The organism is Streptomyces sp. NPDC001617, assembly GCF_053596855.1.
In genome coordinates this window covers 1-56,372 of record NZ_JBSFHA010000027.1, presented here as the reverse complement: position 1 = coordinate 56,372, position 56,372 = coordinate 1, and the positions used below count along the sequence as shown (strand labels likewise).

The following is a 56,372-nucleotide window of genomic DNA, read 5'->3' as shown; positions in this document are numbered from 1 at the left end:
GACCGGCTGTCGGACGACACCACGGAGACCATCCACCTGGCGCGCCTGGACGGCACGAACGTCGTCTACCTGGCCACCCGCCAGTCGCAGCACTACCTGCGCCCCTTCACCCGCGTCGGCCGACGCCTCCCGGCCCACTCGACCTCCCTCGGCAAGGCGCTGCTCAGCACGTACACGGACGAGCAGGTCCGCAAGATGCTGCCCGAGACGCTGCCCGCCCTGACCGAGAACACGATCACCGACCGGGAGAAGCTGATCGAGGAGCTGCACCAGGTGCGGGATCAGGGCTTCGCGGTCGACCGCGAGGAGAACACACTGGGCCTGCGCTGCTTCGGTGTGGCGATCCCGTACCGCACTCCGGCGCGCGACGCGATCAGCTGCTCGGTGCCGGTGGCGCGGCTGACCCCCGCTCACGAACAGATGGTGAAGGACGCCCTGTTCGACGCGCGGGACCGCCTGACCCTGGCGACCAGAAGGCTCTGACTCCTAGGCTCTGGCTCCATGGATGTCGTACTCCGCGAAGTGCATGACAGCGATCTGCCGGTCTTCTTCCGCCAGATGAACGACCCCGAGGCCCTGCACATGGCCGCGTTCACGGCGAAGGACCCGGCGGACCGGGACGCCTTCGAAGCCCACTGGAAACGGATCCGGGCCTCCCAGGACGTGATCCGCACGGTCCTGGCGGAAGGGGACGTGGTGGGCAGCGCCGCGGTCTACGGCGAACCGGGCGAGCGCGAGGTGACGTACTGGATCGACCGCGCGTACTGGGGTCGGGGTGTCGCCACGGCGGCCCTGCGGGTGCTGCTGGCCGAGGTCCCGGAACGCCCGCTGTACGCCCGCGCGGCCGCGGACAACGCGGCGTCACAGCGGGTCCTGGAGAAGTGCGGCTTTAGGCTGACGGCCCGGGCGACGGGGTTCGCGAACGCGCGGGGCGAGGAGATCGACGAGGTCGTGATGACGCTGGAGGAACCGCCGGGTTCCTGAACGCCCGATGAGAAAACCGGGCGTACGGGAACGACTGCACCCACCTGATCGTCTTCCTGTTCGGGATGAACAAGACGATCAGGCGGACCTCCGTCTTCGTGCTGCTGCTCGTGTTCGCTCTGCTGATCAGGGCGACCTGGGTGCAGTTCTACGACGGCAAGGCCCTAGCGGACGACAAGGACAACCGGCGCAACGCGATCCAGACGTACGCGGAGCCGCTCGGGAACATCATCGTGGCCGGCGAGTCGATCACCGGTTCGGCGCGCACGACCGGTGGTGACCTCAAGTACAAGCGCACGTACAAGGACGGCAAGCTGTACGCGGCGGTGACGGGCTACGCCTCGCAGGCCTACGCGCCCACCCAGCTGGAGGGCATCTACCAGGACCTGCTCAACGGCACGGACAGCAAGCTGAAGACCGTGATGGACACGGTCACCGACCAGCGTGCCGACCCGGGCAACGTGGTCACCACGATCGACCCGGCCGTGCAGAAGGCCGCGTACGACGCGCTCGGCGACAAGAAGGGCGCGGCGGTCGCGATCGACCCGGCGACCGGCAGGATCCTCGCGGTCGTGTCGACACCGTCGTACGACCCGACGTCGCTGACGGACGCCAACACCGCGGCGACGGCCTGGAAGAAGCTCAACGCCGACTCGGACAAGCCGCTCACCAACCGCGCGCTGCGCCAGCCGCTGCCGCCGGGGTCGACGTTCAAGCTGGTCGTGGCGGCGGCCGCGCTGGAGGACGGCCTGTACTCGTCGGTGGACGAGAAGACGAAGAGCCCGGACCCGTACACCCTGCCGGGCACCACCCGTGACCTCTCCAACGAGAACCCGAACGCCCCGTGCGAGAACGCCACGATCCGCACGGCGCTCGAGTACTCCTGCAACAACGTCTTCGCGAAGATGGCCGTCGACCTGGGCCAGGACAAGGTGAAGGCGATGGCCGAGAAGTTCGGCTTCAACGACACCCGGCAGGACGTGCCGGTCCGGGCCTTCACCAGCGTCTACCCGTCCGACATGGACAGGTCGTCCACGGCCCTGACGGGCATCGGCCAGTACGACGTCACGGCGACCCCGCTCCAGATGGCCATGGTCTCCGCCGCCCTGGCCAACGGCGGCAAGCTGGTCTCCCCGCATATGGTCTCGCAGATCACCGACAGCGGCGGCGACGTCCTGAAGAACTACGACGACAGCACGAGCACGCGGCAGATCGTCGGCTCCGCCACGGCGGAGCAACTCCAGTCGGCCATGCAGACGGTGGTCGAGAAGGGCACCGGCACGAACGCCAGGATCAGCGGGGTGACGGTGGGCGGCAAGACCGGCACCGCCCAGCACGGCGAGAACAACAGCCAGACGCCGTACGCCTGGTTCACGTCCTACGGGAAGGCGGGCGGCAAGGAGGTCGCCGTGGCGGTGGTGGTGGAGCAGTCGGACGCGGCACGCTCGGAGGTCAGTGGAAACGGGCTGGCCGCCCCCGTGGCCAAGGCCGTGATGGAGGCGGCTCTCAAGAACTGAGTCCCGTCGTCTACTTCACGCCGAGGATCTGCTCCACGGGATCGATCGCGAAGTACACCAGGAACAGCGCCGAAACCCCCCACAGCAGCCAGTGCACCTCCTTGGCCTTGCCGAGAACCGTCTTGATCACCACGTAGGCCACGAACCCCGCCCCGATACCGTCGGTGATCGAGTACGTGAACGGCATCGCGGCGATGGTCAGGAACGCCGGGATCGCGATCTCGTACTTGTCCCAGTCGATGTGCTTGACATGGGTCATCATCAGGAAGCCCACGGCGATCAACGCAGGCGCCGCAGCCTGCAGCGGCACGATGGTCAGCAGCGGGGTCAGGAAGAGCGCGAGCCCGAACAGCCCACCGGTGATCAGGTTGGCGAAGCCGGTGCGCGCGCCCTCCCCCACGCCCGCCGCCGACTCGATGTACGCGGTGTTGGAGGAGGCGGACCCGAGGCCGCCGGCCACCGCCGCCGCGCCGTCGATGAACAGCACGCGTCCGATCCCGGGCACCTGCCCCTGCTCGTCCAGCAGCCCGGCCTCCGCGCTGATGCCCACGATCGTGCCCATGGCGTCGAAGAAGTCCGACAGGATCAGGGTGAACACCAGCAGGACGGCGGTGAGGATGCCGGCCTTCGCGAAGCCGCCGAACAGGCTGAAGTGACCGACGAGTCCGAAGTCGGGGGTGGCGACGATCTTGTCCGGCACCTTCGGGGTCGTCAGGCCCCAGCTCTTGATGTCGGCGACGGCGTCGATGATGATCGCGACGATCGTCATGGTCACGATGCTGATCAGGATCGCGCCCTTCACCTTGCGCGCGAGCAGCGCGATGGTGAGCAGCACGCCGAGACAGAACACCAGCACCGGCCACCCGGTCAGATGCCCGACCGCACCCAGCTGCACCGGCACGGTGGTCTCCGCGGCGTCCGGTATACGGCTGACGAACCCGGCGTCCACGAACCCGATGAACGCGATGAACAGACCGATGCCGACGCCGATCGCCTGCTTGAGCTGATGCGGAATCGCGTCCATGATCGCTTTCCGCAGCCCGGTGACGACCAGGACGCAGATCAACAGGCCTTCCAGGACGACCAGTCCCATCGCGTCGTCCCAGCTCATCAGCGGCGCGAGCTGGAAGGCGACGACGGCGTTGAGACCGAGGCCGGCGGCGATGGCGAGCGGGAGGTTGCCGCCGACGCCCATGATGATCGTCATCACACAGGCCACCAGGGCGGTGGCGGTGACGAGTTGACCCGTGTCGAGCGAATGCCCGAACTTGTCCTTGGCGCTTCCGAGAATGATGGGATTCAGGACAAGGATGTAGGCCATCGTGAAGAACGTGGCGAAGCCGCCGCGTATCTCCCGGCCGAAGCTGGATCCCCGCTCGGAGATCCTGAAGAACCGGTCGACGCTGTTGGCCGCCGGTGGCGCGGCACTTGGCCGGTCGGTGGCCTTCTTGGTGTCGGACATGGCGGGTGCTCCTAGGTGCCTGATCGATCGTGTGCGGATGCTGGCTGGATTGTCCCCGCGTTGAACGCGTTTCAGGTTTTCTCCGTGTTACGGAAACAGTCGACCGTCACACCATGTTCGAAGGCCCGTACGAGGGCAAGACGTTGATCACTGCTACGCTTCCGGATCTCGTCCGGGCCACCTCCGGATGATCACATGTCATCTACATGACACTCACAGAGAGGTCGCCCGTGGGCACAGTCGTCGACGACGCAGCCTCCGTGGAGTTCCATGCCTTCTTCGAACGGCACTACACCGAACTGTCCCGTCTCGCCCACCTGTTGACCGGCGAGGCCGACGCCGCCGACGACCTGGCGGCGGACGCGCTGCTCGCCCTGTGGCACCGCTGGGACCGGGTGCGCGCCGCCGACCACCCGGTCGCCTACGCCCGTGGCGTCGTCGCCAACCTCGCCCGCACCCGCATCCGCAGCGCCGTGCGTGAGCGCCGGCGGATCTCGCTGTTCTGGTCGCAGCGCGAGGAGAAGGCGGAGAACCCCGACATAGCGGGCGTCGTGGATGTCCAGGAGGCGCTGCGCAGGCTACCGTTCCGGAAACGGGCGTGCGTCGTGCTGCGGCATGCCTTCGATCTCTCCGAGAAGGACACGGCTCTCGCCCTGGGTGTCTCCGTGGGTACGGTTAAGTCCCAGACGTCCAAGGGTATGGCCGAGTTGCAGAAGATCCTCGGCTCCCAGGGTGTCCCACACAGGGTGCACGCGGTGATGGCGCGTGGCGGCGAGACCGGAGGAACGGCGCGATGAGGCAGCAGGAGGTGCACGACGAGCTGCGCGCCCGGCTGCACGAGGCGGCCGAGGCGCACGAGCCGGACCGGGCCCGCATCCTGGCGCGGATCGAGCGGGGCATGAACCCCGAGTCGGACCGCCCCGGTCACCGGTCGACGCGGCCTCCGGTGTGGGGCTGGGCGCGGGTGGTGGGTGCCACGGCCGCGGTCGCGGGCATGCTCGCGGTCGGCGGCTACGCGGTGGCGTCCGCGGTGAAGAAGGACGACACACCGCAGCAGCAGACCGTCGCGGTCTCGCCGACGCCCACGCCGTCGCCGGACGCGACGAGCCGGGCACCGAAACCGCCGGTGAACACGGCCCCGAACCGGGCGCCGGAGACCCACGGACCGAGCAGCACCCCGTCCGCGGCGCAGCCCTCCGCCTCCGTACTGCCGTCCGCGGACGCCGAGACGGACGGCCCGCTGTGGTCGGACGGCTCGGTCGACCCGCACAGCAACGACTTCTGGGCGCAGAGCAACCTCACCGTCAAGACCAGTGCCCAACTCACCGCCCTCACCGTGCAGTTGAAGATCGCCCAGACCGGCGGCGTCAGCAACGCGGGCGCCTGGCGGTCGTTGCCGGAGCAGGACTTCGACCTCACCGTCGGCGAGCAGGACGGCTTCCTGGTCTACACATGGACGCTCAAGGCGGGCCGTACGGTCGCCAAGGGCCAGTGGGTGTTCGCCGGGCAGTACAACCACCAGCGCGGCGGCCGCGACGCCAAGGACGACAGCTACACGATCAAGGCCACGGCGGACGGCAGGCAGCGCACGGTGGGCGGCGACTTCGCGGCCCATGCGGACGACGAGGGCGACTCGTAGGAAATTTCCGCCGAGGGGCGGCAACTCTTTCGCTCGGCTGCGGCAACCAGGAAGTGCAGGACCCCCTCTTCCCCAGCAGCTGAGTGAACAATCAAGTACGACAGGATCCCGCCCCTTGAGCACGCACAAGAGACACCTCACGCGCCGACGGGTGCTCGGGGCCTCCGCGATCGGAGTCGCCGCCACCGGCGCCGCCGTCGCGGGTGGCACCGGCCTCCTCGCCTCCGCGTCCGCCGCGGCCTTCGGCTACAAGGACGACGGCAAGAACTATGTCGTCGACACCGGCTCCTCCCTCGTCTTCAAGGTCTCGAAGACGAACGGCGACCTCACGTCCCTGGCCTACAAGGGCAAGGAGTACGAGGGCTACGGCGGCAAGCACTCACACGTCGAGTCGGGCCTCGGCGCCTCCACGGTCACCGTCAAGCAGTCCGGCTCGACGATCCTGATCAAGGTGGTCCACGGCCCGATCACCCAGTGGTACGCGGCCCGCAGCGGCCAGAACAACGTCTACCTGTGGACGAACAAGGCGGACGCGTCCTTCACGGCCACCCGCTACATCGTCCGCCTCAAGCCCGGCATGTTCCCCAACACCGGCTCGGACGCCTGGGACTCGACGCGGGACAAGATCATCGAGGCGGGGGACGTCTGGCAGAGCCCGGACGGCACGACCCACTCCAAGCACTACTCGGGCAAGCGGACCATCGACTACGACTACGTCGGCTTCACCACGGGCTCGGTCGGCCTGTGGCTGGTCCGCTCCAACCACGAGAAGGCGTCCGGCGGCCCCTTCTACCGCTCCCTCCTCCGGCACTCCAACGAGGGCGGCGCGGGCCTCTACGAGATCCTGCACTACAACGAGGCCCAGACCGAGGCGGAACGTTTCGGCCTGCAGGGCCCGTACGTCATCGCCTTCACCGACGGCGGTACGCCCTCCCGTTCGCTCTTCCAGGCCAACCTCGACACCTCCTGGGCCGACGGCCTCGGCATCACCGGCCGGGTCGGCACGGCGGGCCGCGGCAAGGTCGCCGGCGTCGGACTGAAGGGCATGGACGCCAAGTACGCCTACACGGTGGGCTTCGCCAACGCGGACGCGCAGTACTGGGCGAAGGCGGCGGCCGGCACCGGTGCGTTCTCCTGCAAGGGGATGCTCCCGGGGACGTACACCCTCACCGTCCACAAGAACGAACTGGCCGTCCACACCGAGTCGGTGAAGGTCACGGCGGGCGCTACCACGACCCTGCACACCCTCGCCCTCACCGGCGACCCCTCCGCCGCGGCCACCGTCTGGCGGCTCGGCGACTGGGACGGCACTCCGGGTGAGTTCAAGAACGCCAAGCTGATGACGTACGCGCATCCGTCCGACGGCCGTGCGGCCAAGTGGAGCGGCAACGTCACGATCGGCAGCGGCAGCGAGGCGGCGTCCTTCCCGGCGTACATCTGGAAGGACGTCAACAACGGCATCCTGGTCTACTTCAAGCTGACCAAGGCGCAGGCGGCGGCAGCGCACACACTGCGGGTCGGGGTGACCGACGCGTTCGCGAGCGGGCGGCCCCGGGTGACGGTGAACGACTGGGTATCGACAATCCCCACCGCACCCACACAGCCCTCAACACGTTCCCTCACCACAGGGTCGTATCGTGGAAACAACCACACCTTCACTTTCAGCGTCCCTAGTAGTGCGTGGAAGACCGACACCTCGCAGTACAACGTCCTGAAGATCGACATCGTGAGCGGTTCGGGCGGCAGTGCCTTCCTCAGCGCGGGCACGTCGTTCGACTGCATGGACCTGCTGACCTGAGCCCCCCTCGGTCAGCAGCAGCCGGTCAGAGCCCCCCTCGGCCGGCACCAACGCCCCCGCCGGTGACGACCGGCGGGGGCGTTTCATGTCCTTCGTCAGTTCATGGTGGAGCCGATGGCGGTGGACCCCGTGGTGAGGAAGGTGGTGGCCGGGAGCGAGCCGTCCGACGTCCGGGCGCCGTAAGCGGTCGTCGCGTCCGTCGACTTGAAGCCCGGTGTGCTCACCCCGCTGTCCCAGTTGTTCGCGGCGGAGACGACCTTCGAACTCACCTTGTCCAGGCCGCCCTTGTTGCTCACCGCCAGGTTCCGCGCCAACCGGGCCTTGCCGGTGGCGAAGTAGAACCCCGTCTGGGCGTTGGAGTACGCGGTGTTGCGGTTCAGGACGATGGCGCCCGTGTTGGAGTTCTCGGTGAACCCGTTCAGCGTGTTGTCCCAGGCCGCGTTGTTGTTGACGACATGCGCGACGGCGACACCCCCGCCGCCCAGCTTGAAGCCGTTGCCGTTCCCCTCGAACGCCGAGTCGCCCCAGCGGTTCTTGCCGTTGCCGAACGCCCAGCTGTGCTCGATGGTGACCGGCGAGGAGAACTGCCAGAGGTCGAGGCCGTCGTCGGAGTTGTTGTAGAGGCGGGCGCCGGTGACCTTGTTGCCCGTTCCCGAGCCGAACTTGATGGCGATGCCGTCGGCGTTCTGGCCGTGCCCGGCGGGGTCGTAGTTGCCGTAACTGTCCAGGTTCTGGACGAGGTTGTTCACCGTGTTGTCCCCGCGCAGCGTGAACCCGGAGTCGCCGTTGTTCGCGGTGACGAGGTTCTTGAAGACCCCGCCGGTCGACGACGTGACCACGAATCCCTGGGCCGGCGAGTTCTGGAACGTGAGGTTCTGGACGGTCCAGTAGCTGCCGTAGATGCCGGTGAGCCAGGAGCCGGCGGGCAGCTTGGAGCCGTCGATCCGCACCTTCTCGCTGCCGTAGGCCTGGAGCGTGATGCGGTTCGAACTGGTGCCGCCGGCCGTGGACTTGAGGGTGGCCGTCGGATAGTACGTGCCGCCGCGGACCTGGATGACGCTGCCGGCGGCGGCGCTCTTGACGGCCGACTCCAGCTGGGCCGTGGTGGACACGGTGACCGTCGTCGTCGCGGCCTGCGCACCGCCGTTGGAGAGGCCGAGGTAGACGCCGCCGGCCCCGGCGGAGACGGCCACCGCTGCGGCGATCGAGAGCGTGCGCGTCCGGCGGTGGCGTCCGGTGCTGAGTGGCACTGGGCGTTCCTTTCTGTGTCAATTGGATCACCTCCGGGGCACGCCCCTTCGGTGGGGTGAAGCTACGCAGTCCAGTTGCCACCGTGGCCGGAAGAGGTTGCCGGTGCGGGCGAAAATCTCGCAACTTTCGCCCCTCGCGCCTTCCAACAGAATCCCCCACACTTCTACAGGACTGCCCAGGACCGCCCCGTCAGGAGCCTCGCCCGTGAACCACCCCCAGTACACCGGCTATCTCTTCGCCTACTTCACGGGCGAGGCCACCGCCGACGGCGAACAGATCCGCTACGCCCTCAGCCGCGGCGACGACCCGCTGCACTGGCGCGAGCTGAACCAGGGCAGGCCCGTCCTGACGTCGACGATCGGCGAGCAGGGCCTGCGGGACCCGTTCCTGATCCGCTCCCCCGAGGGCGACAGGTTCTTCCTGATCGCCACCGATCTGCGCATGTACGAGAACAGCAGCGGCAGTTGGGACGAAGTCCAGCGGCACGGCAGCAGGTCGATCATGATCTGGGAGTCGGCCGACCTGGTCCACTGGAGCGACCAGCGGCTGGTCGAGGTCGCACCGGCCGACGCGGGCAACGCCTGGGCACCGGAGGCCTGTTACGACCCCGACCTCGGGGCGTACGTCGTCTTCTGGGCGTCGAAGCTGCACGGATCGACGTACAACACGATGCTGTACGCCACCACGGAGGACTTCCGCACCTTCAGCGAGCCGCAGCTGTGGAACGACCCCGGCCACTCGGTCATCGACTCGACGGTCGTGCGGCACGAAGGCACCTACTACCGCTTCACCAAGGACGAGCGGGACCCGGACTCCGGCTCCCCGTACGCCAAGTTCATCACCGTGGAGAAGTCGACGCGCCTGACCTCGACCACGTACGCATTCCTCGCGGAGGGCATCGGCAGCGGCACGACGGAGCACGGCGAGGGACCGGTGGTGTTCAAGTCCAACACCGGTGACAAGTGGTACCTGTTCATCGACGAGTACGGCGGCCGCGGCTACGTCCCCTTCGAGACCACCGACCTCGAATCGGGCCGGTGGACCGCGTGCACCGCCCATCAGCTCCCGGCAAGTCCCCGGCACGGCACGGTACTTCCGGTGACGCGGGAGGAGTACGACCGCCTGCTGGCCGCGTATCCGGCGACACCCGCCTCGGTCATCGACGTGACGGCGGCGGACCAGAGGGGATACGCGATCGTCACGGAGGCCTCGTCGAAGGTCGTCCTGCCGATGGAGCCGGACGCCGACCTCTCGCGGCTCGCGCCGGAGATCCGGGCGGGCGAAGGTGCCACGCTCAGCCCCGCGTCCGGCACGCCCCGCGACTTCCGGGAGCCGCGGACGTACACGGTGACGGCCGCCGACGGCACGAGCCGCATCTGGACCGTCGAGGCGGTGCGCACCGGCAGTCCCACTCTCCCCGGGTTGCACGCCGACCCGGACGTGCGCTTCCTCGACGGCGAGTTCTGGATCTACCCGACGTCGGACGGCTTCCCGGGCTGGGGCGGGACGCACTTCAAGGCGTACTCCTCGAAGGATCTGGTCCACTGGACGGACCACGGGGTCGTCCTCGACCTCCCCACCGAGGTGAGCTGGGCCGACCGGTACGCGTGGGCTCCGGCGATCGCCGAGCGGGACGGCAGGTACTACCTCTACTTCTGCGCCGAGCAGCAGATCGGCGTGGCGGTGGCGGACTCCCCGGCCGGGCCCTTCAAGGACGCGCTGGGCCGGCCGCTGGTCGCGAAGGACGCCTACAGCGGCCAGATGATCGACCCCGCCGTCTTCACGGACGACGACGGGACGTCGTATCTCTACTGGGGCAACATGCGCGGATATGTGGTGCCGTTGGGCGAGGACATGGTGTCGTTCGACGCAGGCGCGGTGCGGGACATCACCCCGGAGAACTTCCGCGAGGCGTTCTTCGTGGTGAAGCGGCACGGCACGTACTACCTGATGTGGTCCGAGGACGACACCCGCAGCGAGGACTACCACGTCGCCCACGCGACGGGACCGTCCCCGCTCGGTCCGTGGACCGAGCGGGGAACGATCCTGTCGAAGCGTCCCGAGTACGGCGTCCTCGGCACCGGCCACCACGCCGTGGTGAACGTGCCCGGCACCGACGACTGGTACGTCGTCTACCATCGCTTCGCCCTGAACGGGCCCGGAAGGCCCGGCGGCGACGGCATGCACCGGGAGACCACCGTCGACCGGCTGTGGTTCGCCGCGGACGGTACCCTTCAGCCGGTCGTACCGACCCTGGAGTCGATCAGGCCGGTCAAAGCGGTCGAGGACTGATCAGCTGACGAAGTACGTCGGGTTCGGGAGCTTGAACGTCTTGTCGGCGTAGCCGCCGTCCAGGTCCGAGTACTGGTCGCCGAAGTTGGCGACGATCTCGTACCCGAGGTCGTCCTCGATGTGCTTGCGCGTGCCGGACTTGTACTGCACGGTCGTGCAGGTCCAGGTGCCCGGGGTGGCGCAGGCGCTCAGGTAGGCCGGGGGGTTGGCCTTGTCCTTGAGGAACATGTGGTCGGCGTCGAGGTTCACATCGGCGCCGATCTTCTTCAGGTTCTCGACCGCGGCGGTGCGCTGTGCCTCGCTCAGACCGGAGTTGTAGAAGACCTCGACGCCCTTGGACTCGGCGTACTGGACCAGCTCGGCGGTGCCGAAGACGCCGGGGCGTTCGGCCTTGTTCACGTAGTCGGCCCAAGTGGTCGGGTTGTACGTGTAGTTGTAGCGCTTCTCGTAGTCGAGGCTGAGCAGCAGCGTGTCGTCGATGTCGAAGACGACCGCGGGCTTCTCGCCCCGGTGGTGGGCCTTGCGGGCCGCCTGGTCGATCTGCTTTCTGGCGACGGCGTCGATACGCGCCAGGTCCTGGGCGTACGGGCTGTCCGGAGACGCCTGGTACACGCCGTTGGCGTCCGCCGTGGTGCCGTAGTAGGTGTCGATGTCCTTCACCAGGAGCCCGATGTTGTACGGCTCATGAGTGGAGTTGGCCGTGGACTGGCCGGCCGTGGCCGCACCGGCGCCGTAGAGAGCGGCACCGGTGACGGCACACGCTGCGGCGATCGCCGCGATACGCAGTGGCTTATGCATGACAGGTTTCTACGCGCGTCACACCCTCGGGCGCGAGACCCGTTGCCCGATCGATATCTCTTCGGCGGGCAAAAAACGGGTCAAGCGCCTTGGATGGAGTGATTCCGCTTCCTGGCGGGGTCAGTTCATGGTCGCCCCGATGGTCGTGCTGCCGGTGGTGAGGAAGGTCGTCGCGGGCAGGGAGCCGTCGGACTGACGGGCGTTGTACGTCGTCGTCGCGTCCGTCGACTTGAAGGCGGGTGTGCTGATGCCGCTGTCCCAGTTGTTGCCGGCCGAGGTGACCGAGGAGCCCTTGATCACCGAGCCGCTGCCGTTGCTGACGGCGAGGTTCTTGCCGAGCTTGGCGGAGCTGGTGGCGAAGTAGTAGCCCCACTTGGAGTTGGCGTAGGCGGTGGTGCGGTTGATGACGATCGAGCCGGTGTTGGAGTTCTCGGTGAAGCCGTTGCCGGCGTTGCCCCACGCGGCGGAGTTGTTGACGACGTGAGCGACCGTCACCCCGTTGCCGCCCAGCTTGAAGCCGTTGCCGTTGCCCTCGAAGGCGGAGTCGCCCCACCGGTTGACGCCGTTGCCGAAGGACCAGGTGTGCTCGATGGTGACCGGGGAGGAGAACGACCAGAGGTCGATGCCGTCGTCCGAGTTGTTGTACAGGCGGGCGCCGGTGACCAGGTTGCCGGTGCCCGAGCCGAACTTGATGGCGACCCCGTCGGCGTTCTGGCCGTGCTCGGCGGCGTCGTAGTTGCCGTACGAGTCCAGGTTCTTGACCGTGTTGTTCACGGTCCCGTCGCCGGTGAGCGTGAAGCCGGAGTCGCCGCCGTTGATGGTCTTGATGTTGTTCCAGTTCGTCCCGGTGCAGGACTGGCAGACGACCGCGCTGTCCGGGGAGTTCTGGAAGGTGATGTTGGAGACGTTCCAGTAGTCGGCCGTGAGCTTGAAGATCCAGGAGCCGGAGGGCAGCGAGGACCCGTCGATCTTCACGGTCTCCGAGCCGTACGCGGTGAGCGTGATCGGCGAGGACGAGGTGCCGTTGGCCGTCGACTGCAGGGTGGCCGTCGGGTAGTAGGTGCCGCCGCGGACCTGGATGACCGTGCCGGCGGTGGCGTTCTTGATGGCGTTGGACAGGTCGGTCGAGTTGCTGACGACCACGGTCGCGGCCTGCGCCTGGGTGGGGAGGACAGCGAGGCCGGCGCCCATCAGGACGGCCGACAGGGCGGTGAGAGCGGTACGACGAGACATAGGAGTGCGGTCCTTTCGTCGTTCTGTGGTGGGGATGGAGAGGGGGATGGGGACTGTTCAGGGACGCCAGTCGCCGAGGTAGGCCGCGGGGGTGTGCGACCGGGCCTCGGTGTCGGTGAGTTGGGGCCGGTTGTCAGGGACGGTGATCTCCGCTCCCGGCCCGGTGTTGCGGTACTCGCCGAAGCGCATGGACTGCCAGGGGTAGGCGTCGCGCATGTTGGTGTAGGGGGCGACCGGGTCGATGCCGGGCCCGATCCAGGAGTTCCGCACGACCAGGGACGGCCAGGCGGTCGTCTCGTACGACGGCACCCAGGGCCGTGCCAGCTTGTACGCCCCGTCCTGGGCGCCGGAGGTGATCCGGCAGCGGACGGCGAGGATGCCGTGCGGGTTGGCGCGGGCGGTGGAGGGGGCGAAGACCATGCCCTTGGGGGTGAAGGTGACGTCCCGCTGGAGGGTGTGGAGGTGACAGCCCTCGAAGACCGCCGTCGCCCGCCCGAAGACGAAGTCGACGTCGCCCTCGATGTAGCAGCGGCGGAAGTACTGCCGGTCGAAGGTGTCGAGCGCGGTCGTGTCGACGAAGAGGGTGTCCTGGTGGGCGAGGAGACGGACGTTCTCGCAGCGCGACCGGTCCCCTGTCAGATACGCCGCCACCGCCTGTGTGCCGGTGATGTCGGGGTGGTCGGCGCGCAGCCAGTCGTTGGCGATCGTCAGGTCGCGGACGGTCAGTCCGGGCGCCGCCGAGGTGAGGGTCGCGGAGCCCGCCGTGCCGTAGGTGGTGCCGTCGGGCTTCTTGGTGCCGTTGGCGTTGTCGTAGACGATGACGGCGTCGCGGGCGTCGCGGGTGGCGCCTCGGATCGTCAACTCTCCTTTCTCCGCAGGAATGTTGACGACCTCTCGATACGTCCCCGGGTGTACGACGATCGTCCGGCCGGGCCCGTCCACCGCGTCCACGGCCGCCTGGACGGAGTCGCCGGGGCGGACGTGCCGGACACCGCGGGTGTTCGCGAAGGCGGGGGTGGTGCCGGCGGCGAGGAGTCCGCCGGCGAGGCCCGCCAGAAGGGTGCGCCGGTGCATCTCAGCGGCCCTCCTTCCATGGCATCCAGTCGCCGAGGTAGGCCTCGCGGGTCGCCGACTCGGCTTCGGCGGCGGTGAGTTGGGGCCGGTTCTCGGGGACCGTGATGGCGGCGCCGGGGCCGGTGTTGCGGTACTCGGCGAACCGCTGGTTCTGCCACGGGTAGGCGTCCGACATGTTGGTGTAGGGCGCGACCGCGTCGATGCCGGGGCCGAGGTGGGTGTCCCGGACGGTGAGCATCGGGCGGGCGGTGGTGTCGGAACCGGGCACCCAGGGGCGGGCCAACTTGTAGGAGGCGTCCGGGGCCTCACTGCTCACCCGGCCGCGTGTCACCAGATAGCCGCGCGGGTTGGCGGCCGCCGTGGAGGGCGCGAAGACGAAGCCGTAGGGGGCAGCCGCGAGGTCGGTGCGGTTCAGCGTGCGGAAGTGGCACTGGTCGTAGACCGCGGTGGCCCGGCCGAAGACGAAGTCGACGTCGCCCTCGACGTAGCAGTGGGCGTAGTAGTGGCGGGCGAAGATGCCGAGCGCCAGGGAGTCGGAGTACAGCGTGTCCTGGTGGCCGAGGAAACGGCAGTGGTGGAACGCGGACCGGTCGCCCTGCACCTTGACGGCCACCGCCTGGGTCCCCGTGATGTCCGGGTGGTCGGCGCGCAGCCAGTCGTTGGCGAAGGTGATCCAGCGGGCGGTGAAGCCGTTGCCCTGCACGGTGGTGGTGGCGGATCCGGTGGTGCCGTAGGTGCCGCCGCCGGGCTTGGGGGTGCCGGCCGCGTTGTCGTAGACGATCACGACGTCACGGGGATCCTCCGAGGCGCCGATCCAGGTCGCCTCCGTGCGGGTGGTGTCGAGGGCGACCGTCTCCCGGTAGATCCCGGGGGCGAGAACCAGCGTCCGGCCGGTGCCGCTCGCGGCGGTCACAGCGGCCTGGACGGTGGTGAAGTCGCCGCGGCCGCCCTGGTCGACGTAGAGCGTCGTGGGGGTCAGGCGTGCGGACGGTGATCCGTATCGGCCGAACCGTGGGCAGGGGTGGTCGGCGGCCCGCGCGGGGAGGGCCGCGAGGCCGAGCGTGGCGGCGGCCCCGGCGCCCGCCACGAGGAAACCCCGTCTGGACAGGGGCAGTTGGACATGAGGCGAGGGCATACGGGTGCTCCTTCGCGGTGCGGCTCGTGAGAGGGGCCGGGGCGCCGAGTGCACCCCGGCCAGGGCTCAGCGCAGGCGGCCCGCGCCGGCGCAGTGGTCGACGATCCCGGGGACGGCCCGGGCCGGGTCGACCTCGGTCCGCAGCGTCGGCGTCCAGCCGGCGCCCGACTGGAGGATCTCGCCCGGCACTTGGGCGTTGTGGACGGCGATCAGGTCGGTGGGCTCACCGTTGACGTAGTTGTCGTCGGCGGTGAGCGGCGAGTCCTTCCACTTCTTCAGGATCAGACCGGCGCCCACTCCGTCCGGCAGCGTGAACGCGTTGTGCTCGGCGACGAGTTGGGACTCCATGCCGATGCCGTAGCTGTAGCCGTATCCGTCACCGGCCACGAAGTGGTTGTTGTAGGAGTCCACTTGGCCGAACCGCACCCGCGGCGCCCGCTCCACCAGGTTCGAGAACAGGTTGTGGTGGAAGGTGACCTTCAGATGCCCCCGGTCCACGGCGGCCGTGGAGGCACTGTCGCTGTTGCCGATGAGGATCGTCTTGTCGTGGTTCTCGAAGACGTTCCAGGAGGCGGTGACGTAGTCGGCGCCCTTGACGATGTCGAGCTCGCCGTCGTGCTGCTCGAAGATCCGCCCGTAGTAGTACGGCAGCGTGCTGTCCGGATGATCACCGTCGGTGAACGTGTTGTGATCCATCCACACATGCGTGGAGCCGTAGACCACCGCGGTGTCGTACTCGGAGTTCCAGTTGCCGTCGGCGGTGTCGGTCGGGTCCCACTGCGGGAAGCAGTCGAGCGGGCTCTCGAAGCTCAGGTTGCGGACGATGACGTTGTCGACGCCCTTGATCTGCAGGCTGGCGCCCTTGAAGCCGGCGTCCTTGCCGATGCCGACGATGGTGGTGTTGGCCGGGATCTTGGCCTCGACATAGGCGGTCTGGTTGGCCTCGGAGGCGCGGCGCAGCCCCTCCGGGCTGTCGTCGGGCTCACCGTCCAGGTTCTTGTCGCGCCCCCAGACGGCGGGGTCGTACGTCTTCAGATACGTGTCGAAGTCGTACCCGGGCGCGTCGAACGAGGCACAGCTCGGCCCGTCCGCGTCGATCGCCCCCTTGACTCTGATGATCTTCGGCGCGCTGCCCCCGTCGGCGAGGGCGGCCTTGAAGCCGGCCCAGTCGGTGACGGTGTAGACGTGGGCGGCATCGGCGGCGGCACCGCCGGTGGTCCCGGTCCCGTACGCCCCCCAGCCGTCACCGGCCCCGAGCGTCTGCCGCCCGAGATCCCGCACCTGGCCCTGAGCGGACGCCGCCCCCGTGACCCCCAGCACCAGGGCGGTGCACCCCATAACGGACGCTATGACGCGTCCATGACATTTCTGTGTACGCACTGTGCGGCTCTCCTTGGCTACGAGCCCGAAGCGCTGCTCGCCTCGGGCCAGGTGATCCAGGACTCCGGAATGTCCTCGTGCAACCGGACGACATCGCGCGGCGCGAGCACCCGCGTGCGCAGCAACTCCCGCGCCACGAGCCGGGCGACGGCGATCGCGCCGGGCGGATTGAAGTGCGTGTTGTCCTGCTCGGTGGCGGTCCAGTTGAAGTACTTCTTGGTCTCCTCGACCCCGAGCTCCTGCCACAACGCGAGCGACAACGCCTCGATGTCGAGCAACGCCACCCGCTCCTCCTGAGCGAGCGCACGCATGGCGGCCGGATACTCGCCATGGGTCGGCACGGCGTTGCCTTCGGCATCGAACCGACGGCGCTCGACGGGAGTGGCGAGCACGGGCCGAGCCCCGTGAGCACGCGCACCCCGGATGTACAGCCGCAGATAGTCCTGGTACGTCGACCAGGGCTCGGTGTACCGCGTCGGGTCCTCGCTCTTCTCGTCGTTGTGCGCGAACTGGATGAGAAGGAAGTCGCCGGGGCGGATCAGACCGAGAAGGGCATCAAGGCGCCCCTCATCGACGAAGCTCTTCGAACTACGGCCGTTCACCGCGTGATTGGCGACGGGCACCTCCTTGCGGAGGAAGAAGGGAAGCGCCATACCCCATCCGGTCTCGGGAGCGGCGTCGGCGTACTTCTGCGCGGCAGTCGAGTCACCGGCGATGTAGAGCGTGCGGTGGCGCTGCGCCGCCTGAGCGGCACCGGTGGCCGCGAGGGGGAGAGAAATGGCGCCGAGGGCGGCCAAGGAAACCTGTCTGCGGGTAAGGGACACGAACGTGTGCCTTTCAATGGGGATCCGGGAAACTCACCTAGGGGCGAGGGACCGTGTCGATGTGCGGCTCCGCCGCGCTGGCGCGACCAGCCACAAACCAACCGACAGTCCCCCGCCAACCGAAACCACCCGACCTCAGTGGTTCTTCTTCCAGTCCGCCTGAGCCTTGTCCAGCTGATCCGCCAGAGAATCCAGGAAGTCCTTCACACTCATCTTCCCGAGCAGCACCTTCTGGAAGTTCGGCTCGTTGTCGGCCTTGGAAATCGTGTTCCAGTCCGGCAGGTAGTACGGCAACTGCACAATCTTCGTACCGTCACCGTTCAACGCCTCGGCCGCCAGCTTCGTGGGCTCGGCCTTCTGGATCCACGCATCCTGCGCGGCCTCCGTGTTCGCCGGAATCTGCCCCGCGGACTCGTTGAACTTCGAGTTCTCCTCGTGCGACACCGCGAACTCGACGAACTTCCAGGCGGCCGACTTGTTCTTGCTCGACTTGAAGACACTCAACCCGTCCACCGGGTTGGAGATCTGCACCCGGGTCCCGTCGTCCTGCGTGGGATTCGGCAGCCCACGGAACTTGTCCGCGCCCAGCGCCTTCAGATGGTCCTGGTACGACCCGAGATTGTGAGAGAGCATCCCGATCGTGCCGCTGTCCCACTGGGCGACCATCTTGGTGAAGTCGTTGTTGACGTCGGCGGACGGCGTGTCCTTCTTGTACAGCGCGACGTACTTCTCCAACGCGGCGACGTTCTTCGGGTCGTTGACCGTCGTCTTGTCGCCGTTCCAGAACGAGGTGATCCCGCTCTGGCTGTACGCCGCGTCAAGGGCCGGCGCGATGGACCCCTCGCCGCCACGAATGGTGAACCCGAACTGGTTCTTGCTCTTGTCGGTGAGCTTGTCGGCGGCCTCGTAGAACTTCGTCCACGTGGTCGGCGCGTCCAGTCCGGCCTTCTTGAACAGATCGGTCCGGTACCACAGGGTGCCGTTGTTCGAGGAGGTCGGGATCTGGTACAGCTTGTCGCCGCCGCCCGCGGCCCTGCTGCTGTCCAGCAGGTTCTGGCTCAGCTTGCCGTTCAGCGAGCTCTTCGACAGCCGGCTGTCCAGCGGCTCCAGCGCTCCCTGGACCGCGACCTCGGCGAGCATCGCGGTGCCGACACCGCCGACGTCGGGCAGGCCGCCGCCCTGGATGGCGGTGTCGTACTTGGACTGGGCGCTCGCGGCGGGAATGCCGACGTACTTGACCTTGATATCCGGGTTCTTCTTCTCGAAGTCGGCGATGATCTCCTTCCAGATGTCGGTCCGGACACCGCCGTTGTTGTCCCAGAAGGTGATCTCCCCCTTGCCGGACCCCTCGTTGCCCTTGTCCCCCGCACTGCCGCTGCCGTTGTCGCCGCAGGCGGTGGCGGTCAGCGCGAGCACGGAACCCAGGGCGACGGCGACGGCGGCGCGCCTGCTTCTGCGGATACTGCTCTTCATTGATCGGCTCTCTTCTTCTGGATCCAACGGAGATATGGAGGTGTAGGGGGGGTCAGCGGCCGATGCGCGCCTGCGGACCGGCGAAGCGCTTCACCAGCGCCGGCACGGCGGCGGCCGGATCCAGCCGGTAGTGGTAGAAGTCCCGGGGACGAAAAGCGGCACCCCACTCGTCCGTCCGCCCGGTCGTGTTCCTCAGGATCGACCCGCGCTGCACCAACTCCGCGGTGGCGTCGGCCTGGTAGGGATGCTGGACCCCGTCGTAGTAGCTGTTCTCGATGACCATCTTGGTGTGACCGCGCGACCAGTTCCCGTACGTCCACACCGGGTCGCCGTCGGCCACCTGTGCCGAGAGGTAGTTGTTGTAGAGGTGGGCGTAGGCGCAGTTGTCGGCCGAGGGGTTGCGCTGCTTGGTCCCCGTGAACCAGTTGTGGTCGATGGTGACCTGGGTGATCACATTGGGCGTCCAGCCGATCCCGAACGCCTTGTTGTGGTTGCTGAACACGTTGTACGAGACGGTGATGTACTGGCTGTCCTTGCGCAGGTCGATCAACCCGTCGCCCATGTGGGTGAGCCGGTTGTGGTCGATCCAGACGTGGTCGACGGTGTCCAGCTGAATGGCGTCGAAGTCCTGTGTCTTGCCGTCCCAGTCGCCCTCGACGTACGAGTCACGGATCGTCAGATTGCGGATGATCACGTTGTGCGTAGCGGGGTTGAGATGCAGCTCCCCGTGCACGATCTCGCCGGTGTCGCCGACGCCGATGATGGTCTTGTCGGACCCGACGACGACGTTGGACCCGAAGGGTTCGACGGCTATCGACCCCGACACCCGTATCACGTAGGGCTCTTCGGCCGCCGCGTACTTGGCCAGCGAGGCCTGGTCGGTGACCGTCACCACCTTGCCGCCCGCGCCGCCCGTCGTGCCGCCGGCGAGCGAGGCGAAGCCGTGCGGCCGGTCCGTGAAACGGTCGGCCGATGCGATGGCGGCGCCCGAACTCCCCACCGGACTCGCGGCCTTGGCCTGCCCCACGGCCGCCAGGCAGAGCGCGGCCACCAAACCGATCACTGCGGCCAGGACCTTGCCTAATCCTGGCCTCGGTCTTGGCAAGCGCTTGCTATGAAGGTGCTGCGTCATTGCGGCTCCCAACAGGCGTACAGGTGCGGTGGGTTACGGCGGTGGGTTACAAGGAGTCGATCCTGAAGTGCGTGAAGGTTGCCGCGCCGGCGTGCCCCGATCCGGCGGGCGCGAGGCCGAAGAGGCCCAGCAGGGCGCCGACCCAGCGCCAGGGGGTGGCGGCGAAGACAAGACCGGACGAGCGCGGGCCATCTCCGGTGTCGCAGAAGAACCGGCACCGCGCCCCGGCCCCGATCTCGATCCGCAGCCGCACGCGCCCCTCCCGCGCGAGCCGCGGATGCTCGGCGTCCCGTTCCTGCTCGGCGACCGCCTCGGCGAACCGGTGCACGACATGCACCGTCCCGTCGGCGCCCCGCTGCAGCCCGATCCAGCTGAACGCGTCCCCCAGGACCGCGAGCCCGGCCCGCGCCCCCGGCTCCTCGCTGTGCAGGGTCAGCTCCACCTCGACCGCGGACGGCGTGCCGGGCAGCCGCTGAGTGAGGACGTTCGGGAGTTTTCGCAGGTCGTGGGCGTCGGCCGAGCGGACGCAGGCCAGCCTGAGCCCGTCTCCGGAGTGCTGAGTGGCCCAGCCGTCCTGCGGGTTGGCGGTCCAGCTCCACTGGCGGCCGAAGCGTCCGCCGGGGAAGTCGTCGTCGGTGGCGGGCGCGGCCGGCGGTTGCGGCGGCAGCTCGGGTCTCGGGTGTACGGCGACGGGGGCGCCGTCGTCGCCGAGCGCCGGCCAGCCGTCCGGGCCCCAGCGCATCGGCTGGAGGTGCACGACACGGCCGTAGGCGCCCCGCTGCTGGAAGTGCAGGAACCAGTCCTCGCCGGACGGGGTGCGCACCCAGCCGCCCTGGTGCGGTCCGTTGACGTCGGTGTCCTTCTGCTCCAGGACGACCTTCTCCTCGTACGGCCCGAAGAAGCCGCGTGAGCGAAAGGCCCCCTGCCAGCCGGTCTCGACTCCCCCTGCGGGCGCCAGAATCCAGAACCAGCCCTCGTGCCGGTAGAGCTTGGGGCCTTCGAGGGTGAACCAGCCGGGGATCCGGTCGCCGTCGACGATCACCTTGCCCTCGTCGAGAAGTGACGTCCCGTCAGGGTGCATACGGTGGCCGGTGAGGCGGTTCTTCACCCCGGACCGGGACTTGGCCCAGGCGTGCACGAGATAGGCGTCGCCGGTCTCCTCGTCCCACAGCGGGCAGGGGTCGATGAGGCCCTTGCCCGCCTCGACCAGGTGCGGGCGGGACCAAGGGCCGCGTATCTCAGGGGAGTTGACCTGGAAGATGCCCTGGTCGGGATCGCCCCAGAAGATCCAGAAGCGGTCGTCGTGATGGCGGAGCGAGGGTGCCCAGACGCCGCAGTCGTGGCGCGGGGACCTGAACTCGCCCGCGGGCTCCAGGCGCCCGAGGGCGTGGCCGACCAGGGTCCAGTTGACCAGGTCGCGGGAGTGCAGCAGGGGCAGGCCCGGGGCGCGGCCGAAACTGGACGCGGTGAGGTAGAAGTCGTCGCCGACGCGGAGGACGTCCGGGTCGGACCAGTCGGCGTCGAGGATCGGGTTCGTGTACGTCGTCACTGGCTCACCGCCTTGCGGACCAGGGCCGCGGCCTCGTTCCGGCCCAGTCGCCCGTCGGCGACCACGGTCACGAGGCGTCGTACGACGGTGTCGCCCGGCTCGATCGGGAGCCGTTCGGCGTGCGCCAACGACGAGCCCACGCCCGGGTATTCGGCGGTGCGGACGAACCACGGGTCCTTGCGGGTCTGATCCGTGGCGCCGGCGAAGACGAGCGTCCAGGTGGTGCCCGCGAGGGCGAGCCACGCGGCGCGGCTGCCGTGCACCTCGGGCTCGCCCTCGCGGTCCGGGGTGAAGACGTGCGGGGTGTCCTGCTCCTTGCGGACGCGCCAGAAGAAGCCGCCGTATGCGGCACCGGGGCGGCCGTTGGTGGCCGGACTGCCGATGGAGAGGGGGTCCGCCGTCACATTGGTGAGGGAGAAGGTGAAGTCCAACGCCCACGCGGCGTCGGTGAGTTCGGTGGCCGCCACCGTGCGGCGCTCGCGCAGCAGCTCGGCTCCCGAGGCCACCCAGCGCAGCTCCTCCACGAAGCCGTCGGGGTCACGGAGCTGGAAGGACGTGTGCCGCTGGGCGCCGTGGTTGTCCAGCTCGGTCGGCCCCTGGTCGCGGACGTAGGTCCGCCCGCCCCAGAAGTTGTGCCCCTCGACGTCGGGAACGGCGACACCGACGCCGAGGTGGTGCGTGTGGTCGGCGGGGCTCAGCTCGGTGACCGCCGTGCCGGCCAGAGTGGTGACGGGGTGCAGATAGGGGCGTGGGGAGAGCCGGGCGGGCAGTTCGGGCCGGGTGACGTAGCGGCCGACCGGGCGGCCCGCGACGCGCAGGACCGGCGAGTCGTTGGTCGTCATCAGGTGCTCACCTCTTTCGGTAGGGCCCAGGTGGCGCCGGACTCGGAGTAGAGGGCGAGGGTGTCGGCCGCGGCCGCCACGAGGGCGTCGATGCCGGGGACGACCCTGCGGTCCTCGTCGGGGACCAGATGCCAGGCCCCGGACGGCAGCGGGGTCGGGTCGGGGGCCAGTCGAATCGCTTCAACAACCCTCATGAATGCGCCGGTCGAGGCAGGAGTGACCAGCAGCTCGGCGCTGTCGGTGAGGTGGTCGACCAGGTTCTCCAGCAGGTCGGTGCGCCCGTACTCGTACTCCTCCGGGCCGTGGTCGGCCCGCTGGAGCAGGACGCGGTCCTGCTTGTACCAGAAGGTGATCCGGCCCTTGGTCCCGTGGACGAGGAGGTAGGGCTCGTCCGGGCGCTCGGCGCAGAGGGTCGCGGCGACGGTGACCTGGCGGTCCTGCGCGGTGGAGACGCGGACGCAGGAGGTGTCGTCGGACTCGATGTCGTTGGCGCGCAGCAGCTCCAGCTCGACGTCGGTGACGTCCTCCGCGTGCGTGGAGCCGTTCAGCGCCAGGCCGGTGGCGACGGCGTGGGCGAGCGGGTTGGTCAGCACCCCGTCGATCACGTCGACGCCGTTCAGACGCCGCTTGCCGGCCCAGGGCGCACGGCGGAAGTAGGCCTCCCCCCGTGCCCAGGCCCCGGCTCCGCCGATCCCCACGACCTCGCCGACGGCGCCCTCTGCGACCATCTCGCGGATCGCCGGCACGGCGTGCGAGCCCAGCGACTGGAACCCGATCTGGCAGGCCACGCCCGCCTCCGCGACCCCGTCGGCCATCCGGCGGAACTCGGCGTACGAAGGCGCGGGCGGCTTCTCCAGCAGGAGGTGCACTCCCCTCGCCGCCGCCTCCAGCGCGAGGTCCGTGTGCGTCGGGATCGGCGTGCAGATCACCGCGATCCGCGCGCCGGTCGAGTCGAGAAGGGCCCCGAAGTCGGCGGACTGCTCGGGCGTGCCGAGGCCGTCGGGGATCTCGCCCCTGCCCAGCGGGGTCAGCTCGCAGATGCCCGCCAGCCGGACGATGCCCTTGTCCTGGAGCCGGCGGATGTTGTCGAGGTGCCAGCGGCCGTGGCCCCGCCCGCCCACCAGGACGATGTCGATACCCGTGGAGCTCATGGGATCCTCCCCGCGCCCGCGCCGTGCGCCACCTCTCGGTCGGCCGCCCCGGCGCTGTCGATCTTTCCGTGGAGGGTGGGCGTCCAGCCGACGTCGGCGGTGAGATCGCGCTCGCTGCCGGAGTTGTAGGCGTCGTAGATGGCCAGGAGGTCGACCGGCCAGCCGTTGAAGAGGGTGCCGGACTGGTGGAGGGCGGTGCCGTTCCAGCTCTTCACCAGGTCGGCGACCTCGACATGGTTCGGGGTGTGGAAGGCGTTGTTCTCGGCGTAGACGGCGGACTCGGTCGACACGCCGAGCGAGTAGCGGTACTCGCTGCCCTCGGGGACGACGTACCGGTTGTCGTAGACGTGCACCTGCCCGAAGCGGACGCGGGGTGCGCGCTGGACGACCGACTCGAACTGGTTGTGGTGCAGGGTCACGCGCAGCTTGCCGCGGTCCCCCGTCGCCGAGTCGCTGTTGCCGATGAGCATCGCCTTGTCGTGGTCCTGGAAGCGGCTCCAGGAGACGGTGACCAGGTCCGAGCCGTTGGTGATGTCCAACAGTCCGTCGTGGCGGAGGTAGTTGCGGCCGAAGTAGGTCGGCTCCTTCGCGTCCGGGTGGCCCCTGTCGGAGGCCGTGATGTGGTCGACCCATACATGCGTCGCGCCGAGCAGCGAGATCGTGTCGTACGACGTCTTCCAGTCGCCGAGACCGCCGGTGTTGGGCTGCCAGACGGGGAAACAGTCGTAGGCGTCACGCAGGTCGAGATTGCGGATGATGACATTGTCGGCGTTCTTGACCTGGAGGTTCGCGCCCTTGAGGACCGCCGAGTCGCCGAGCCCGACGATCGTCGTGTTGGAGCCGACCGGCAGTACGACCCGCTCGGCCTGCTGGGCCGCCGAGGCCTGGCGGGCGTCCTCCTGCGCGCCGCTGGGCTTGGCGGAGCCCCAGGTGCGGGGGTCGTAGGCGCCGAGGTACTTCTTGAGGCTGTAGCCGTCGGTGGCGTAGTCGTCGCAGTCCAGGTGGTGGCCGTCGTCGTCCGTGTCGGCGTCGACGGTCCCCGCGATCTTGATGATCTTCGGGGTGTCGCTGCCGCCGTCGAGGGCGCGGACGAGACCGGCGCGGTCGGTGACCGTGTAGACGTGCGCGTCGTCCGCGGCCGATCCGCCCGTGGTGCCGGTGCCGTAGGCGGCCCAGCCGTCGTCGGAGGCGAGGGTGTCGCGGCCGATGTCGCGGGACTGGGCGTGGGCCGGGACACAGAGCAGCCCCAACACAGCGATGGCCACGGCGATCTGACGGAGTCTCATCCCTTCACCGCCCCCGCGCTGAACCCGGTGATCAGCCACTTCTGGATGAAGGCGAAGACGATCACGACGGGTACGGCCGCGATGATGCCGCCCGCGGCGAGCGCGCCGAGGTCGACGCTGTCCGCGCTCATCAGGGTGTTGAGGCCGACCGGGATGGTCTGCTTGCTCTGGTCGCTCAGGAACATCAGGGCGAACAGGAAGTGGTTCCAGGCATGCACGAACGCGAAGGAGCCGACGGCGATCAACCCGGGCCGCAACAGCGGGAGTACGACGATCCGGAAGGCGGTGAAGCGATTGCAGCCGTCGACCCAGGCGGCCTCTTCGAGGGAGTACGGCACGTTCCGGATGAAGCCGCTGATCAGGATCATCGACAGCGGCAGCTGGAAGACGGTCTCGGCGATGACGACACTGGCCAGCGAGTTGATCATCCGCAGGTTGGCGAAGATCTCGAAGAGCGGCACCAGGAGCAGCGCGCCCGGCACGAACTGCGTGCAGAGCAGGGCCAGCATGAAGACCTTCTTGATCCGGAAGTTGAACCGGGCGAGGGCGTAGCCGCCGGCCAGCGCGACCACGGTCGTCATCACCAGGGTCGCGATGCCGACGAGCACGCTGTTCTGGAAGTAGGTGCCGAACGCCCGCTCGTTCCAGACCTTTTCGAAGTGGTCGAAGGTCATCGGCCAGGGCACGAGGGAGGTCGAGCCGGGCCGGCGCAGGGCGAAGAGGAGGATCCAGTAGAAGGGGATCAGGGTGAAGACGAGGTAGATCGAGAGGGGGAGGTAGATGTGCCGGCGGGGGACCTCGTCCCAGGCGCGGCGCTTCTTCCTCGGACGGGCGGGCTCGGTGGCCACGCGCTCGGGCGCGGGTGCGATCTCGGTGATCACTTCTCCTCACCTCCGAACTTGCTCAGCCGCAGATAGACCATCGAGCAGAAGAGCAGGATCACGAACGCCACCGTGGTCAGGGCCGACGCGTAGCCGAAGTTGTGGGCGTCCACGCTGGTGTTGGCGATGTACAGGGGAAGGGTGGTCGTCTCGCCGGCCGGCCCACCGCCGGTGAGGGTGTAGAGCAGGTCGACGTTGTTGAACTCCCAGACCGCGCGCAGCAGCGTCGACAGGACGATGGCGTCCTTCAGATGCGGCAGGGTGATGTGCCAGAACTGCTTGATGCGGCTGGCCCCGTCGACCTCGGCGGCCTCGTACAGGTCCTTCGAGACGGACTGGAGGTCGGCGAGGATGAGGATCGCGAAGAAGGGGACACCGCGCCAGAGGTCGGCGACTATGGCTGCCGGAAAGACGGTCGAGGTGTCGGAGAGCCAACTCGTGCCGTAGGACCCTATGCCGGCGTCCGCGAGGTAACGGGTGATGCCCGTCTGGGAGTTGTAGAGCAGCACCCAGATGGCGGAGGTCAGCACGCCGGAGACGGCCCACGGGGAGAAGACCAGCGCGCGACCCAACGCCCGCCCGACGAAGGTCTGGTTGACGATCAGCGCGAGCGCGAGACCGAAGAGCAGCTGCAGTCCGACCTCGACGACGACCCACTTCGCGCTGAAGGTCAGCGTGTCCCAGAACTGGGTGTCCTTGGTGAAGATCTGGACGAAGTTGTCGAAGCCCGCGAAGCCGTTCCGCCACGGCTTGGTGGGGTTGAAGTTCTGCAGGCTGTAGTAGAAGACACTGATCACCGGGTAGGCGATGAAACCCAGCATCAGCAGGGCCGCCGGCGCGATCAGCAGGTACGGCAGCCTGCGCGGCGTGGCGGAGGCACGGCGTCGCCGGGGTGGCGCGGGCGGTTTCGCCACGGCTGCGGCTTGGGCCATGACTGTTCTCCGTTCTCGGTACGTCGTGCGTGCTCGTGCGTGCGTCGTACAGGAAGCGCTTTCTCCTGGTGCAGGGGTGTGCAAGGTCGTGCGGTGGCGGTCAGCCCGCGTAGGGGTCCTGCACCTTGCCCGGACGGGCCAGGAACTCGAAGTCGCAGCCGGTGTCGGCCTGGGTGATCTGCTCGTTGTAGAGCGCGCCGTAGCCGCGCTCGTAACGGGTGGGCGGCGGCACCCAGTCCGCCCTGCGCCGCTCCAACTCACCGTCGTCCACGTTGAGTTGAAGGGTCCGTGCCTCGACGTCCAGGGTGATCGAGTCCCCCGTGCGGACGAGGGCGAGCGGCCCGCCGATGTACGACTCCGGCGCGATGTGCAGCACGCACGCCCCGTAACTCGTGCCGCTCATCCGGGCGTCGGAGATCCGCACCATGTCCCGCACACCCTGCTTCAGCAGATGGTCCGGGATGGGCAGCATCCCGTACTCGGGCATGCCGGGGCCGCCCTTGGGACCGGCGTTGCGCAGCACCAGCACACTGTCGGCGGTGATGTTCAACTCGGGGTCGCTGATGGTGCGTTGCATGCTCTTGTAATCGTCGAAGACGACCGCGGGACCGGTGTGCTTGAGCAGGTGCGGCTCGGCGGCGATGTGCTTGATGACCGCACCGTCCGGGCAGAGGTTGCCGCGCAGGACGGCGACCCCGCCCTCGCCGGCGACCGGGTTGTCGCGGGTGCGGATGACGTCGTCGTCGTGGACGACGGCGCCCTCGACCTGCTCCCCCAGCGTGCCGTTGACGGTCCGCCGGTCCAGGTGCAGCAGGTCGGTGATCCGCGAGAGGAAGGCGGGCAGGCCGCCGGCGAAGTAGAAGTCCTCCATGAGGTACGTCTGTCCGCCGGGCCGTACGTTGGCCAGCACCGGGACGGTACGGGCGATACGGTCGAAGTCGTCGAGGGTGAGGGTCACTTGGCAGCGCCCCGCCATCGCGATCAGGTGGATCACGGCGTTGGTGGAGCCGCCGAGCCCGAGCACCGTGGTGACGGCGTCCTCGAAGGCCTCGCGGGTGAGGATCTCCGACGGCTTCAGCCCGGTCCAGGCGAGTTCCACGGCACGGCGCCCGGAGGCGGCGGCCATCCGCTCGTGCCCCGAGTCGACGGCGGGAATCGAGGAGGCGCCCGGCAGGGTCATGCCGAGTACCTCCGCCGCCGCGGTCATCGTGGAGGCCGTGCCCATGGTCATGCAGTGACCGGGCGAACGCGCCAACCCGCCCTGGAGCTCCCGCAGTTCGCAGTCCGTCAGGTTGCCCGCGCGGTGCTCGTCCCAGTACTTCCACATGTCGGTGCCGGACCCGAGGGTCTCACCGCGCCAGTGCCCCGGCAGCATCGGCCCCGCGGGCACGAAGATTGACGGTACGTCAGCCGAGGCGGCGCCCATCAGCAGCGCCGGCGTCGACTTGTCGCAGCCCCCGAGCAGCACCGCCGCGTCGACCGGGTACGACCGCAGCAGTTCCTCCGTCTCCATCGCGAGCAGGTTGCGGTAGAGCATCGGGGTCGGCTTCTGGTACGTCTCCGAGAGCGTGGCGACCGGGAACTCGAGCGGGAAGCCCCCGGCCTGCCACACTCCCCGCTTGACCGCCTCGGCGCGCTCGCGCAGATGGACGTGGCAGGGGTTGATGTCGGACCAGGTGTTGAGGACGGCGATCACCGGGCGGCCCCGGTACTCCTCCGCCTCGTAACCCAGCTGCCGCATACGGGCGTTGTGCGACCAGGTGCGCAGCTGGCCCTCGGTGCCGTACCACTGGTGGCTTCTGAGTTCCTCGGGACGCTTTCTTCCGACGCGCTCGTTCATATCGACCACCCGGCGGCTATCGCGGCGACCTCGGCCCGCTCGTCCTCGGGCAGCGTCCTGCTCGGCGGCCGGACGTCGCGGCGGCACAGGCCGAGGGAGGCGAGGGCCTCCTTGACGACGGTGACGTTGTTGGCGGAGCCGTTGGCGGCGCGCAGTTCCTCGAAGCGGCGGATCTGCTCCCAGACCTTCATGGCGGCCGGGTAGTCGCCGGATCGAAGCGCTTCGATCATATTCAGCGAAACGGACGGGGCGACGTTCACGAGTCCGGAGGTGAAGCCGGTGGCGCCCGCGGAGAAGTAGGAGGGGGCGTACGGCTCCGCGAGGCCCGCCACCCACACGAAGCGGTCGAGGCCCGCGTCCCGGGCGAAGGCGGCGAACTTGGCGGCGTCCGGGACGGCGTACTTGACGCCGATGACGTTCGGACAGGCGTCGGCGAGTTCGGCGAGCCGGTCACCGGGCAGCTGGGCGTTGCGGATGTACGGGACGACGCCCAGCTCGGGGACGGACTCGGCGATGGCGCGGTGGTAGTCGACCCAGCCGGCCTGGGAGACGTACGGGTGGACGGGCTGGTGGACCATCACCATCCGGGCGCCGAGTTCGCGGGCGTGCCGGGCGGAGGCGACGGCGGTCGGAACGTCGTGTCCGACACCGACGAGGACGACCGCTCGATCGCCGGTCTCGTCGATGGTCGACTCGGTGACCAGGCGGCGCTCTTCGGGAGTGAGGGCGTAGAACTCACCGGTGTTCCCGTTGGGCGTGAGGGTGCGGACCCCGCCTTCGAGCAGGCGACGCAGCAGAGCCCGGTGGGCCTGCTGGTCGACGGTGCCGTCCTCGGCGAACGGAGTCACCGGGATCGCCACCACGTCGGCCAGGGCCGCCCGCTGGGTCTCGAACGTGGCGCTGCTCATGCCTGACCTTCCTGTTCCGGCGCCTCGGGGAACGCCCGCTGGACGAAGGACGCGATATGGGCGTGGAGCGCGCGTGCGGCCCCGTCCGAGTCGCCCTCCAGGGCGAGCCGCAGAATCTCGCGGTGCTCGGCGGCCTCCCGTTCCCAGGAGGGGTTGGCGGCCCAGGCGACGGCGGAGACGAGAGCGGCCTGGTCGCGGACCTCGTCGAGCATCCGGCCGAGCAGCGGGTTGCCGCACGGCACATAGAGGGCGCGATGGAACTCCCGGTTGGCGAGGGACCGTTCGGCGGTGTCGCTCGCGTCGTCGGCGCGGGTCAGCGCGTCACGCGCGGCGTCGAGGGAGGCGCCGCGCCGCACCGAGCGCCTGAGCGCCTCGGGCTCCAGCAGCAGCCGTACGTCGTAGACCTCGCGCGCCATGTCCGCGTCCACCATGCGCACCGTGACGCCCTTGTACTGGCTCATCACGACGAGCCCGGTACCGGCCAGGGTCTTGAGCGCCTCCCGCACGGGGGTCTTGGAGACCCCGAACTGCGCGGCGAGCTCGGTCTCGACCAGAGCCTGACCCGGCGTCAACTGCCCGGTGAGGATGCGGTGTTTGATCGCGTCCAGCACGTACTGCGTGCGGGACGGGATCGGCGTGGGCACAGAGGTCATACGGCCCTCTCGATGTCGCGTATCTGATCTCGCGTATCGCGTCTCATATATGACGTACGAAGTACGACGCGTTGAAGGTAGGAGGGGGCGGATGTTTCGTCAATGCTTCTGACAAAGGAAGTTCGGGTGGCGGGTGGGTTCAAAGGCGCGTTGCCGGCACGGGTGGTTCAGACGGTCCTGGTCACACCCTCGTACGCCGTGGGCCCCACATGGGTGATCACCGTCGGACTCACAGAGGAACAGACGGGGAGGGGGCTGTCGGGGTGAGGCCGCCATGGGCGAACGCATGGAAGGCGAGATCAGATCGGCGTCGTGGTCGGCGTGCGGTGCCCGCACGGACGCACGCCCCGGAACATCGCGCCCGGCCGTCGGCTTACGGCTTCCAGCCCGGGTCCCGACCGCTCAGCCCCACCGCCCGGTCCAGCAACGGCGCACCCTCCGGCACCGGCACCACCGGCCCGAAGATGCCACCACCCCTGCTCGGGTCCTGGGCCGCCACGTACAGGAAGTCGTGCGACATCTGAAGCGCGGCCGGGTCGGGGACGTACTCCTGGCCGGTGGCCCGGGCCAGGTCCCAGCCGTGGATGACCAGTTCGTCGACGGCGACGGCGCCCGCGACCTCGCCCGGCAGGTCGATGCCGCCGGCCCTGGTCATGCCGGTCCAGGCGGCCGGGTCACGCCAGGCGTCGGCCAGTTCGCCGAGCACCTTGGGGAGTACCTCGCGCCAGTCGGGGTCCAGGTCGGTGGCGGCGGCGTCCGGCGCCGTGGCGGTCATGACGCCCAGGTCCTTGCGGGCGGCGTCACGGAACGCGACGGACAGGCCGAGCAGATGGCCCAGCATCTTGCGCACCGCGCAGTCGGGGCAGGGCGTCTCCGCCGTCAGTCGGTCGTCGCGCACGCCCTTAGCGAGCCCCGCGATGACGCGTGTCTGTGGTCCGAGGTCGAGCTTCGCGTCGGTCATTCACCGCTCCTCACAGTTCTGTGTCCGAGAGGTGGACCGACGCGGCCCCCGAAACTCATCGCACCGTCGTCACACCGCGCGCTCCTCCTCGACCGGAGCAGCCACCTCGGAGGCGACGCCGCTCTCGCCGCCCTCTTCCCGCTGCTTCCGCAGAGCCAGCTCCCTCGCCGTCTTCTCCGAGTGCAGCCTCATCTCCGCCTCTGTCCGCAGATCGAACACCGTCGTCGCCTCCTTCGACTCTCCAGCACGTCTCTTTGCCTTCACTTTACCTGACGGCCCGGGGCCGCGTCGAGATCGTTTTCCCGTCCCGCTCAAGGAGTCGGCTTGCCGTTCACCCTGTTTCCAAGGCACCTGCCCGATCCCCACACCCCCGCCTTAGGCCCACGATGACCAGGCATGACGACAACGACCTGGCCGCCGGCACGCGTCCTGCGCCATCGCAACGCGGCCCTGTATCTGGCCGCCCTCGTGGTCTCCGGCTTCGGCACCTCCGCGCTGTGGCTGGCGTCCGGGGTGTGGGTGAAGGACCTCACCGGCTCGAACGGCCTCGCCGCGCTGTGCATGCTCGCCCTGTGGGCACCGACCCTGTGCGGCCCCGCACTGGGCACCCTCGCCGACCGCACCCGCCGCAAACCCCTGCTGATCACGTGCAACCTGCTGCCCGCGGCCCTGCTGCTGACCCTCCCGGCCGTCGACTCCCCCGGCCGGCTGTGGCTCCTCTTCGCCGTGCTGTTCCTGTACGGCGCCGCCTCGGTCGTGGACTCGGCGGCCGAGTCCGCCCTCGTCGCCGCCGTACTCCCCCCGGAGCTGCTCGGGGACTTCAACGGGCTGCGCACCACCGTCCGCGAGGGCATGAAGCTGCTGGCCCCCCTGGCGGGCGCGGGCCTGTACGCGGCGTACGGCGGCCCGAGCGTGGCCCTGCTGGACGCGGCCACCTTCCTGTGCGCGGCCGGGCTGTACGCGTGCGTGCGGGTGCGCGAGGAGCGGCCGGAGCTGGCCACACGCGCGTGGCGTGCGCAGACCGCCGAGGGCGCGCGCTTCCTGTGGCGGCATCCCGGGCTGCGCCCGCTGGTGAGGGCGGGCGGCGCGACGATGCTCTTCACGGGTGTGTGCGGGGCAATGATCTACGCCGTCGTCGCGGGCCTCGGACACTCCCCCGCGTACACGGGCACGTTCTACGCCGTCCAGGGCGCCGGTTCGGTGGTCATCGGGCTGGCCTCGGGGCCCGCCCTGCGACGGTTGGGGGAACGCCGGTTCGCCGCGTACGGGATCGCCCTCACGGCCCTCGCGGTGGCCGGACGGGCTCTCCCGTACGACGCCGTGGTGCTGGCCTGCGGCCTGGCGAGCGGGGCGGGGCTGCCGTGTGTGCTGATCGCCGCCATGACGGCCGTGCAGCGCGGGACACCGGACGCGCTGCTCGGCCGGGTCAGCGCGTCGGCCGACACACTGATCTTCGCGCCGAACGTGCTGGGCCTCGCCCTGGGCGCGGGCCTGGTCGAACTCACCGACTACCGCCCGCTGTTGCTCGTCCTCGGCGTGGCCCTGCTGGCGACGGCCGCCCCGCTGCTTCAGAGCCCGGCGAGCGCCGAGCGCACCGCCTCCAGGTCGCCGTCGGACGCCAACCCGGCGTGATACAGCCGCAGTTCGGTGGCCCCGAGCTCCCGGGCCGCCGCAGCGTCCGCGGCCAGCGTGTCCGGGCTGCCGCCCATGCCCGCGATCACCGGGAAGTTGGCGGCGACGACCGCGCCCTCGCGGCCCTGCTCGGCGAAGGGCGTCAGCAGGCCGGGGCCGCCGGCGCAGGGCACGACCACGCCGTCGGCGACGGAGAGGATGTGCGCGGGGTCGACGCCCGGGTTGGCGCCGACATGGTGGGTCACCGGGTCGGCGTGCAGCAGCACCTGGAAGCCCTCGGGGGCCGCCTCGCGCACCGCGCGCACCGCCGCCTCCTGGAGCGTGCGGGCGGTCTCGTCGCGCCACGCGCGCGTGGCCGCCGCCGTCGCCTCGCCGAGCAGCTTCTCGACCCCGGCCCACTCCCCGTCGCCGGGCGCGCCCTGCCACAGCGGCTCCAGCGCGTCACGTACAGCGGCGGCCAACCGGTCGGCGTCCAGGCCCTGTTCGCCGTAGCCCGCCCGGCAGGCGGCGCAGAAACAGAGCGCCATCAGGTACATCCCGGCGTCGCCGAGGCCGACCCCACCGGTCTTGTCGTGGGCGTGCAGGTGCTGGAGGCCGTACCAGCCGAGGGACTCCAGCTCGGTGCCGTGGGCCCCGGGCCGTACGGCCGCCTCGGCGGCGAGGTCGATCAGGTACGCGCGCGTGGCGGGCTGGGCGATGCAGGGGGCCCAGGGGTAGCGGTCGCCGTAGGCGTTGACGACCGAGGTGTCCGGACGGTCGGCGCCCAGGCGGGAGTTGTGCGCGAGGACGACCCAGGTGTGCACCTCCAGGCCGGCGTCCGCGAGGGCCGCCGCGGCCTCGCCGTAGGCGTCGCCGGGCGCCCAGTCGCCGGCCGCGTACGGGCGCAGCTCACGACCCTCCCAGCGCGCGTCCGTCGGGTACAGCACGGCGGCGTGCTCGGCCGTGACGATGCGATGACGAGGGTGACGGGGCGTCAACGCGCGCGTGGAGTGATACGCGGCGGCCAGCGTCACCTGCTGGACGCCGAGCGCGGCGATGCGTCCCGCGGCCTCCGGGTCCCCGATGACGTCCCAGGGGTAGACGAACGTCGACGCCTTCACTTGCCGTCCTCCAACAGCGCGTACCCGCGCTCGATCAGCTGAGCGAGCTGCTTCACATGATCCTCGGTCGGTTCGTGCAGCGGCGGCCGGACCTCCCCGACGTCCAGTCCGCGCAGTCGTACGGCCGCCTTGACCAGGGAGACGGCGTATCCGCGGCCCTGCGCGCGCAGTTCGACGAACGGCCGGTAGAAGCCGTCCAGGAGGCGGTGGGCGGTGGTGTCGTCACCGGTCCTGAGGGCCTCGTAGAAGGCCAGCGCGATCTCCGGGGCGAAGCAGAACACGGCGGAGGAGTAGAGCGGGACGCCGACGGCGCGGTACGCGAGCTGGGTCTGCTCGGCGGTCGGCAGGCCGTTGAAGTAGAGGAACTCGCCCGGGACTTCGGTGCGTACGGCGCTGACGATGCGCTGCATGAGGTCGAGGTCGCCGAGGCCGTCCTTGAAGCCGATGACGCCGTCCGTGCGGGCGAGTTCGACGACGGTCTCCGGGGTGAACACGGCGTTGTCGCGCTGGTAGACGATCATCGGCAGCGCGGTCGCTGCGGCCACCTCCCGGTAGTGCCGCAGCAGCCCCTCCTGGCCGGCGACCACGAGGTACGGCGGCATGGCGAGCAGCCCGTCCGCACCGGCGGCCTCGGCCACGCGCGCGTACCGCACGGCGAGCGCGGTGCCGTACCCGGCGCCCGCGACGACCGGCACCCGCCCGTCCGCCGCCTCCACGGCCACCCGTAGGCACGCCTCGAACTCCTCGGGCGTGAGCGCGTGGAACTCGCCGGTGCCGCAGCAGGCGAACACCGCGGCGGCCCCGGCCTCGACCCCGCGGCGCACATGGGTGCGGTACACGTCGAGGGCGAGCGAGCCGTCGGGGCCGTAGGCGGTGACGGGGAAGAACAGCGGCCCGCTGGGGATGCCGAGTCGAGCGGCGAGGTCGGCAGGCGTCACAGGCTCTCCCTAGAACGAGGACGGAAACGTGCAGGCTTCTGATCGAAGTTTATGTTTATGAACATGGACTGCGCCACCCTTGACGAGTCAGGGAAGTGATCCTTACTTTGTCCATGAATGTGAATGCCGTGCGCGCACATGGCCATCGACCCAAGGAGACCCGCGGATGCCAGCCCCCCGCACCGTTCTGCTCACCGGCGCCGCCGGCGGGCTCGGCACCCTGATGCGGAACCTGCTCCCCGCCTTCGGCTACGAGCTGCGCCTCCTCGACCTGCGCCCCATCGAGGGCGACCCGGACGCGATCACCGCGGACCTCGCCGACAAGAAGGCCCTGCGCGAGGCCGTGCGGGGCGTCGACGCGATCCTCCACCTCGCCGGCATCTCCCTGGAAGCCCCCTTCGAGAAGATCCTCAAGGCGAACATCGAGGGCACCTACAACCTGTACGAGGCCGCCCGCGAGGAGGGCGTGCCCCGGATCGTCTTCGCCTCCTCCAACCACGCGGTCGGCTTCACCCCGCGCCCCCAGGGCACCGACCCGCTGATCCCGGTCGACACCCCGCGCCGCCCGGACACCTTCTACGGCCTGTCCAAGTCCTTCGGCGAGGACCTCGCCCAGCTCTACTGGGACAAGCACGGTCTGGAGACGGTCTCCGTCCGCATCGGCTCCTGCTTCCCGGAGCCCAGCAGCGTGCGCATGCTGTCGGTGTGGATGAGCCCGTCCGACGGCGCCCGCCTCTTCCACGCGGCCCTGACCGCGGAGCACGTCGGCCACACGGTCGTCTACGGCTCCTCCGCCAACACCCGCCTCTGGTGGGACCTGTCGACCGCGCGCGCCCTCGGCTACGAGCCGCGGGACGACTCCGAGCCGTACGCCGAGAAGCTGATCGCCGAGCAGGGCGAGCTGGAGCCGGACAACATCGCGCACGCCTACCTGGGCGGCGCCTTCGTGAGCGACCCGCCGATCTGGCCGTACTGACCGGCTGGATCTCACGGCGGGCGGGCACCGAACGGGCCCGCCCGCCGCCGTATTCGGGCACCGCCCGTGCCCGATCCCACGCCCTCTTCCCCAGCCGCGCAGGTCCGAGGCGGGCACTCCGCTCCGCAAACGGGCGCATACGGGCAGCATCGGTCCTGCAACAGGCCTGGTCAGTGCCGGACACCGGTTGTAGAAATTCCTGCATGGGCCCCACCTGGCCCGAACGGGCAGCGCAGCAGGGAAGCGGGTGACGGCGATGACGGCGAACACCGCGAAGACGGCGGAAGACCGCCAGCGGCTTATCGTGCAGGCCGCGCGCGCCACCGGCGCGGTCGACGTCACCGCGCTCGCCGACGAGCTGGGCGTGGCCAAGGAGACCGTACGACGGGATCTGCGCGCCCTGGAGGACCACGGGCTGATCCGCCGCACCCATGGCGGGGCCTATCCCGTGGAGAGCGCCGGCTTCGAGACGACGCTCGCCTTCCGTGCCACCAGCCACGTACCCGAGAAACGCCGGATCGCGGCCGCCGCGGCCGAGCAGCTCGGGGACGCCGAGACCGTCTTCGTCGACGAGGGCTTCACCCCGCAGCTCATCGCCGAGGCACTGCCCCGGGACCGGCCGCTGACCGTGGTCACCGCGTCCCTGCCGGTCGCCGGCGCACTCGCCGAGGCCGACACGGTCTCGGTACTCCTGCTCGGCGGCCGGGTCCGCCCCGGCACGCTGGCCACCGTCGACCACTGGACGACCAGGATGCTGGCCGGTTTCGTCCTCGACCTCGCCTACATCGGCGCCAACGGCATCTCCCGCGAGCACGGCCTGACCACTCCCGACCCGGCCGTGAGCGAGGTCAAGGCACAGGCGATGCGGGCCGCGCGCCGCACGGTCTTCGCGGGCGTGCACACCAAGTTCGGCGCGGTCAGCTTCTGCCGGTTCGCGGAGATCGGCGCGCTGGAGACGATCGTCACCAGCACCCTGCTCCCGTCGGCCGAGGCCCACCGCTACTCACTGCTGGGGCCACAGGTCATCCGCGTCTGACCTTCCCGACCGGCCTCTTCCGCTGGGCACTTCCACGCCACGTCGCGCCCTTAATCCCCCCATATGTTCAGGAGCGATCCATGCGAACCCAGAGCCGACGACGGCCACCGCGAGCCACGCTCGCCCTGGCCGCCGCAGGGACGCTGCTCGCCCCGCTGCTCTCCGGCTGTTGGGTCGGGGCGGGCGGGTCCGGTTCCGGCGGCAACTCCGTCAACGTGTTGATGGTCAACAACCCGCAGATGGTGGAGCTGCAGAAACTCACCAAGGCGCACTTCACCAAGGAGACCGGCATCAAGGTGAACTTCACCGTGCTGCCGGAGAACGACGTCCGCGACAAGATCAGCCAGGACTTCGCCAACCAGGCAGGCCAGTACGACGTGGCGACGCTCTCCAACTACGAGATACCGATCTACGCCAAGAACGGCTGGCTGAAGGAGATGAACTCGTACGTCGCCAAGGACCCGTCGTACGACGAACAGGACGTCCTCAAACCGATGCGGCAGTCCCTGACGGCCGACGACGGGAAGCTCTACGGGCAGCCGTTCTACGGCGAGTCGTCGTTCCTGATGTACCGCAAGGACGTGTTCGCCGAGAAGCACCTGACCATGCCGGCCCACCCCACCTGGGAGCAGGTCGCCGACCTGGCCGCCAAGGTCGACGGCGCCAAGCCCGGTATGCGCGGTATCTGTCTGCGCGGCCTGCCCGGCTGGGGCGAGGTCATGGCGCCGCTCACCACGGTCGTCAACACCTTCGGCGGCACCTGGTTCACCAAGGACTGGAAGGCCCGGCTCGACGCCCCCGCCTTCGAGAAGGCGACGAAGTTCTATGTCGACCTGGTCCGCAGGCACGGCGAGTCCGGCGCCGCCCAGTCCGGCTTCGCCGAGTGCCTCAACAACATGACCCAGGGCAAGGTCGCCATGTGGTACGACGCCACGTCCGCGGCCGGCTCACTGGAGGCGAGCGGCTCCCCCGTCAAGGGCAAGCTCGCCTACGCCCCCGCGCCCGTCGAGAAGACCGACTCCTCCGGCTGGCTCTACACCTGGGCCTGGGGCATCCAGAAGGCGTCCCACAACTCCGACAAGGCCTGGAAGTTCGTCTCCTGGGCGTCCAGCAAGCAGTACGAGCAGCTGGTCGGCGAGACCAGCGGCTGGCCCAACGTGCCCGCGGGCAAGCGCGCGTCGACGTACGCGAACGCCGACTACCGCAAGTCGGCCGCGGCCTTCCAGGAGATGACCAAGGAGGCCATCGAGGAGGCCAGGCCCCATGACCCGGGGGTGCAGCCGCGCCCCGCGCCCGGCATCCAGTTCGTCGGCATCCCCGAGTTCACCGATCTCGGCACCAAGGTCTCCCAGGAGATCAGTGCCGCCATCGCCGGGCGCCAGTCCGTCGACTCGGCGCTGAAGAAGTCCCAGCAGCTCGCCGAGAAGATCTCGAAGGAGTACGAGGGACGATGACCGCGACAACGACGGCCCCGATGGCCGCGACATCCGTACGCAGCACGCCCCGGCCCTCCGCCCGGCTGCGCGCCTGGGCCACCCGCGCCCCGCTGCTGCCCGCCCTGGCCTTCATGATCGCGGTGACCCAGCTGCCCTTCGTGGCCACGCTGGTGATCTCGTTCTTCGACTGGAACGCCCTCTACCCGAAGGCCCGTCACTTCACCGGCATCGACAACTACAAGCAGGTCCTGACCGACGCGGACCTGCGCCACTCGGTGTGGACGACGGTCCTACTGACGGTCACGGTGGTGCTGGTCAGCCTGGTCCTGGGCCTGGCCCTGGCGCTGCTCCTGGACCGGAGGTTCCGGGGCCGGGGGGTGGTCCGCACCCTGCTGATCGCGCCCTTCCTGGTGGTCCCGGTCGCCGCGGCCCTGCTCTGGAAGCATGTGCTGTACAACCCCGAATACGGCCTTCTCAATGGGTTGTTGCACTACGTGGGCGGCCCACAGCCCGACTGGATCTCCAACACCCCTTTGCTCGCGGTGGAGGCCTCGCTGATCTGGCAGTGGACGCCGTTCATGATGCTGATCCTGCTGGCCGGCCTGCAGAGCCGCGACAACGAGCAGGTGGAGGCCGCGCGGGTCGACGGCGCGAACGACTGGCAGATCTTCCGCCATCTGACGCTCCCCCACCTGCGCCGCTACCTCGAACTCGGCGCCCTGCTGGGCTCGATCTACATCGTCCAGAACTTCGACGCGGTCTTCACGATCACTTCCGGCGGGCTGGGCACCGCCAACCTCCCCTACACCGTCTACCAGAGCTTCTACCAGGCCCACGAGAACGGCCTCGCCTCGGCCGCGGGCGTCCTGGTGGTCATCGGCTCGATCATCATCGCGACCTTCGCCCTGCGCGTGGTGTCGTCCCTGTTCCGCGAGGAGGTGTCCCGCGCATGAGCACGATCGCCACATCAACCGGCCCTCGCCGCAAGGGAGTCGGCCTGGGCCTGGTGGCCTGGCTGGTCGGGATCGTCTTCTTCCTGCCCATCGCCTGGATGGCGTTGACGTCCTTCCACTCCGAGTCGGACGCGGCCACCAACCCGCCGTCCTTCGGCGCCGCCCTCACCCTGGACGGCTACCGCGAGTTCTTCGGCACGGGCGGCGGCGCGAGCCCCTGGCCGTCGCTGATCAACTCCGCGGTGGCGTCGATCGGTTCGACGGTCCTGGTCCTGCTGCTCGCGCTCCCGGCGGCGTACGCCCTCTCCATCCGCCCGGTGAAGAAGTGGACGGACGTCCTGTTCTTCTTCCTGTCGACGAAGATGCTGCCGGTGGTGGCCGGCCTGCTGCCGATCTACCTGTTCGCCAAGAACACCGGGATGCTCGACAACATCTGGCTGCTGGTCATCCTCTACACCTCCATGAACCTGCCGATCGCGGTGTGGATGATGCAGTCCTTCCTCGCCGAGGTCCCGGTCGCGGTGATCGAGGCCGCGCGGGTGGACGGGGCGCGCCTGCCGACGATCCTCGCGCGCGTGGTCGCGCCGATCGCCCTGCCGGGCATCGCCGCCACCGCCCTGATCTGCTTCATCTTCAGCTGGAACGAACTCCTCTTCGCCCGAGTCCTGACGGGCGTGGTCGCCGAGACCGCCCCCGTCTTCCTGACCGGTTTCATCACCAGCCAGGGCCTGTTCCTGGCGAAGGTGTGCGCCGCGTCGCTCGTCGTCTCCCTGCCGGTGCTCGCCGCGGGGTTCGCCGCCCAGGACAAGCTGGTCCAGGGCCTGTCGCTGGGAGCCGTGAAATGAAGGCCGCCGTCATCGAGTCCGTGGGCCGCGCCGTCGTCACCGAGGTCCCCGACCCGACGCCGGGCCCGCGCGAGGTCGTCGTCCAGGTCGCGGCCTGCGGCCTCTGCGGCACCGATCTGCACATCCTCCAGGGCGAGTTCGCGCCGAAGCTGCCGATCGTGCCGGGGCACGAGTTCGCCGGCGAGGTGGTCGGCGTCGGCACCCAGGTCACCGAAGTCGCGGTCGGCGACCGGGTGGCCGTCGACCCGTCGCTGTACTGCCACGAGTGCCGCTACTGCCGTACGGGCCACAACAACCTCTGCGAGCGGTGGGCCGCGATCGGGGTCACTGCGGCGGGCGGCGCCGCCCAGTACGCGGTCGCCCCGGTCGCCAACTGCGTGAAGCTGCCGGAGCACGTCCGCACCCAGGACGCGGCCCTCGTCGAGCCCCTGTCCTGCGCGGTCCGGGGCTACGACGTCCTGCAGTCCCGCCTGGGCGCGCACGTCCTGATCTACGGCTCCGGGACGATGGGCCTGATGATGCTCGAACTCGCCAAGCGGACGGGCGCGGCGAGCGTGGACATGGTGGACCTGAACCCGAACCGCCTCGAGACGGCCCGGCGCCTGGGCGTCTCGGGCTCGGCGGTCACCCCCGACGAGTTGGACCGGCCGCAGGGCTGGGACCTGGTGGTGGACGCGACCGGCAACGCGGCGGCGATCCAGGACGGCCTGGAACGCGTGGCGAAGGCGGGGACGTTCCTGCAGTTCGGCGTGGCGGACTACGCGACCCGCGTGACGATCGACCCGTACCGCATCTACAACCAGGAGATCACCATCACCGGCTCCATGGCGGTGCTGCACAGCTTCGAACGCGCGGCCGAGCTCTTCGCCAACGGCGTCCTCGACCCCGAGGTGTTCATCAGCGACCGCATCCCGCTGGAGCGCTACCCGGAGGCGCTGGACCAGTTCGCGGCGGGGGTGGGGAGGAAGATCGTCGTGGTGCCCTAGAAACCGGGGCCCCGGAAGGGGAAGCGGAAGTTTAAGGGAACGGTAAAGCGACCTCGTTCGTTCACCGGGCATGACAGCTATGACCCCTGGCTCGAACATCCCTCTCCCCACCGCGCGCGTGGCGGTGGACGTCGCCGCACCGGTGCGGCTCGACGTGTCGGGCCTGCTGCTGACGGGCGACGGCAAGGTGCGCTCCGACGACGACTTCATCTTCTACAACCAGCCGACGGGACCGGGCGTGACCTACCGGTCGGGCGGCGGTACGGCGCCGGACGCGATCGTCGTCGACACCGCCGCCCTCCCCCCGGGCATCGAGAAGATCGTGGTCACCGCCAGCCCGGACGCCGCGGGCCAGACCTTCCAGGGCATCGAGCCGACGGCCACGATCCGGGGCGCGGACGACCACAGCGTCATCGCCACCTTCACGCCCCCGCAACTGGGCACCGAGACGGCACTGGTGATCGTGGAGATCTATCTGCGGGGCGGCGCCTGGAAGGCGCGCGCGGTAGGCCAGGGGTACGCCAACGGACTGGCGGGCATCGCCACCGACTTCGGCGTCACCGTGGAGGAGCCGGCCCCGGCGCCGGCTCCCGTCGCTCCTCCCCAGCCCGCGATGCAGCCCCCGGTGGCACCGCCCGCGCCGTCGATGTCCATGACTCCGCCTCCCCCGGCCGCCCCGCCCGCCCCCGCGGCTCCCGCGCCCGGGGCCGGGAAGATCAACCTCGACAAGGGCCGGGTCAGCCTCCAGAAGAACCAGACGGTGTCCCTCGTCAAGGGCGGCCGCCCGCTGCTCTCCCAGGTCAAGATGGGCCTCGGCTGGGAGCCCGCCTTCCGCGGCAAGGACATCGACCTCGACGCGTCGGTCATCGCCTACGGGCCCCAGCGCAACCACGTCGACAGCTGCTACTTCGGCAAGCTCTCCATCCTCAACGGCGCGATCAGGCACTCCGGCGACAACCTCACCGGCGAGGGCGGAGGCGACGACGAGGTGATCGTGGTCGACCTCGGCCGTATCCCGCAGGAGGTCACCGGGCTCGTCTTCACGGTCAACTCCTTCTCCGGCCAGAAGTTCACCGAGGTCGCCAAGGCCTACTGCCGTCTCCTGGACGCCGCGTCCGGCGAGGAGCTGGTCCGCTTCGACCTCACCGGCGCCGAGGCGCAGACGGGCGTGATGATGGCCAAGCTGATCCGCCAGTTCTCCGGCGAGTGGGAGATGACGGCGATGGGCGAGTTCGTGAAGGCACGCACGGTACGGAACATGGTGAAGCCGGCGTCCCAGGCCCTGTAAGGAGTCGTACGACAGCCACGGGCGCCCCCGCGCACAGGGGGCGCCCGGCGTTCACTCCTCCCCCGCCGGCCGCAGCCCCTCCGTCAGCAGGGACAGATAGCGGCGGATGTGTCCGCCCTCGCCGTCGGCCAGCTCCGATGCCGTGGACACGCCGTGCGCCAGGCGCAGCACATCGATCGGCTCGAGGTCCCGCCGCAGGGTTCCCTCGCGCTGGGCCGCCTCCACCAGCCGCCGCGCCCCCGACTTCATATGCGTCGCGCAGGCCGTCAGCGCGACATTGCTGCCGTCCATGACGGCCGAGCCCAGCAGGGACTTCAGGCCCCGGACCTGGATCGTGCCGACGCAGACCTCGTACAGCCACTCCGTCAGCGCCTCGCCCGGTGGCAGTTCCTTCGCGAGCTCGTCGGCGCGGTTGCCGAGGGCCTCGATGGTGTCGACGTAGACCGCTTCGAGCAGCGCCTGCCGGGTCGGGAAGTGCCGGTAGAGCGTGCCGGAGCCGACCCCCGCACGCTTGGCGATGTCGTCGAGCGAGGCGCCCTCCCCATGCTCGGCGAAGGCCTCCGCGGCGACCTTCAGCAGCCGCTCATAGTTGCGCCGAGCGTCCGCGCGCATGGGCTTGACCTGCGTCATCCAGATACTCCTTGCGAAACGGGGACCCTCTCCGTATCTTAGCGAGAGTTAAACGGAGACAGTCCCCGGTTATCTCCGCGGGCCACCCCGACCTGCCCACATTCCATTGTTCCGTGCTGCCCGCGCACATCCGTCCCGGGGCTTCGAAACGGGAGAACTCCATGTCCAGCCCGTCCGGCACCACGACCGAAACACGCTCCGCACCACAGCCCCCCGCAAGGCTCGGCACCGTCCTCTTCGTCATCGTGACGGCCTATCTGATGGTCGGCGTCGACTCCACCGTCGTCAATGTCGCGCTGCCCCACATACAGGAAGATCTCGACTTCAGCCGTACCGGTCTGTCCTGGGTCCTCAACGCCTACACGCTCGCCTTCGGCGGTCTGCTGCTGCTCGGCGGACGGATCGGCGACATCGTCGGCCGCCGCCGGACCCTGGCCACCGGCGTCCTGCTCTTCGCCGCCTCCTCCCTGCTGGGCGGTCTCGCCACCGACAGCGTCTGGCTGCTCGCGGCCCGCGCGCTGCAGGGCGCCGGTGCCGCCCTCATCGCTCCCAGCACCCTCGCCCTGATCGCCACCAACTTCCCGGAGGGCCCGCGCCGCCACCACGCCCTCGGTGTCTACTCCTCCATGGCAGGCATCGGCGCCTCCATCGGCCTGGTCCTCGGCGGCATGCTCACCTCCTGGGCGTCCTGGCGCTGGGCCCTGCTGATCAACGTCCCGATCGGCGTCGCGGTGGCCCTCACCCTGCCCCGCTTCGTCACCGAGACCCCGCGCCACGCGGGCCGCTTCGACGCGGCCGGGGCGCTCACCGGCACCGCCGGGATGACCTCGCTGGTGTACGCGTTCATCCGGGTCTCGGAGCAGGGCTGGGGCGACACCCAGGCGATGGCCGGGTTCGGTACGGCCGTCGTGCTGCTCGTCGGCTTCGCGCTGGTCGAGTCCCGGGCCGAGCAGCCGATCATGCCGCTCCGCCTCTTCGCCGACCGCAATCGCGCGGGTGGCTACGCGGGCGTCCTGCTGCTGCCGGCCGGCATGTTCGGCGCGTTCTACTTCCTCACTCTCATCAGCCAACAGGTCCTGGACTACAGCCCGTTGCGCGCCGGCTTCGCCTTCCTCCCGATGACCGTGGTGCTGTTCACGACCGTGCGCCTCGTACCGCGGCTGCTGCCCCGCTTCGGCGCCAAGCCGGTGATGGTCACGGGCATGACCCTGCTCGTCGCGGCGTCCGTCTGGCTCTGGCGGCTGCGGGCCGACGACGGCTATCTGACCGGCCTGCTCGGCCCTCTCCTCCTGGTGGGCGCCGGCGTGGGCCTGAGCCTCATGCCGCTCAACGCCACGATCCTCGCGAAGATCCGGCCGCACGAGGCCGGCGCCGCCTCCGGACTCCTGCAGACCCTCCAGTGGCTCGGCGGCACGCTCGGACTCGCCGTCCTGGTCACGGTGTTCGGCACGGCGACCCGACACGCGTCCGGTACCCCGGCCGAGGTGCTCACCCACGGCGCGGCACGAGCGTTCGGCGTCGGCGCGCTGATCGCGCTCGCCGCCCTGCTGGTGGCGGCGTTCGTGATCACCGGGAAGCGCCGGGCCACCGCCTAGAACAGCGCACTGTAGGCGTTGAGCGCGGGCTGCCCGCCCAGGTGGGCGTAGAGCACGGTCGAGTCCCGGCCGATCTCTCCGCGCTCGACCAGGTCGATCATCCCGGCCATCGACTTGCCCTCGTACACCGGGTCCGTGACCATCCCCTCCGTGCGGGCCGCGAGGCGCATCGCCTCCAGGGTGGTCTCGTCGGGGATGCCGTACGTTCCCGCGTGGTAGCGCTCGTCCAGCTCGACGTCCTCTTCGGTCAACTCCCGCTTGACGCCGATGAGTTGGCCGGTGTTGTGGGCGATCCTCGCGATCTGCGCCTTCGTCGCCGCGGGCTTGGCCGAGGCGTCGATGCCGAGGACGCGGCGCGGTCGGCCGCCCGCCTCCTCCAGGGCGGCGAAGCCCGCGACCATGCCGGCCTGGGTCGAGCCGGTCACCGAGCAGACGACCACCGTGTCGAAGAAGACGCCCGACTCGCGCTCCTGATCGGCGACTTCATGGGCCCAGCCGGCGAAGCCCAGGCCGCCGAGCGGGTGATCGGAGGCGCCTGCGGGGATGGCGTACGGCTTGCCGCCCGACTCCTCGACCTCCCTGAGTGCCTGCTCCCAGCTCTCCTTGAAGCCGATGCCGAAGCCGGCCTTCACCAGGCGGACATCGGCTCCGGCGAGGCGGCTGAGGAGGATGTTGCCGACCTTGTCGTAGACCGCGTCGGGCCAGTCGACCCAACTCTCCTGGATCAGCACGCACTTGAGGCCCGCGCGAGCGGCGACCGCGGCCACCTGTCGGGTGTGGTTGGACTGGACGCCGCCGATCGAGACGAGGGTGTCGCAGCCCTGGGCGAGGGCGTCGGCGACCAGGTACTCCAGCTTGCGGGTCTTGTTGCCGCCGTAGGCGATACCGGAGTTGCAGTCCTCGCGCTTGGCCCAGAGGGAGGCGCCGCCCAGGTGGGCGGTGAGGCGCTCCAGGGGATGGACCGGGGAGGGGCCGAAGAGGAGGGGGTAACGGGCGTAGGAAGAAAGGGACATGGGTCCTCCCGGGGTGGTCGGGATCAGTCGCCGTCGGTCGTGTCGACGAGGTCTGCCAGGCTCCGCCAGATCTCGGCGGTGACGCGCACCGCCGTCTCCGCGTCGCCCGACGCGCAGGCCTCGATCAGCTGGTCGTGCAGGCCCGCCGAGCGGCAGCTGCTCTCGCCGAAGCGGCGGCGTTCCAGGCGGCGGATGAGAGGGGTGTAGCGGGTGATGGTGGCGGCGGCCGCGTGGTTGGCCGCCACCCGGACCAGGACGTCATGGAGGGCGTCGTCCGCGCGCAGGGCTCCGTCCACATCGCCCGCTCCCACGGCCGCCGCGAACCGTTCGTTGGCCGTGCGCATCGCCTGGACGTCGGCGGCGAAGAGGCGGGGAACGGCGACCCGGGTGGCCAGCTCGTGCATGGCGCCGACCACGGCCGCCGCGTCGCGGACGTCGGCGGTGACCAGGGGCGTCACACGTGTGTAGCTCTGCGGCTTGCTCTCCAGCAGGCCCTCGTCCACCAGGCGGGAGAAGGCCTCGCGCACCGGCGCCCGGGACAGTCCGAGCCGTTCGGCCAGTTCGGCGTCCCGCACGACCGCTCCGGGCTCGATCTCCCCGGCCACGATGGCGTCCCGGATGACTTCGTACGCGCGGTCCCTGAGGAGCGTGCGCTGGACGGGTCGTATGGGCTCCACAACTGAAATGTTAGATGTCAGTGGAGGAGGCGGGCAAGGGGTGCACAGAAGTGTGGCCCGCACCCCCCGTAGAAGTGCGGGCCACGTCCGAGTGGCTCAGGCCGTCCAGGGCCAGTCGGCGTCCCGGCCGGCCTCGAGCAGCGGGACCATCCGGAAGGCCGCGTCGCCGAGGCCTCCGAAGGTGTGGCGGTTCGCCTGACCCGACGGGCCGTGGCCCGCGCGGTAGCCGGCGAGGTTCCAGGTGTAGACCGGCACGCTCGCCGGAACCTGCTCGGTCGGGTCACCGTGGTGGTTGAACGCGTACTGCTCGTCGGTGACGATCAGGACGCGGTCCTGTCCGCGGTAGTGCGAGCGGATCGCGCTGGTGGTGTCGGTGCCGCCCAGGTCGCCGAAGCGGTCGAGGATCTTGAGCACCGACTCCCCCTCGCGGAACGGCAGACGCCGGCTCGTCGTGCCGAACTCGACGAGGTCCGCCTGCGCCGCCCGCAGCGCGAGCGCCGTGCCGAAGATCGCCGCCGCGTCGGCCCGGTTGAGCTCCGAGCGGTCCGACAGCCGCGCCCACATCGAGCCCGAGCGGTCCACGAGGATCAGCGTGCGGCCGGGCAGCGCGGGCACATGGGCGAGCGAGTGGCCGAGCGCCTGCTCCAGCGGGTACGACCAGCGCAGCGAGGGGGCGTGCTGGTACGCGGCGAGATAGCGGAAGGGGAACTGCCGCGAGCGCGCGACCTCGGCCGGGTCGCTGATGCGCGCGGCGACCTGAGCCGCCACCTCGTCCGAGACACCTGCCTGGTCGAAGTTGCGCAGGTTACGGACCAGCGCCATCGCCCCCATGGACGGAATGACCGACTCCCAGGCCTCCTTGTCCATCGGGCCCTGCAGCCACCCGGCCAGCGCCTCCCACGTCATCCCGGCCTCCGCGAGCCGCTCGGCGCCGGACGCCGACGTCACCACCGCGCGCCGCTCGGCCACCGGCAGCGCCATCAGCTCGCGGTGCGCGGTGAGGACCCGACTCGACGCGGGCGGCAGCGCCGTGTCCGGGTTGTGCCGGCGGTCGAGGGCGTACTGGAACAGCTCGCCCTGCCACGGCTTGTCCGGGTCCGGCGCCGCGTGCACCAGGTTGAGGATGTCGCCGAAGCGGTATCCCTTGGCCGCGGTGTCGTACTTCAGCAGCGACTTTCCGCTGTACAGACGCCGTACGGCGTCGGCGACCCCTCGCTTGACGGGCTTGGGCACGTTACGGCCGTACAGTGCCGTCCAGTACGCGAGCAGCTCGCCGGGCTCGTCCGGGCGCTGCAGTACGGAGGCCACGACCAGGCGGTTGGCCGGGCCGTCGGTGGCGCCCGCGTCGAGGCGTGCCTTCACGTACTCGGCGGCGCCCACGATCGAGGCCGTACGGAGGTTTCCCTCGCCGCGCAGCCAGCCGAGGAGGCCTGCGGTCCAGTTCGGGTCCTCGACGGCGAGCTTGCGTACGAGACGCGCGAAGCGGTCGTCGCGGTCGGCGCCGGTCTCGTAAAAGGTCTTCTGCGACACGAAGTTGGCGATCGCCAGCAGGAACAGCTCGGAGCGCGCGTCACGCTCCCGGCCGCGGCCGCCCTCGTAGGTGCGGAGCACTCGGCCGGTGGAGGTGACCCGCGAAGTGGGCTGCGCCTTCGCGCCCTTGGTGTTGAATCGCGCCATGATGAATTCCCCCGAATTCCTTGGAGTTTCGGAGGGAGACGCGGCAAAAGGAGGGTGCCCGAGGTCGAATTCGACTGCGGCGCTTATCAACTGGCGCGTCTTCCGTTCCGCCACACCGACCGTGAGTCGATGACGGGATTCGAACCCGCATGAGGTCTCCCCCACCAGTCCCCGAAGTATCCGCTGCCTGCGCACCGGGCACCCACCATGAGCTGCGCCTCCCGAGATCAAGTCGACGGCGGCGTCGGATTCTGTGGAAGAGAAGTAGCCGCTGTCCGCGCACCGGGAGGTGCATGAAGTTGTGGTGTCCAGAGATCGAAGTCGGCGGAACCGACAAGGTGCTCTGACCCCTGAGCTACACCGGCGCGTTGTACCGGTGGCGGGACTCGAACCCGCGGCCGCCCCATTATGAGTGGAAGTAGGTCCTGCCTTCGCACCTGGACGTTCATCACTGTAGGAGGCGTACCGCGGGACGGGCGAGCGAATTAATTCCTCGAAGTTCAGCCGCGCTTCTGGCGCTTCCAGGGCCCGGTGATGGCCAGCATGATCCCCGGTTCCTGGATGTTCGCGAACAGAGTGCTGCCGTCGGGCGAGAACGTCACGCCGGTGAACTCGCTGTATTCGGGCTCGTCTTCGGTGCCGATGTTCAGTTCGTTGCGGGCGATGGGGTAGGTGCGGCCGCTGTCGGTGGCGCCGAACAGATGCTGCAGGCCCTCGCCGTCCTCGGCGATGACCAGGCCGCCGTACGGGGAGACGGTGATGTTGTCCGGGCCGTCGAAGTTGCCTTCCACGGACGGGTCCGGGTTGACGCCGATCAGGACCTTGAGGGTGAGGGTGCGACGCCCCGGGTCGTAGAACCAGACCGCTCCGTCGTGCTGGACGGGGCTCTCCTCGCGGGCGTACGAGGAGACGATGTAGGTGCCGCCGTCGCCCCACCACATGCCCTCCAGCTTGCGGGCGCGGGTGATCTGGCCGTCGGTGAACTGCTTGCGGACCGAGGTGGTCTTCGCGTCGCGGTCGGGGACGGTCACCCAGTCGACGCCGTAGACCGTGCCGATCTTCGTGGCGCGGGAGAGGTCGTCGACGAACTTGCCGCCGGAGTCGAAGCACTTGAAGGCCTGGAGGACGCCGGCGTCGTCGGCGAGGGTGCGCAGCCTGCCGCGGCCGTGGTGGAAGCCCTCCGGCGGGGTCCAGCGGTACAGGAGGCCGTTGGGGCCGGCCGCGTCCTCGGTGAGGTAGAGGTGGCCGCGCCTGGGGTCGACGACGACGGCCTCGTGGGCGTAACGGCCCAGCGCCTTGACGGGCTTGGGGTTCCGGTTGGCCCGGCGGTCCTCGGGGTCGACCTCGAAGACGTAGCCGTGGTCCTTGGTCATGCCGTTCTGGCCGGCCTTGTCCTCGGTCTCCTCACAGGTCAGCCAGGTGCCCCAAGGCGTGTTGCCACCCGCGCAGTTGGTGGAGGTGCCGGCGATGCCGACCCACTCGGCGACGTGGTCGCGGCGGACCTCGACGACCGTGCAGCCTCCGGAGGCGGCCGGGTCGTAGACGAGGCCCTCGGTGAGCGGGACGGGGTACTTCCAGTTGGCGCGCGGGCCCTTGAGCTCGTGGTTGTTGACGAGGAGGGTCGCGCCGCGCGGGCCGTCGAAGGTGGAGGTGCCGTCGTGGTTGGAGGGGGTGAACTCGCCCGACTCCAGCTTGGTCCTACCGCTGTACGTGATGATCCGGTACTTGAAGCCGGCCGGGAGGGCGAGGATGCCGTTCGGGTCGGAGATCAGGGGTCCGTAGCCGACGCCGCGGTGGCCGTGCGCCGACTCCCCCGTCGCGTTCTCGGTCTCCTCGGTCTCCGTGGACGCGAGGGCGTTGGGAGCGGTGGCGAGGGCGCCGACGCTGCCCGCCAGCGTGACCCCGGCACCGGTGATCGCGGATTTTCTGGCGAACTCCCTGCGGGTGAGCGACATGGTGTCTCCTGTGACGGTGGGTGTGCCGTGGAGGGTGGTCGACCTCGGGTCGGCGCCACCGTCCCGCCCACGCCTGAACGGGAGTTGAACACGGGGCGACGGCACAGGACGCAGTTCCATGAATCCGTACGCACCCGACCACAGGAATCAAAAATCCCGCGCTCAGTACCCTTGCTGGGACCGCGCCTTGAAGGCCGCCTTCCGCGCTTCCTTCGCCACCCTCTTGTCCGGATGCAGCCGTCCCATGGCTTCCAGGACGTCCGCGGTGGCCGGGTGGTCGACCCGCCAGGCGGCCGCGAAGAAGCCGCCGTGCTGCGCCGCCAACCCCTGTACCAGCGACCGCAGTTCCTCGGAATTGCCCTCGGCGGCCAGCTGGGCGGCGATCGTGTCGATGGTCAGCCAGAAGATCATCGCCTCGGACGGGGCGGGTACCTCGGCGGCGCCACGCTCGGCCAGCCACACCCGGGCCAACCCGCCCAGTTCGGCGTCGTCGAGGACCTCGCGCAGGGCCGGCTCGGCCTCCGTGCCGACCAGGGACAGCGCCTGCTGACAGCGCAGCCGGCGCAGCGGTGCTCCCGCGTCCCCGCCCCGGGCCGCCGCCAGCAACTCCCTTGCCGCGGCGAGCGGTTCGCGTCGCGCCAGCCACTGCTCGGTCTCGGCCTGTGCGGCGCCCTGCGGGAACGTCGCCGTCCCGTCGAGCAGTGCGTCTGCCCCCTTGTCGACGAGGTCACCGACGGCCGGCGCGGTGCGTCCGGCCTCCAACAGCCGCGACCGCAGGCCGTACAGGCCGAGCGGGGTCAGCCGCACCAGGCCGTAGCGCGAGACGTCCGTGTCGTCGAGCTGCGCCGAGGGCTCCTCGTCGGTGTCGGCCATCAGCGCCTCGTCGACCGGCTGGTACTCGACGAGTCCCACCGGCTCGAGCAGCCGGAACTGGTCGTCCAGCTTCATCATCGCGTCGGAGACCTGCTCCAGGACGTCGTTGGTGGGCTCCCCCATGTCGGAGGGCACGATCATCGACGCGGCCAGCGCGGGAAGGGGCACGGGCGCGTCCCCGGGGCCTTCCTCGGTGACCGTCAGCAGGTACAGGTTGCCGAGGACGCCGTCGAGGAACTCGGCCTCCGCCTCCGGGTCCCACTCCAGCTGCGAGAAGTCGACCCCGCCACCGGCGGCGAGCGCTTCGTCCAGACCGTCGATGTCCGGCACGCTCGCGTCGGCCAGCACCGTCTCCAGTGCGCCCTGCCACACGGCGAGCACGTCGTGCGGCGAGCCGCCGGTGAGCAGCGCCAGCTCCTCCCCGGCCGTGACGGACCCCTCGTCCTCGTCGTCGATCTCGACCAGCCCGGTGTCCACGGCCACCCGCCAGGCCTCACCCGCCCAGGCCTCCGCGTCCTCGCCGGTCAGCCCCAGGAGCTCGACGGCGGCCGGCAGCTGCTCCTCGACGAGCCCGCCGTCGGCGTCCACGCGCGTCTCCGGTCCGGCCCAGCGGGCCAGCCGCGCGGCCCGGGACAGCAGGGGCGTGGACAGCGCGTCCCGCGCCAGCTCCGCTTCGGGGTGCAGCCGCACCGGCGGCAGGGGGGAGCTGTCTGACATCGGCTGGGTTCTCCTCGGACGCCTTGACGGTCGTACGACCACGTGGACGTCGTACGACGGCCGCACGACCGCCTGAACGACGTACGGCTCAATCGCTCAGCCTAGACGGATTTGGACCCATGCCGCCCGGTTCATCTCCCGGACAGGGTCCGTACATGGCCGAAACCTTGACAACTGGCTTGACCAGGCAGGAGATTGACGCGCGTAGAAATCTGTCGGATACATGACCACTGTATGTTCTACGCGCGTCGCCACCGCCCCACCGGTCAAGCGGCTCCCGAAGGTCCCATGCACCACCCTCGTCCCGGCGCCCACGCACGTCCCCGGAGGGATCACGTTGCCGAGCAAGAAGTCCGCGCGTCTCGCCGCGCTCACCGTCGCCGCCGTATGTTCCGCGGCGTCGGCCGTCGCCCTGACCTCTCCCGCGCACGCCGACTCCGTGCGCATCCATGACATCCAGGGCACGACCCGCATATCCCCGTACGCCGGCCAGAAGGTCGCCGATGTGCCGGGCACAGTCACCGCCACGCGCACCTACGGCTCGTCCAGAGGTTTCTGGCTGCAGGACCCGACCCCGGACGACAACCCGGCCACCAGTGAGGGCGTCTTCGTCTTCACCAGCTCCACCCCGAAGGTCGCCGTCGGCGACTCCGTCACGGTCTCCGGCACGGTCTCGGAGTACGTCCCGGGCGGCGCCTCGACCGGCAACCAGTCGCTGACCGAGATCACCAAGCCGACGATCACCACCGTCTCCACCGGCAACGCGGTCCCGGCCCCGGTCGTGATCGACGCGAAGTCGGTGCCGGGCGAGTACACGCCGGCCGGCGACCCGACGGCGAACAACTCGATCAACGGTCTGACCCTGGACCCGTCGACGTACGCCCTGGACTACTACGAGTCCCTGGAGGGCATGAACGTCCAGGTCGCCGACACCCGTGTAGTCACCGCGACCGACCCGTACAGCGAGCTGTGGGTCACGGTGAAGCCGCACGAGAACCGCACCCGCCGCGGGGGCACGCTGTACGCCTCCTACGACGACCAGAACACCGGCCGGCTGCAGATCCAGTCGCTGGGCTCGACCGCCGACTTCCCGAAGGCGAACGTCGGCGACGCCCTGACCGGCACCACCACCGGCCCGCTGGACTACAACCAGTTCGGCGGCTACACGCTGGTCGCGAGCCAGCTCGGCACGCTGAAGAGCGGCGGCCTGGAGCGCGAGACGACGCAGAAGCAGTCGCGCGGCGAGCTGGCGGTCGCGACCTACAACGTCGAGAACCTCGACCCGTCCGACAAGACCTTCGACGCGCACGCCGCCGCGATCGTGAACAACCTGCAGTCGCCCGACATCGTGTCCCTGGAGGAGATCCAGGACAACGACGGCGCCACGGACGACGGTGTCGTGGACGCGAGCACCACGGTCGACAAGCTGATCGACGCGATCGTCGCGGCGGGCGGCCCGAAGTACGACTGGCGCTCGATCAGCCCGGTCAACGACCAGGACGGCGGCGAGCCCGGCGGCAACATCCGCCAGGTGTTCCTCTTCAACCCGGAGCGGGTCTCCTTCACCGACCGCGCGGGCGGCGACTCCACCACGGCCGTCGGTGTCACCAAGGTGCACGGCAAGGCGCAGCTGACGGCCTCGCCCGGCCGTATCGACCCCGCGAACGACGCCTGGAAGTCCAGCCGCAAGCCGCTGGCCGGCGAGTTCGTGTTCCGGGGCAAGACGGTCTTCGTGATCGCCAACCACCTCAACTCCAAGGGCGGCGACCAGGCTCTGACCTCGCAGTACCAGCCGGTGGTGCGCAGCTCGGAGACCCAGCGCCACGCCCAGGCGACGCTGGTCAACGCGTTCGTCAAGAGCATCCTCGACGTCCAGAAGAACGCGGACGTCATCGCGCTCGGCGACATGAACGACTTCGACTTCTCCGACACCACCAAGATCCTCCAGGGTGACGGCGAGCTGTGGTCGGCGATCCAGTCGCTGCCGAGGAGCGAGCGCTACACCTACGACTACCAGGGCAACCAGCAGGTCCTGGACCAGATCCTGATCAGCCCGTCGATCCGTCGCGGCTGCGACTTCGACTACGACTCCGTGCACATCAACTCGGAGTTCAACGACCAGATCAGCGACCACGACCCGCAGGTGCTGCGGTTCCGCCCGTAAGTCGTAAGCGGTAACTCCGGCCTGCTCAGGGCTGGTTGAACACTCCGTTCAGCCAGCCCTGCCAGCCGGCCTCGTTCGCCTCGGCGTCGGCGTCCGGCGCGAAGTCATGGATGCTGATGCCGACCGGGGCGCCCCAGTGATTGCGGCCGAAGAAGCGGATCAGGGCACCCTCGGTGCGCAGCCCGATGAAGTACGGGTTACGGAAGTCCAGTACGGCGTCGAGACGTCGCCCCTCGGGCCCGCGCGCCTGCACCCGCGCCCCCTCCGCCGTGTCGTCCGCGAGCCCCAGCGCCCGGCCGACGGCGACGAAGGCATCCGGAGTCTGCGAGGCCTCGGGGCCGTTGAGCTGAGCGAAAGCGACCGGACGGGGCGCGAAGTACTTCACGTACTGGCCCAGCGTGTGCAGATAGAAGTCGGTGTGCCTGGCGGCGCCGTCGTACTGGTTGTCCCAGTCGTCGGTGAAGATACCGCTGTGGACATAGCGCACCCAGGCGCGCCTGCCGCCGTCGCGCGGCTCGATGGTGTGGTCGAGCTGGTTGACGGTCTGGGTGGGGAAGCCGACGTCCTCGCTGCGGATGGTGAGGTGGTGCGGCCGGTCGTAGACGGTGACCGTCGAGCCGAAGGCGGCCTTGCCGCCCGCGTGGGGCTCGGGCGGGTCCATCGGCCACAGATAGCCGCCGGTGCCGTTCGTGATCGCCTCCCACACCTGCTCGGGCGTGGCGTCGATCTCGACCTCACGAACGATCTCGAATTCCTTCTCCTGGGACATGAGGGTCTCCTGACTCTTCCAACTCGGTCTGCTTGAGCGTGGGATGGACGGCTACGACGATCCGGTGATCGCGCCCCTCCGCCGCGTCCGGGGCGTCGTACTTCTGGATCAGCGCGGTGATCCCGACCGTCAACTCCTGGATGAACGCGGCCCGTTCGGTGGCCGAGGCGAAGCGGACCTCGCCGTCCAGGGCGTATGTGGCCAGTCCCTTACGGGCCTTGGTCGCGCCGGTGATCAACGAGCCGACGTCCCGCACCAGTCGGGCGCCGAGGGCGAGCAGCCAGCGCGCGGAGAGCTGGTCCCGGAAGCGGTCCGGATCCGGCTGCACGGAGGCGAGGGCGAGCGGCGAGATGACGTACGACGCCGCGGTCGCCCGCATCAGCCGCTCGGTCATGTTGCCCTTGCGGCGCTCTCCCGCCAGCTCGACCAGGTGGTGCTGCTCCAGCGCCTTGAGGTGGTAGTTCACCTTCTGCCTCGGCAGCCCGACCTTGCCGGCCAGCATCGCCGCCGACGCCGGCCCGGCCGCCAGCTCGGCGAGCAGACGGGCCCTTATGGGGTCCAGGGAGACGGCGGCGGCCTCGGGGTCCTCGATCACGGTGACGTCCAGCATGCGTCCAGCGTCTCACCGAAAACTTTTTTTGTCCAGACGGTTTGAATTTTCCGATGGAGATCGGCGAAACGCCGGACGGGCTGACCGAGTCAGCCCGTCCGGCGTTCCGTCGTCTCCGTCCCCTACTTCTTCGGATACCTCCACGACACCACCACGACCGCCACCACGACCGCCCCGATGACCAGCGCCGGGCGCGGATGCCGTACCGCCGCCTTCACCACCGGTCCCGCCGGCCACGGCATGCCGTGATCCGCCTGCCGCTCCAGCGTGTGGCCGGTCTGCGTCGCCTTGTCCTGGACCTGATGACCTGCCTTCGTCGCCCGGTCCTGGACCTGATGACCCACCCTCGTCGCCCGGTCCTGCATCAGGTGCCCCGTCTGCGCGGCCCTCTCCTGCACGGTGTGGCCCGCCTGCGCCGCCGTGCTGCGGAGCTGTACCGTCATCGCGCCCGCCTTGTCCCTGAGGTCGGCCGCGCGGGCACGTGCTCGGCCCTTCACGTCCATCTTGTCCGCCAACTTCTCGACCGTGTTCCCGAGTTCACCGCGGGTCCGCTCGATCTGCTGCCGCAGTTCCTCGGGCCCCTTGGCGCCCGTCTGCCCCGTCGGTACCGCCTTGTCCGTCATCGGTGTGCCCTTTCCCTGATCTCCTCGACATCGGCCCTGACGCTGCCGAGGGTCTCCTCCGGCGTGGGCGGTGCGGCCCGGCGCAGCTGAGCGCGGCCGGTCGCGGCGAGGACGGCGGCGATCACGAACAGCACCGCCGTCACGATGAGTGCCGCGGCCCAGACGGACAGCGTCAGCGAAAGGGCGGCGGTCGCCGTGCCGGCCGCGGCCAGCAGACCGGCGTAGGCGAACGCCCCCGCCGCGCCGAGCAGTCCGCCGCCGCGCCCGGCGCGACGGCCCTTGGCGGCCAACTCCTCCTTGGCGAGGGCCACTTCCTGGCGTACCAGCCGGGAGAGCTGTTCGGTGGCCTGGCCGACGAGTTCGCCCACGGAGTGGTGCTCGTCGTGCACCGGCCGGGGGTGCGTGGTCCCGGTCACAGGGCGTCGCCTCCTGTCGTGTTCCGCTCGGTTGCCTCTCGTTCGGAACACTCCGGGTACCCGCACCCGCCCTGACTACCCCTGTTGCCCGCCACCCGGTCCGGGCTCGCGAAGACGCGCGAGCTGTGTCTGGAACCAGTCGAGCCGTGCCTGCAACAGCGCGGCCTCCGCGACGAGTTCGGGCACACCGAGATCGTCCGTCGCACCGAGGTCGGCCACCTGGCGCGCGCCCTCCACCCCGGCGACGACCCGCAGCCCCTCCCCCGCCAGCCGCGCGAACGTCGCGAGCGAGACGGACGTACGGCCGCGCACGCATCCCGCGCACGCGGGTGCCAGCGCCCGCCAGCCGGGGCGGCCCCAGCCCGCGTCGGCTGCTTCTCGTCCGCCAGTACTACGGCCGCAGCCCCTACTGGGGTGCTGTGTCCGAGGTACTGGACGCGCTCGACGAGTCGGACCGAGTGGTCGACC

General features: G+C 69.7%; 49 protein-coding genes and 2 pseudogenes (1 of these 51 running past the window's edge). 17 read left to right on the top strand and 34 right to left on the bottom strand.

Annotation, left to right across the window (positions count from 1 at the left end):
* From ACWC09_RS21535 to ACWC09_RS21525, 3 genes are all read left to right on the top strand, one after another.
* Window positions 1-483, top strand: partial view of an IclR family transcriptional regulator gene (locus ACWC09_RS21535; protein ID WP_450852172.1) — the 3' portion only. It extends 291 nt beyond the left edge of the window; the window shows 483 of its 774 coding nt (coding positions 292-774); its start codon lies beyond the left edge, outside the window; it ends in the stop codon at window positions 481-483.
* An 18-nt stretch (window positions 484-501) separates the two neighbouring features.
* Window positions 502-984, top strand: coding sequence for a GNAT family N-acetyltransferase (locus tag ACWC09_RS21530; RefSeq protein ID WP_450852171.1), 483 nt, complete (start codon window positions 502-504; stop codon window positions 982-984).
* Window positions 985-1,049: 65 nt separating this feature from the next.
* Entirely contained in the window at window positions 1,050-2,501 is a 1,452-nt protein-coding gene (locus ACWC09_RS21525; protein ID WP_450852170.1) for a peptidoglycan D,D-transpeptidase FtsI family protein, read from the top strand.
* Between the two features lie 10 nt (window positions 2,502-2,511).
* Here ACWC09_RS21525 and ACWC09_RS21520 read toward each other — a convergent pair whose 3' ends face one another.
* Entirely contained in the window at window positions 2,512-3,963 is a 1,452-nt protein-coding gene (locus ACWC09_RS21520; protein ID WP_450852169.1) for an NCS2 family permease, read from the bottom strand.
* 230 nt (window positions 3,964-4,193) lie between these two features.
* Between ACWC09_RS21520 and ACWC09_RS21515 the strand changes: the two genes are divergently transcribed.
* The 3 genes from ACWC09_RS21515 to ACWC09_RS21505 all read left to right on the top strand — a co-directional run bounded on the left by ACWC09_RS21515 (window position 4,194) and on the right by ACWC09_RS21505 (window position 7,400).
* On the top strand, window positions 4,194-4,760 hold the full coding sequence (locus ACWC09_RS21515) for a SigE family RNA polymerase sigma factor (RefSeq protein ID WP_450852168.1): 567 nt from the start codon (window positions 4,194-4,196) through the stop codon (window positions 4,758-4,760).
* A complete protein-coding gene (locus tag ACWC09_RS21510) occupies window positions 4,757-5,602 on the top strand; it encodes a hypothetical protein (RefSeq protein WP_450852167.1) in 846 nt (281 codons plus the stop codon). The genes ACWC09_RS21515 and ACWC09_RS21510 overlap by 4 nt, the downstream gene beginning before the upstream one ends.
* A 115-nt stretch (window positions 5,603-5,717) precedes the next feature.
* Window positions 5,718-7,400, top strand: coding sequence for a rhamnogalacturonan lyase B N-terminal domain-containing protein (locus ACWC09_RS21505; RefSeq protein WP_450852166.1), 1,683 nt, complete (start codon window positions 5,718-5,720; stop codon window positions 7,398-7,400).
* 95 nt (window positions 7,401-7,495) lie between these two features.
* On the opposite strand, the gene ACWC09_RS21500 is transcribed toward ACWC09_RS21505, so the two are convergent.
* Entirely contained in the window at window positions 7,496-8,650 is a 1,155-nt protein-coding gene (locus ACWC09_RS21500) for a right-handed parallel beta-helix repeat-containing protein (protein ID WP_450852165.1), read from the bottom strand.
* 172 nt (window positions 8,651-8,822) lie between these two features.
* On the opposite strand from ACWC09_RS21500, the gene ACWC09_RS21495 reads away from it, so the two are divergent.
* Window positions 8,823-10,943 carry a family 43 glycosylhydrolase gene (locus ACWC09_RS21495; protein ID WP_450852227.1) on the top strand — a complete coding sequence of 707 codons (2,121 nt, stop codon included), beginning with the start codon at window positions 8,823-8,825 and terminating at the stop codon, window positions 10,941-10,943.
* On the opposite strand, the gene ACWC09_RS21490 is transcribed toward ACWC09_RS21495, so the two are convergent.
* From ACWC09_RS21490 to ACWC09_RS21400, 19 genes and pseudogenes are all read right to left on the bottom strand, one after another.
* On the bottom strand, window positions 10,944-11,741 hold the full coding sequence (locus ACWC09_RS21490) for an HAD family acid phosphatase (protein WP_450852164.1): 798 nt from the start codon (window positions 11,739-11,741) through the stop codon (window positions 10,944-10,946).
* A 120-nt stretch (window positions 11,742-11,861) separates the two neighbouring features.
* A complete protein-coding gene (locus ACWC09_RS21485) occupies window positions 11,862-12,974 on the bottom strand; it encodes a right-handed parallel beta-helix repeat-containing protein (RefSeq protein ID WP_450852163.1) in 1,113 nt (370 codons plus the stop codon).
* 57 nt (window positions 12,975-13,031) lie between these two features.
* Window positions 13,032-14,048 (bottom strand): pectinesterase family protein, encoded by a 1,017-nt coding sequence (locus tag ACWC09_RS21480; RefSeq protein ID WP_450852162.1) that lies wholly within the window; start codon window positions 14,046-14,048, stop codon window positions 13,032-13,034.
* 1 nt (window position 14,049) lies between these two features.
* Window positions 14,050-15,183 (bottom strand): pectinesterase family protein, encoded by a 1,134-nt coding sequence (locus ACWC09_RS21475; protein ID WP_450852161.1) that lies wholly within the window; start codon window positions 15,181-15,183, stop codon window positions 14,050-14,052.
* A 66-nt stretch (window positions 15,184-15,249) separates the two neighbouring features.
* Window positions 15,250-16,521 carry a pectate lyase family protein gene (locus ACWC09_RS21470; RefSeq protein ID WP_450852160.1) on the bottom strand — a complete coding sequence of 424 codons (1,272 nt, stop codon included), beginning with the start codon at window positions 16,519-16,521 and terminating at the stop codon, window positions 15,250-15,252.
* A 59-nt stretch (window positions 16,522-16,580) separates the two neighbouring features.
* Window positions 16,581-17,387, bottom strand: a complete 807-nt coding sequence (locus ACWC09_RS21465; RefSeq protein WP_450852159.1) for a rhamnogalacturonan acetylesterase — start codon at window positions 17,385-17,387, stop codon at window positions 16,581-16,583.
* A 135-nt stretch (window positions 17,388-17,522) separates the two neighbouring features.
* On the bottom strand, window positions 17,523-18,860 hold the full coding sequence (locus tag ACWC09_RS21460) for an ABC transporter substrate-binding protein (RefSeq protein ID WP_450852158.1): 1,338 nt from the start codon (window positions 18,858-18,860) through the stop codon (window positions 17,523-17,525).
* Window positions 18,861-18,918: 58 nt separating this feature from the next.
* Window positions 18,919-19,992, bottom strand: a pseudogene (locus ACWC09_RS21455) (pectate lyase family protein); the annotation flags it as partial.
* A 46-nt stretch (window positions 19,993-20,038) separates the two neighbouring features.
* Window positions 20,039-21,541, bottom strand: coding sequence for a family 43 glycosylhydrolase (locus tag ACWC09_RS21450; protein ID WP_450852157.1), 1,503 nt, complete (start codon window positions 21,539-21,541; stop codon window positions 20,039-20,041).
* Window positions 21,538-22,383 carry a DUF6807 domain-containing protein gene (locus ACWC09_RS21445; protein WP_450852156.1) on the bottom strand — a complete coding sequence of 282 codons (846 nt, stop codon included), beginning with the start codon at window positions 22,381-22,383 and terminating at the stop codon, window positions 21,538-21,540. Before ACWC09_RS21445 ends, ACWC09_RS21450 begins: the two co-directional genes overlap by 4 nt.
* A complete protein-coding gene (locus ACWC09_RS21440) occupies window positions 22,383-23,534 on the bottom strand; it encodes a Gfo/Idh/MocA family protein (protein ID WP_450852155.1) in 1,152 nt (383 codons plus the stop codon). Before ACWC09_RS21440 ends, ACWC09_RS21445 begins: the two co-directional genes overlap by 1 nt.
* The gene (locus ACWC09_RS21435; protein ID WP_450852154.1) at window positions 23,531-24,820 is read right to left on the bottom strand and encodes a pectate lyase family protein; all 1,290 of its coding nucleotides are present in this window, start codon (window positions 24,818-24,820) and stop codon (window positions 23,531-23,533) included. Before ACWC09_RS21435 ends, ACWC09_RS21440 begins: the two co-directional genes overlap by 4 nt.
* On the bottom strand, window positions 24,817-25,701 hold the full coding sequence (locus tag ACWC09_RS21430; protein WP_450852153.1) for a carbohydrate ABC transporter permease: 885 nt from the start codon (window positions 25,699-25,701) through the stop codon (window positions 24,817-24,819). Before ACWC09_RS21430 ends, ACWC09_RS21435 begins: the two co-directional genes overlap by 4 nt.
* Complete coding sequence (locus ACWC09_RS21425; RefSeq protein WP_450852152.1) at window positions 25,698-26,633, bottom strand: carbohydrate ABC transporter permease; 936 nt, start codon at window positions 26,631-26,633, stop codon at window positions 25,698-25,700. Before ACWC09_RS21425 ends, ACWC09_RS21430 begins: the two co-directional genes overlap by 4 nt.
* Window positions 26,634-26,733: 100 nt before the next feature.
* Entirely contained in the window at window positions 26,734-28,473 is a 1,740-nt protein-coding gene (gene araD, locus ACWC09_RS21420) for an L-arabinonate dehydratase (RefSeq protein ID WP_450852151.1), read from the bottom strand.
* Window positions 28,470-29,381, bottom strand: coding sequence for a dihydrodipicolinate synthase family protein (locus tag ACWC09_RS21415; RefSeq protein WP_450852150.1), 912 nt, complete (start codon window positions 29,379-29,381; stop codon window positions 28,470-28,472). The genes araD and ACWC09_RS21415 overlap by 4 nt, the downstream gene beginning before the upstream one ends.
* A complete protein-coding gene (locus ACWC09_RS21410; RefSeq protein WP_450852149.1) occupies window positions 29,378-30,034 on the bottom strand; it encodes a GntR family transcriptional regulator in 657 nt (218 codons plus the stop codon). Before ACWC09_RS21410 ends, ACWC09_RS21415 begins: the two co-directional genes overlap by 4 nt.
* Window positions 30,035-30,407: 373 nt before the next feature.
* The gene (locus ACWC09_RS21405) at window positions 30,408-30,995 is read right to left on the bottom strand and encodes a TIGR03086 family metal-binding protein (RefSeq protein ID WP_450852148.1); all 588 of its coding nucleotides are present in this window, start codon (window positions 30,993-30,995) and stop codon (window positions 30,408-30,410) included.
* Between the two features lie 69 nt (window positions 30,996-31,064).
* Window positions 31,065-31,214 carry a hypothetical protein gene (locus ACWC09_RS21400; protein ID WP_450852147.1) on the bottom strand — a complete coding sequence of 50 codons (150 nt, stop codon included), beginning with the start codon at window positions 31,212-31,214 and terminating at the stop codon, window positions 31,065-31,067.
* Window positions 31,215-31,391: 177 nt separating this feature from the next.
* Between ACWC09_RS21400 and ACWC09_RS21395 the strand changes: the two genes are divergently transcribed.
* Window positions 31,392-32,627 carry an MFS transporter gene (locus ACWC09_RS21395; protein WP_450852146.1) on the top strand — a complete coding sequence of 412 codons (1,236 nt, stop codon included), beginning with the start codon at window positions 31,392-31,394 and terminating at the stop codon, window positions 32,625-32,627.
* On the opposite strand, the gene ACWC09_RS21390 is transcribed toward ACWC09_RS21395, so the two are convergent.
* Entirely contained in the window at window positions 32,564-33,727 is a 1,164-nt protein-coding gene (locus tag ACWC09_RS21390; RefSeq protein ID WP_450852145.1) for a hypothetical protein, read from the bottom strand. The genes ACWC09_RS21395 and ACWC09_RS21390 overlap by 64 nt on opposite strands.
* Window positions 33,724-34,665 carry a 5-dehydro-4-deoxyglucarate dehydratase gene (locus ACWC09_RS21385; protein WP_450852144.1) on the bottom strand — a complete coding sequence of 314 codons (942 nt, stop codon included), beginning with the start codon at window positions 34,663-34,665 and terminating at the stop codon, window positions 33,724-33,726. The genes ACWC09_RS21390 and ACWC09_RS21385 overlap by 4 nt, the downstream gene beginning before the upstream one ends.
* Before the next feature lie 166 nt (window positions 34,666-34,831).
* Between ACWC09_RS21385 and ACWC09_RS21380 the strand changes: the two genes are divergently transcribed.
* The 7 genes from ACWC09_RS21380 (at window position 34,832) to ACWC09_RS21350 (ending at window position 42,185) form a co-directional block, all read left to right on the top strand.
* The gene (locus tag ACWC09_RS21380; protein WP_450852143.1) at window positions 34,832-35,641 is read left to right on the top strand and encodes an NAD-dependent epimerase/dehydratase family protein; all 810 of its coding nucleotides are present in this window, start codon (window positions 34,832-34,834) and stop codon (window positions 35,639-35,641) included.
* A 256-nt stretch (window positions 35,642-35,897) separates the two neighbouring features.
* Window positions 35,898-36,677, top strand: a complete 780-nt coding sequence (locus ACWC09_RS21375) for a DeoR/GlpR family DNA-binding transcription regulator (RefSeq protein WP_450852142.1) — start codon at window positions 35,898-35,900, stop codon at window positions 36,675-36,677.
* An 80-nt stretch (window positions 36,678-36,757) separates the two neighbouring features.
* Window positions 36,758-38,131, top strand: a complete 1,374-nt coding sequence (locus ACWC09_RS21370) for an ABC transporter substrate-binding protein (protein ID WP_450852141.1) — start codon at window positions 36,758-36,760, stop codon at window positions 38,129-38,131.
* On the top strand, window positions 38,128-39,066 hold the full coding sequence (locus ACWC09_RS21365; protein ID WP_450852140.1) for a carbohydrate ABC transporter permease: 939 nt from the start codon (window positions 38,128-38,130) through the stop codon (window positions 39,064-39,066). Before ACWC09_RS21370 ends, ACWC09_RS21365 begins: the two co-directional genes overlap by 4 nt.
* The gene (locus ACWC09_RS21360) at window positions 39,063-39,911 is read left to right on the top strand and encodes a carbohydrate ABC transporter permease (protein WP_450852139.1); all 849 of its coding nucleotides are present in this window, start codon (window positions 39,063-39,065) and stop codon (window positions 39,909-39,911) included. The genes ACWC09_RS21365 and ACWC09_RS21360 overlap by 4 nt, the downstream gene beginning before the upstream one ends.
* Entirely contained in the window at window positions 39,908-40,897 is a 990-nt protein-coding gene (locus ACWC09_RS21355; protein WP_450852138.1) for a zinc-dependent alcohol dehydrogenase family protein, read from the top strand. Before ACWC09_RS21360 ends, ACWC09_RS21355 begins: the two co-directional genes overlap by 4 nt.
* A gap of 79 nt (window positions 40,898-40,976) precedes the next feature.
* The gene (locus ACWC09_RS21350; RefSeq protein ID WP_450852137.1) at window positions 40,977-42,185 is read left to right on the top strand and encodes a TerD family protein; all 1,209 of its coding nucleotides are present in this window, start codon (window positions 40,977-40,979) and stop codon (window positions 42,183-42,185) included.
* Between the two features lie 51 nt (window positions 42,186-42,236).
* Here the strand turns inward: ACWC09_RS21350 and ACWC09_RS21345 are convergent, their stop codons facing one another.
* Window positions 42,237-42,815 carry a TetR/AcrR family transcriptional regulator gene (locus ACWC09_RS21345; protein WP_450852136.1) on the bottom strand — a complete coding sequence of 193 codons (579 nt, stop codon included), beginning with the start codon at window positions 42,813-42,815 and terminating at the stop codon, window positions 42,237-42,239.
* Window positions 42,816-42,976: 161 nt separating this feature from the next.
* On the opposite strand from ACWC09_RS21345, the gene ACWC09_RS21340 reads away from it, so the two are divergent.
* Entirely contained in the window at window positions 42,977-44,410 is a 1,434-nt protein-coding gene (locus ACWC09_RS21340) for an MFS transporter (RefSeq protein ID WP_450852135.1), read from the top strand.
* On the opposite strand, the gene ACWC09_RS21335 is transcribed toward ACWC09_RS21340, so the two are convergent.
* The 5 genes from ACWC09_RS21335 to ACWC09_RS21315 all read right to left on the bottom strand — a co-directional run bounded on the left by ACWC09_RS21335 (window position 44,407) and on the right by ACWC09_RS21315 (window position 51,322).
* Window positions 44,407-45,423 (bottom strand): 1-aminocyclopropane-1-carboxylate deaminase, encoded by a 1,017-nt coding sequence (locus ACWC09_RS21335; RefSeq protein WP_450852134.1) that lies wholly within the window; start codon window positions 45,421-45,423, stop codon window positions 44,407-44,409. The two genes, ACWC09_RS21340 and ACWC09_RS21335, sit on opposite strands and share 4 nt — an antisense overlap.
* 23 nt (window positions 45,424-45,446) lie before the next feature.
* Window positions 45,447-46,100: a GntR family transcriptional regulator gene (locus ACWC09_RS21330; RefSeq protein WP_450852133.1), complete on the bottom strand. Its 654-nt coding sequence runs from the start codon at window positions 46,098-46,100 to the stop codon at window positions 45,447-45,449.
* A 96-nt stretch (window positions 46,101-46,196) separates the two neighbouring features.
* Window positions 46,197-47,777, bottom strand: coding sequence for a TROVE domain-containing protein (locus ACWC09_RS21325; protein ID WP_450852132.1), 1,581 nt, complete (start codon window positions 47,775-47,777; stop codon window positions 46,197-46,199).
* A gap of 500 nt (window positions 47,778-48,277) precedes the next feature.
* On the bottom strand, window positions 48,278-49,732 hold the full coding sequence (locus ACWC09_RS21320) for an alkaline phosphatase PhoX (protein WP_450852131.1): 1,455 nt from the start codon (window positions 49,730-49,732) through the stop codon (window positions 48,278-48,280).
* A 162-nt stretch (window positions 49,733-49,894) separates the two neighbouring features.
* On the bottom strand, window positions 49,895-51,322 hold the full coding sequence (locus tag ACWC09_RS21315; protein WP_450852130.1) for a hypothetical protein: 1,428 nt from the start codon (window positions 51,320-51,322) through the stop codon (window positions 49,895-49,897).
* A 337-nt stretch (window positions 51,323-51,659) separates the two neighbouring features.
* Between ACWC09_RS21315 and ACWC09_RS21310 the strand changes: the two genes are divergently transcribed.
* Entirely contained in the window at window positions 51,660-53,486 is a 1,827-nt protein-coding gene (locus ACWC09_RS21310) for an endonuclease/exonuclease/phosphatase family protein (protein ID WP_450852129.1), read from the top strand.
* A gap of 25 nt (window positions 53,487-53,511) precedes the next feature.
* Here ACWC09_RS21310 and ACWC09_RS21305 read toward each other — a convergent pair whose 3' ends face one another.
* The 5 genes and pseudogenes from ACWC09_RS21305 to ACWC09_RS21285 all read right to left on the bottom strand — a co-directional run.
* On the bottom strand, window positions 53,512-54,255 hold the full coding sequence (locus ACWC09_RS21305; RefSeq protein ID WP_450852128.1) for an SRPBCC family protein: 744 nt from the start codon (window positions 54,253-54,255) through the stop codon (window positions 53,512-53,514).
* Complete coding sequence (locus tag ACWC09_RS21300) at window positions 54,221-54,865, bottom strand: ArsR/SmtB family transcription factor (RefSeq protein ID WP_450852127.1); 645 nt, start codon at window positions 54,863-54,865, stop codon at window positions 54,221-54,223. Before ACWC09_RS21300 ends, ACWC09_RS21305 begins: the two co-directional genes overlap by 35 nt.
* 122 nt (window positions 54,866-54,987) lie before the next feature.
* Window positions 54,988-55,488 carry a DUF3618 domain-containing protein gene (locus ACWC09_RS21295; RefSeq protein WP_450852126.1) on the bottom strand — a complete coding sequence of 167 codons (501 nt, stop codon included), beginning with the start codon at window positions 55,486-55,488 and terminating at the stop codon, window positions 54,988-54,990.
* Entirely contained in the window at window positions 55,485-55,904 is a 420-nt protein-coding gene (locus ACWC09_RS21290) for a phage holin family protein (protein ID WP_450852125.1), read from the bottom strand. The genes ACWC09_RS21295 and ACWC09_RS21290 overlap by 4 nt, the downstream gene beginning before the upstream one ends.
* A gap of 75 nt (window positions 55,905-55,979) precedes the next feature.
* Window positions 55,980-56,279, bottom strand: a pseudogene (locus ACWC09_RS21285) (hypothetical protein); the annotation flags it as partial.
* Window positions 56,280-56,372: the final 93 nt, after the last annotated feature.

What these genes read in the sequence shown, in the direction of transcription:
- ACWC09_RS21470 (WP_450852160.1), bottom strand. Translation starts at nt 16,521, where the DNA reads ATGGGGTGCACCGCCCTGGTGCTGGGGGTCACGGGGGCGGCGTCCGCT.
- ACWC09_RS21325 (WP_450852132.1), bottom strand. Translation starts at nt 47,777, where the DNA reads ATGGCGCGATTCAACACCAAGGGCGCGAAGGCGCAGCCCACTTCGCGG.
- ACWC09_RS21335 (WP_450852134.1), bottom strand. Translation starts at nt 45,423, where the DNA reads ATGTCCCTTTCTTCCTACGCCCGTTACCCCCTCCTCTTCGGCCCCTCC.
- ACWC09_RS21340 (WP_450852135.1), top strand. Translation starts at nt 42,977, where the DNA reads ATGTCCAGCCCGTCCGGCACCACGACCGAAACACGCTCCGCACCACAG.
- ACWC09_RS21520 (WP_450852169.1), bottom strand. Translation starts at nt 3,963, where the DNA reads ATGTCCGACACCAAGAAGGCCACCGACCGGCCAAGTGCCGCGCCACCG.
- ACWC09_RS21460 (WP_450852158.1), bottom strand. Translation starts at nt 18,860, where the DNA reads ATGAAGAGCAGTATCCGCAGAAGCAGGCGCGCCGCCGTCGCCGTCGCC.
- ACWC09_RS21360 (WP_450852139.1), top strand. Translation starts at nt 39,063, where the DNA reads ATGAGCACGATCGCCACATCAACCGGCCCTCGCCGCAAGGGAGTCGGC.
- ACWC09_RS21405 (WP_450852148.1), bottom strand. Translation starts at nt 30,995, where the DNA reads ATGACCGACGCGAAGCTCGACCTCGGACCACAGACACGCGTCATCGCG.
- ACWC09_RS21375 (WP_450852142.1), top strand. Translation starts at nt 35,898, where the DNA reads ATGACGGCGAACACCGCGAAGACGGCGGAAGACCGCCAGCGGCTTATC.
- ACWC09_RS21525 (WP_450852170.1), top strand. Translation starts at nt 1,050, where the DNA reads ATGAACAAGACGATCAGGCGGACCTCCGTCTTCGTGCTGCTGCTCGTG.
- ACWC09_RS21475 (WP_450852161.1), bottom strand. Translation starts at nt 15,183, where the DNA reads ATGCCCTCGCCTCATGTCCAACTGCCCCTGTCCAGACGGGGTTTCCTC.
- ACWC09_RS21410 (WP_450852149.1), bottom strand. Translation starts at nt 30,034, where the DNA reads ATGACCTCTGTGCCCACGCCGATCCCGTCCCGCACGCAGTACGTGCTG.
- ACWC09_RS21380 (WP_450852143.1), top strand. Translation starts at nt 34,832, where the DNA reads ATGCCAGCCCCCCGCACCGTTCTGCTCACCGGCGCCGCCGGCGGGCTC.
- ACWC09_RS21415 (WP_450852150.1), bottom strand. Translation starts at nt 29,381, where the DNA reads ATGAGCAGCGCCACGTTCGAGACCCAGCGGGCGGCCCTGGCCGACGTG.
- ACWC09_RS21315 (WP_450852130.1), bottom strand. Translation starts at nt 51,322, where the DNA reads ATGTCAGACAGCTCCCCCCTGCCGCCGGTGCGGCTGCACCCCGAAGCG.
- ACWC09_RS21295 (WP_450852126.1), bottom strand. Translation starts at nt 55,488, where the DNA reads ATGACGGACAAGGCGGTACCGACGGGGCAGACGGGCGCCAAGGGGCCC.
- ACWC09_RS21365 (WP_450852140.1), top strand. Translation starts at nt 38,128, where the DNA reads ATGACCGCGACAACGACGGCCCCGATGGCCGCGACATCCGTACGCAGC.
- ACWC09_RS21355 (WP_450852138.1), top strand. Translation starts at nt 39,908, where the DNA reads ATGAAGGCCGCCGTCATCGAGTCCGTGGGCCGCGCCGTCGTCACCGAG.
- ACWC09_RS21305 (WP_450852128.1), bottom strand. Translation starts at nt 54,255, where the DNA reads ATGTCCCAGGAGAAGGAATTCGAGATCGTTCGTGAGGTCGAGATCGAC.
- ACWC09_RS21530 (WP_450852171.1), top strand. Translation starts at nt 502, where the DNA reads ATGGATGTCGTACTCCGCGAAGTGCATGACAGCGATCTGCCGGTCTTC.
- ACWC09_RS21510 (WP_450852167.1), top strand. Translation starts at nt 4,757, where the DNA reads ATGAGGCAGCAGGAGGTGCACGACGAGCTGCGCGCCCGGCTGCACGAG.
- ACWC09_RS21490 (WP_450852164.1), bottom strand. Translation starts at nt 11,741, where the DNA reads ATGCATAAGCCACTGCGTATCGCGGCGATCGCCGCAGCGTGTGCCGTC.
- ACWC09_RS21350 (WP_450852137.1), top strand. Translation starts at nt 40,977, where the DNA reads ATGACCCCTGGCTCGAACATCCCTCTCCCCACCGCGCGCGTGGCGGTG.
- ACWC09_RS21370 (WP_450852141.1), top strand. Translation starts at nt 36,758, where the DNA reads ATGCGAACCCAGAGCCGACGACGGCCACCGCGAGCCACGCTCGCCCTG.
- ACWC09_RS21435 (WP_450852154.1), bottom strand. Translation starts at nt 24,820, where the DNA reads ATGAGACTCCGTCAGATCGCCGTGGCCATCGCTGTGTTGGGGCTGCTC.
- ACWC09_RS21425 (WP_450852152.1), bottom strand. Translation starts at nt 26,633, where the DNA reads ATGGCCCAAGCCGCAGCCGTGGCGAAACCGCCCGCGCCACCCCGGCGA.
- ACWC09_RS21485 (WP_450852163.1), bottom strand. Translation starts at nt 12,974, where the DNA reads ATGTCTCGTCGTACCGCTCTCACCGCCCTGTCGGCCGTCCTGATGGGC.
- ACWC09_RS21445 (WP_450852156.1), bottom strand. Translation starts at nt 22,383, where the DNA reads ATGACGACCAACGACTCGCCGGTCCTGCGCGTCGCGGGCCGCCCGGTC.
- ACWC09_RS21345 (WP_450852136.1), bottom strand. Translation starts at nt 42,815, where the DNA reads ATGACGCAGGTCAAGCCCATGCGCGCGGACGCTCGGCGCAACTATGAG.
- ACWC09_RS21320 (WP_450852131.1), bottom strand. Translation starts at nt 49,732, where the DNA reads ATGTCGCTCACCCGCAGGGAGTTCGCCAGAAAATCCGCGATCACCGGT.
- ACWC09_RS21300 (WP_450852127.1), bottom strand. Translation starts at nt 54,865, where the DNA reads ATGCTGGACGTCACCGTGATCGAGGACCCCGAGGCCGCCGCCGTCTCC.
- ACWC09_RS21440 (WP_450852155.1), bottom strand. Translation starts at nt 23,534, where the DNA reads ATGAGCTCCACGGGTATCGACATCGTCCTGGTGGGCGGGCGGGGCCAC.
- ACWC09_RS21395 (WP_450852146.1), top strand. Translation starts at nt 31,392, where the DNA reads ATGACGACAACGACCTGGCCGCCGGCACGCGTCCTGCGCCATCGCAAC.
- araD (WP_450852151.1), bottom strand. Translation starts at nt 28,473, where the DNA reads ATGAACGAGCGCGTCGGAAGAAAGCGTCCCGAGGAACTCAGAAGCCAC.
- ACWC09_RS21480 (WP_450852162.1), bottom strand. Translation starts at nt 14,048, where the DNA reads ATGCACCGGCGCACCCTTCTGGCGGGCCTCGCCGGCGGACTCCTCGCC.